This is a genomic window from Marinobacter sp., assembly GCF_041687235.1.
GTDB lineage: Bacteria > Pseudomonadota > Gammaproteobacteria > Pseudomonadales > Oleiphilaceae > Marinobacter.
In genome coordinates this window covers 151,543-207,069 of sequence record NZ_JAWLCH010000003.1, presented here as the reverse complement: position 1 = coordinate 207,069, position 55,527 = coordinate 151,543, and the positions used below count along the sequence as shown (strand labels likewise).

The 55,527-nt window shown below is 56.9% G+C and carries 57 protein-coding genes (2 of these 57 cut by a window edge); 28 read left to right on the top strand and 29 right to left on the bottom strand.

Going from position 1 to position 55,527, the window contains the following annotated elements; all coding sequences use genetic code 11:
• Nucleotides 1-258: the 3' portion of a hypothetical protein gene (locus tag ACESMK_RS06425; protein WP_372996419.1), read on the top strand. 1,059 nt of this gene lie to the left of the window's left edge; the window shows 258 of its 1,317 coding nt (coding positions 1,060-1,317); its start codon lies beyond the left edge, outside the window; its stop codon occupies nt 256-258.
• 45 nt (nt 259-303) lie between these two features.
• On the opposite strand, the gene ACESMK_RS06420 is transcribed toward ACESMK_RS06425, so the two are convergent.
• Nucleotides 304-1,074, bottom strand: coding sequence for a DUF3750 domain-containing protein (locus ACESMK_RS06420; protein WP_372996417.1), 771 nt, complete (start codon nt 1,072-1,074; stop codon nt 304-306).
• Nucleotides 1,075-1,268: 194 nt separating this feature from the next.
• Here ACESMK_RS06420 and ACESMK_RS06415 point away from each other — a divergent pair, with 194 nt between their 5' ends.
• Nucleotides 1,269-1,484, top strand: a complete 216-nt coding sequence (locus ACESMK_RS06415; RefSeq protein ID WP_008173934.1) for a dodecin — start codon at nt 1,269-1,271, stop codon at nt 1,482-1,484.
• A 13-nt stretch (nt 1,485-1,497) separates the two neighbouring features.
• On the opposite strand, the gene ACESMK_RS06410 is transcribed toward ACESMK_RS06415, so the two are convergent.
• From ACESMK_RS06410 to ACESMK_RS06400, 3 genes are all read right to left on the bottom strand, one after another.
• Nucleotides 1,498-2,091: a hypothetical protein gene (locus ACESMK_RS06410; RefSeq protein ID WP_372996414.1), complete on the bottom strand. Its 594-nt coding sequence runs from the start codon at nt 2,089-2,091 to the stop codon at nt 1,498-1,500.
• Between the two features lie 119 nt (nt 2,092-2,210).
• Nucleotides 2,211-3,377, bottom strand: a complete 1,167-nt coding sequence (locus ACESMK_RS06405) for a GNAT family N-acetyltransferase (protein WP_372996412.1) — start codon at nt 3,375-3,377, stop codon at nt 2,211-2,213.
• 56 nt (nt 3,378-3,433) lie between these two features.
• Nucleotides 3,434-3,784 carry a hypothetical protein gene (locus tag ACESMK_RS06400; protein ID WP_372996410.1) on the bottom strand — a complete coding sequence of 117 codons (351 nt, stop codon included), beginning with the start codon at nt 3,782-3,784 and terminating at the stop codon, nt 3,434-3,436.
• A 195-nt stretch (nt 3,785-3,979) separates the two neighbouring features.
• Here ACESMK_RS06400 and ACESMK_RS06395 point away from each other — a divergent pair, with 195 nt between their 5' ends.
• Together ACESMK_RS06395 and ACESMK_RS06390 are read left to right on the top strand one after the other, a co-directional pair.
• Complete coding sequence (locus ACESMK_RS06395; protein WP_372996408.1) at nt 3,980-4,666, top strand: response regulator transcription factor; 687 nt, start codon at nt 3,980-3,982, stop codon at nt 4,664-4,666.
• Nucleotides 4,663-5,985 carry a sensor histidine kinase gene (locus ACESMK_RS06390; RefSeq protein ID WP_372996406.1) on the top strand — a complete coding sequence of 441 codons (1,323 nt, stop codon included), beginning with the start codon at nt 4,663-4,665 and terminating at the stop codon, nt 5,983-5,985. Before ACESMK_RS06395 ends, ACESMK_RS06390 begins: the two co-directional genes overlap by 4 nt.
• On the opposite strand, the gene ACESMK_RS06385 is transcribed toward ACESMK_RS06390, so the two are convergent.
• A complete protein-coding gene (locus ACESMK_RS06385; RefSeq protein WP_372996404.1) occupies nt 5,941-6,141 on the bottom strand; it encodes a hypothetical protein in 201 nt (66 codons plus the stop codon). The genes ACESMK_RS06390 and ACESMK_RS06385 overlap by 45 nt on opposite strands.
• Before the next feature lie 12 nt (nt 6,142-6,153).
• Here ACESMK_RS06385 and ACESMK_RS06380 point away from each other — a divergent pair, with 12 nt between their 5' ends.
• The 4 genes from ACESMK_RS06380 (at nt 6,154) to ACESMK_RS06365 (ending at nt 9,165) form a co-directional block, all read left to right on the top strand.
• The gene (locus ACESMK_RS06380) at nt 6,154-6,759 is read left to right on the top strand and encodes a YigZ family protein (RefSeq protein WP_372996402.1); all 606 of its coding nucleotides are present in this window, start codon (nt 6,154-6,156) and stop codon (nt 6,757-6,759) included.
• Between the two features lie 82 nt (nt 6,760-6,841).
• The gene (locus ACESMK_RS06375) at nt 6,842-7,369 is read left to right on the top strand and encodes a DUF4136 domain-containing protein (RefSeq protein ID WP_372996711.1); all 528 of its coding nucleotides are present in this window, start codon (nt 6,842-6,844) and stop codon (nt 7,367-7,369) included.
• 39 nt (nt 7,370-7,408) lie between these two features.
• Nucleotides 7,409-7,765, top strand: coding sequence for a translation initiation factor Sui1 (locus ACESMK_RS06370; protein WP_372996400.1), 357 nt, complete (start codon nt 7,409-7,411; stop codon nt 7,763-7,765).
• A gap of 146 nt (nt 7,766-7,911) precedes the next feature.
• Nucleotides 7,912-9,165 carry a D-amino acid dehydrogenase gene (locus tag ACESMK_RS06365; RefSeq protein WP_372996398.1) on the top strand — a complete coding sequence of 418 codons (1,254 nt, stop codon included), beginning with the start codon at nt 7,912-7,914 and terminating at the stop codon, nt 9,163-9,165.
• A gap of 78 nt (nt 9,166-9,243) precedes the next feature.
• Here ACESMK_RS06365 and ACESMK_RS06360 read toward each other — a convergent pair whose 3' ends face one another.
• The 15 genes from ACESMK_RS06360 to ACESMK_RS06290 form a co-directional block, all read right to left on the bottom strand.
• On the bottom strand, nt 9,244-10,887 hold the full coding sequence (locus ACESMK_RS06360; RefSeq protein WP_372996396.1) for a fatty acid--CoA ligase: 1,644 nt from the start codon (nt 10,885-10,887) through the stop codon (nt 9,244-9,246).
• A 168-nt stretch (nt 10,888-11,055) separates the two neighbouring features.
• Nucleotides 11,056-11,337: a pyrimidine/purine nucleoside phosphorylase gene (locus tag ACESMK_RS06355; RefSeq protein WP_064228261.1), complete on the bottom strand. Its 282-nt coding sequence runs from the start codon at nt 11,335-11,337 to the stop codon at nt 11,056-11,058.
• 71 nt (nt 11,338-11,408) lie between these two features.
• Nucleotides 11,409-11,816, bottom strand: coding sequence for a monovalent cation/H(+) antiporter subunit G (mnhG, locus tag ACESMK_RS06350; RefSeq protein ID WP_372996394.1), 408 nt, complete (start codon nt 11,814-11,816; stop codon nt 11,409-11,411).
• Complete coding sequence (locus ACESMK_RS06345; protein ID WP_372996392.1) at nt 11,809-12,081, bottom strand: monovalent cation/H+ antiporter complex subunit F; 273 nt, start codon at nt 12,079-12,081, stop codon at nt 11,809-11,811. The genes mnhG and ACESMK_RS06345 overlap by 8 nt, the downstream gene beginning before the upstream one ends.
• Before the next feature lie 9 nt (nt 12,082-12,090).
• Nucleotides 12,091-12,564 carry a Na+/H+ antiporter subunit E gene (locus ACESMK_RS06340; protein ID WP_372996390.1) on the bottom strand — a complete coding sequence of 158 codons (474 nt, stop codon included), beginning with the start codon at nt 12,562-12,564 and terminating at the stop codon, nt 12,091-12,093.
• Nucleotides 12,561-14,075, bottom strand: a complete 1,515-nt coding sequence (locus tag ACESMK_RS06335; protein WP_372996388.1) for a Na+/H+ antiporter subunit D — start codon at nt 14,073-14,075, stop codon at nt 12,561-12,563. The genes ACESMK_RS06340 and ACESMK_RS06335 overlap by 4 nt, the downstream gene beginning before the upstream one ends.
• A complete protein-coding gene (locus ACESMK_RS06330) occupies nt 14,072-14,419 on the bottom strand; it encodes a Na+/H+ antiporter subunit C (RefSeq protein ID WP_372996386.1) in 348 nt (115 codons plus the stop codon). Before ACESMK_RS06330 ends, ACESMK_RS06335 begins: the two co-directional genes overlap by 4 nt.
• A 34-nt stretch (nt 14,420-14,453) precedes the next feature.
• Complete coding sequence (locus ACESMK_RS06325) at nt 14,454-14,879, bottom strand: Na+/H+ antiporter subunit B (protein WP_372996384.1); 426 nt, start codon at nt 14,877-14,879, stop codon at nt 14,454-14,456.
• A complete protein-coding gene (locus ACESMK_RS06320) occupies nt 14,876-17,185 on the bottom strand; it encodes a putative monovalent cation/H+ antiporter subunit A (protein WP_372996382.1) in 2,310 nt (769 codons plus the stop codon). The genes ACESMK_RS06325 and ACESMK_RS06320 overlap by 4 nt, the downstream gene beginning before the upstream one ends.
• Before the next feature lie 122 nt (nt 17,186-17,307).
• Complete coding sequence (locus ACESMK_RS06315; protein ID WP_372996380.1) at nt 17,308-17,640, bottom strand: Na+/H+ antiporter subunit G; 333 nt, start codon at nt 17,638-17,640, stop codon at nt 17,308-17,310.
• Between the two features lie 15 nt (nt 17,641-17,655).
• Complete coding sequence (locus ACESMK_RS06310; protein ID WP_372996378.1) at nt 17,656-17,925, bottom strand: K+/H+ antiporter subunit F; 270 nt, start codon at nt 17,923-17,925, stop codon at nt 17,656-17,658.
• A complete protein-coding gene (locus tag ACESMK_RS06305) occupies nt 17,922-18,410 on the bottom strand; it encodes a Na+/H+ antiporter subunit E (protein WP_372996376.1) in 489 nt (162 codons plus the stop codon). The genes ACESMK_RS06310 and ACESMK_RS06305 overlap by 4 nt, the downstream gene beginning before the upstream one ends.
• On the bottom strand, nt 18,410-19,927 hold the full coding sequence (locus ACESMK_RS06300; protein ID WP_372996374.1) for a monovalent cation/H+ antiporter subunit D: 1,518 nt from the start codon (nt 19,925-19,927) through the stop codon (nt 18,410-18,412). The genes ACESMK_RS06305 and ACESMK_RS06300 overlap by 1 nt, the downstream gene beginning before the upstream one ends.
• The gene (locus ACESMK_RS06295) at nt 19,924-20,292 is read right to left on the bottom strand and encodes a Na+/H+ antiporter subunit C (protein WP_372996372.1); all 369 of its coding nucleotides are present in this window, start codon (nt 20,290-20,292) and stop codon (nt 19,924-19,926) included. The genes ACESMK_RS06300 and ACESMK_RS06295 overlap by 4 nt, the downstream gene beginning before the upstream one ends.
• Complete coding sequence (locus ACESMK_RS06290) at nt 20,292-23,093, bottom strand: monovalent cation/H+ antiporter subunit A (protein WP_372996370.1); 2,802 nt, start codon at nt 23,091-23,093, stop codon at nt 20,292-20,294. The genes ACESMK_RS06295 and ACESMK_RS06290 overlap by 1 nt, the downstream gene beginning before the upstream one ends.
• Nucleotides 23,094-23,446: 353 nt before the next feature.
• Here ACESMK_RS06290 and ACESMK_RS06285 point away from each other — a divergent pair, with 353 nt between their 5' ends.
• The gene (locus ACESMK_RS06285; RefSeq protein WP_372996368.1) at nt 23,447-25,501 is read left to right on the top strand and encodes an FAD-dependent oxidoreductase; all 2,055 of its coding nucleotides are present in this window, start codon (nt 23,447-23,449) and stop codon (nt 25,499-25,501) included.
• Between the two features lie 98 nt (nt 25,502-25,599).
• Nucleotides 25,600-26,619, top strand: coding sequence for a CNNM domain-containing protein (locus ACESMK_RS06280; RefSeq protein ID WP_372996367.1), 1,020 nt, complete (start codon nt 25,600-25,602; stop codon nt 26,617-26,619).
• 19 nt (nt 26,620-26,638) lie between these two features.
• Here ACESMK_RS06280 and ACESMK_RS06275 read toward each other — a convergent pair whose 3' ends face one another.
• Nucleotides 26,639-26,803, bottom strand: coding sequence for a hypothetical protein (locus ACESMK_RS06275; RefSeq protein ID WP_372996365.1), 165 nt, complete (start codon nt 26,801-26,803; stop codon nt 26,639-26,641).
• Between the two features lie 110 nt (nt 26,804-26,913).
• Nucleotides 26,914-27,906: a GlxA family transcriptional regulator gene (locus tag ACESMK_RS06270; protein ID WP_372996363.1), complete on the bottom strand. Its 993-nt coding sequence runs from the start codon at nt 27,904-27,906 to the stop codon at nt 26,914-26,916.
• Nucleotides 27,907-28,163: 257 nt separating this feature from the next.
• Here ACESMK_RS06270 and ACESMK_RS06265 point away from each other — a divergent pair, with 257 nt between their 5' ends.
• Entirely contained in the window at nt 28,164-29,966 is a 1,803-nt protein-coding gene (locus ACESMK_RS06265; RefSeq protein WP_372996361.1) for an acyl-CoA dehydrogenase, read from the top strand.
• Nucleotides 29,967-30,132: 166 nt separating this feature from the next.
• Nucleotides 30,133-30,912, top strand: a complete 780-nt coding sequence (locus ACESMK_RS06260) for a crotonase/enoyl-CoA hydratase family protein (RefSeq protein WP_372996358.1) — start codon at nt 30,133-30,135, stop codon at nt 30,910-30,912.
• A 209-nt stretch (nt 30,913-31,121) separates the two neighbouring features.
• On the opposite strand, the gene ACESMK_RS06255 is transcribed toward ACESMK_RS06260, so the two are convergent.
• Nucleotides 31,122-32,390 (bottom strand): alkane 1-monooxygenase, encoded by a 1,269-nt coding sequence (locus ACESMK_RS06255; protein ID WP_372996356.1) that lies wholly within the window; start codon nt 32,388-32,390, stop codon nt 31,122-31,124.
• A 183-nt stretch (nt 32,391-32,573) separates the two neighbouring features.
• On the opposite strand from ACESMK_RS06255, the gene ACESMK_RS06250 reads away from it, so the two are divergent.
• The 5 genes from ACESMK_RS06250 (at nt 32,574) to ACESMK_RS06230 (ending at nt 37,725) form a co-directional block, all read left to right on the top strand.
• On the top strand, nt 32,574-32,825 hold the full coding sequence (locus ACESMK_RS06250; protein WP_372996354.1) for a hypothetical protein: 252 nt from the start codon (nt 32,574-32,576) through the stop codon (nt 32,823-32,825).
• Between the two features lie 91 nt (nt 32,826-32,916).
• A complete protein-coding gene (locus tag ACESMK_RS06245) occupies nt 32,917-33,213 on the top strand; it encodes a hypothetical protein (RefSeq protein ID WP_372996352.1) in 297 nt (98 codons plus the stop codon).
• Between the two features lie 187 nt (nt 33,214-33,400).
• Complete coding sequence (locus ACESMK_RS06240; protein WP_372996350.1) at nt 33,401-35,431, top strand: PhoX family protein; 2,031 nt, start codon at nt 33,401-33,403, stop codon at nt 35,429-35,431.
• 219 nt (nt 35,432-35,650) lie between these two features.
• The gene (locus tag ACESMK_RS06235) at nt 35,651-37,291 is read left to right on the top strand and encodes a methyl-accepting chemotaxis protein (RefSeq protein ID WP_372996348.1); all 1,641 of its coding nucleotides are present in this window, start codon (nt 35,651-35,653) and stop codon (nt 37,289-37,291) included.
• A gap of 68 nt (nt 37,292-37,359) precedes the next feature.
• Nucleotides 37,360-37,725, top strand: a complete 366-nt coding sequence (locus tag ACESMK_RS06230) for a DUF4870 family protein (RefSeq protein ID WP_372996346.1) — start codon at nt 37,360-37,362, stop codon at nt 37,723-37,725.
• Nucleotides 37,726-37,739: 14 nt separating this feature from the next.
• On the opposite strand, the gene ACESMK_RS06225 is transcribed toward ACESMK_RS06230, so the two are convergent.
• The gene (locus ACESMK_RS06225; protein WP_372996344.1) at nt 37,740-39,065 is read right to left on the bottom strand and encodes an MFS transporter; all 1,326 of its coding nucleotides are present in this window, start codon (nt 39,063-39,065) and stop codon (nt 37,740-37,742) included.
• Between the two features lie 136 nt (nt 39,066-39,201).
• On the opposite strand from ACESMK_RS06225, the gene ACESMK_RS06220 reads away from it, so the two are divergent.
• From ACESMK_RS06220 to ACESMK_RS06210, 3 genes are read left to right on the top strand one after another with little or no spacing between them, the layout of a single operon-like run.
• Nucleotides 39,202-40,041 (top strand): 23S rRNA (adenine(2030)-N(6))-methyltransferase RlmJ, encoded by an 840-nt coding sequence (locus ACESMK_RS06220; protein WP_372996342.1) that lies wholly within the window; start codon nt 39,202-39,204, stop codon nt 40,039-40,041.
• A gap of 34 nt (nt 40,042-40,075) precedes the next feature.
• A complete protein-coding gene (locus ACESMK_RS06215) occupies nt 40,076-41,344 on the top strand; it encodes a hypothetical protein (RefSeq protein WP_372996340.1) in 1,269 nt (422 codons plus the stop codon).
• Between the two features lie 10 nt (nt 41,345-41,354).
• Nucleotides 41,355-42,158, top strand: a complete 804-nt coding sequence (locus ACESMK_RS06210; protein WP_372996338.1) for a mechanosensitive ion channel family protein — start codon at nt 41,355-41,357, stop codon at nt 42,156-42,158.
• On the opposite strand, the gene dctP is transcribed toward ACESMK_RS06210, so the two are convergent.
• Together dctP and ACESMK_RS06200 are read right to left on the bottom strand one after the other, a co-directional pair.
• On the bottom strand, nt 42,132-43,238 hold the full coding sequence (gene dctP, locus ACESMK_RS06205; RefSeq protein ID WP_372996337.1) for a TRAP transporter substrate-binding protein DctP: 1,107 nt from the start codon (nt 43,236-43,238) through the stop codon (nt 42,132-42,134). The two genes, ACESMK_RS06210 and dctP, sit on opposite strands and share 27 nt — an antisense overlap.
• 156 nt (nt 43,239-43,394) lie before the next feature.
• The gene (locus ACESMK_RS06200; RefSeq protein ID WP_372996335.1) at nt 43,395-43,784 is read right to left on the bottom strand and encodes a DUF4168 domain-containing protein; all 390 of its coding nucleotides are present in this window, start codon (nt 43,782-43,784) and stop codon (nt 43,395-43,397) included.
• A gap of 238 nt (nt 43,785-44,022) precedes the next feature.
• Here ACESMK_RS06200 and ACESMK_RS06195 point away from each other — a divergent pair, with 238 nt between their 5' ends.
• From ACESMK_RS06195 to ACESMK_RS06180, 4 genes are read left to right on the top strand one after another with little or no spacing between them, the layout of a single operon-like run.
• Nucleotides 44,023-45,498: an ATP-binding protein gene (locus ACESMK_RS06195; RefSeq protein ID WP_372996333.1), complete on the top strand. Its 1,476-nt coding sequence runs from the start codon at nt 44,023-44,025 to the stop codon at nt 45,496-45,498.
• Nucleotides 45,495-46,880, top strand: a complete 1,386-nt coding sequence (locus ACESMK_RS06190; RefSeq protein ID WP_372996331.1) for a sigma-54-dependent transcriptional regulator — start codon at nt 45,495-45,497, stop codon at nt 46,878-46,880. Before ACESMK_RS06195 ends, ACESMK_RS06190 begins: the two co-directional genes overlap by 4 nt.
• Nucleotides 46,873-47,778: a DMT family transporter gene (locus tag ACESMK_RS06185; protein ID WP_372996329.1), complete on the top strand. Its 906-nt coding sequence runs from the start codon at nt 46,873-46,875 to the stop codon at nt 47,776-47,778. Before ACESMK_RS06190 ends, ACESMK_RS06185 begins: the two co-directional genes overlap by 8 nt.
• Nucleotides 47,779-47,791: 13 nt before the next feature.
• Nucleotides 47,792-48,046 carry a GIY-YIG nuclease family protein gene (locus tag ACESMK_RS06180; RefSeq protein WP_372996709.1) on the top strand — a complete coding sequence of 85 codons (255 nt, stop codon included), beginning with the start codon at nt 47,792-47,794 and terminating at the stop codon, nt 48,044-48,046.
• Here ACESMK_RS06180 and ACESMK_RS06175 read toward each other — a convergent pair.
• The gene (locus tag ACESMK_RS06175; protein ID WP_372996327.1) at nt 48,024-48,917 is read right to left on the bottom strand and encodes an alpha/beta hydrolase; all 894 of its coding nucleotides are present in this window, start codon (nt 48,915-48,917) and stop codon (nt 48,024-48,026) included. The two genes, ACESMK_RS06180 and ACESMK_RS06175, sit on opposite strands and share 23 nt — an antisense overlap.
• A gap of 68 nt (nt 48,918-48,985) precedes the next feature.
• On the opposite strand from ACESMK_RS06175, the gene ACESMK_RS06170 reads away from it, so the two are divergent.
• Nucleotides 48,986-49,993, top strand: a complete 1,008-nt coding sequence (locus ACESMK_RS06170; protein ID WP_372996325.1) for an alpha/beta hydrolase — start codon at nt 48,986-48,988, stop codon at nt 49,991-49,993.
• Between the two features lie 37 nt (nt 49,994-50,030).
• Nucleotides 50,031-50,687: an OmpA family protein gene (locus ACESMK_RS06165; protein ID WP_372996323.1), complete on the top strand. Its 657-nt coding sequence runs from the start codon at nt 50,031-50,033 to the stop codon at nt 50,685-50,687.
• 70 nt (nt 50,688-50,757) lie between these two features.
• Here ACESMK_RS06165 and serA read toward each other — a convergent pair whose 3' ends face one another.
• Nucleotides 50,758-51,987: a phosphoglycerate dehydrogenase gene (gene serA, locus ACESMK_RS06160; RefSeq protein ID WP_372996321.1), complete on the bottom strand. Its 1,230-nt coding sequence runs from the start codon at nt 51,985-51,987 to the stop codon at nt 50,758-50,760.
• A 190-nt stretch (nt 51,988-52,177) separates the two neighbouring features.
• Between serA and ACESMK_RS06155 the strand changes: the two genes are divergently transcribed.
• Together ACESMK_RS06155 and ACESMK_RS06150 are read left to right on the top strand one after the other, a co-directional pair.
• Nucleotides 52,178-53,581, top strand: coding sequence for an FAD-binding oxidoreductase (locus ACESMK_RS06155; protein ID WP_372996319.1), 1,404 nt, complete (start codon nt 52,178-52,180; stop codon nt 53,579-53,581).
• Entirely contained in the window at nt 53,581-54,258 is a 678-nt protein-coding gene (locus tag ACESMK_RS06150; protein ID WP_372996317.1) for an SIR2 family NAD-dependent protein deacylase, read from the top strand. Before ACESMK_RS06155 ends, ACESMK_RS06150 begins: the two co-directional genes overlap by 1 nt.
• A 10-nt stretch (nt 54,259-54,268) precedes the next feature.
• Here the strand turns inward: ACESMK_RS06150 and ACESMK_RS06145 are convergent, their stop codons facing one another.
• Nucleotides 54,269-55,527: the 3' portion of an ABC1 kinase family protein gene (locus ACESMK_RS06145; RefSeq protein ID WP_372996315.1), read on the bottom strand. Its footprint extends 70 nt past the window's final position; the window shows 1,259 of its 1,329 coding nt (coding positions 71-1,329); its start codon lies off the right edge, out of view; its stop codon occupies nt 54,269-54,271.

Sequence of the window (55,527 nt, the reverse complement as noted above, 5' to 3'; positions counted from 1 at the left end):
GAACGTGGCTCGCCAGAGCGCGGCGGTAGTGGTCTGGTTGAGGCCCGTGTGGAAGCGATACGATCAGCGCTTGAAAAGCTGAACGAAATCCGCGAAAAGCAGAAGGCGTTTATCGAGGAATCAAAGGAATCCGGTAAGCCTGAATCGCCGATTGTGGACTACCTGAAGCTGATCGACAGGATGCGGCTGGAAATGCTCAACAGTCAGGACGAGAAGAAACAGGCGGCGAGCCGGTATCTGGAGTTTGCCAGTCTTTGACTTCCGGATTTGGAGCACGAAACAAGCGGGCAGGGGGGCCCCTGTCTAGGGAGTAGTTTCGGGCATTGGGTTGGTGTTTCTGAGCGCCAGCTCTCCAATGCCAGGTAGTTTTATTCCGAGCGCCAACGGATTAATACCGAAAGAGAGGCCTAAAAGATTCAGTTCCAGTCCCTCTCGGACACCTGCCAACAAACCAAAATACCCTCCCAGCGAAAGCTGATAACCCGCTCCCCCAGGTACCGCAGCCACCATCCTGTCGCCCAGGTAGTCCTTGCCAATGGCATGGCTCGGGAGAGCCACATCAAGACCCGACACTTCCCGTATGACCCAGGCCACGAAGGTGTTGCTGTTTGGGCCGGGCCAGGCTTCATACTCAGTGGGGTAGGGGTAGGATTTAACCGCCTGGTAGATGTCGGGAATCAGTTTTTCTGCCTCTTCACCCCGGAGATCGGCATAGAGTACCGGTTTCGCGCCATACCAGTGCCTGTCTGGTTCACCCGGGCGGGAATTGACCACGTAGCTGCGCCATCCGGTGACCTCGTGAACCTGGTAGTGGCTGGCGCCCTTTTCCTTGGTGGCAATCCAGGTATGCACTGCGAAGTAACCCCGCCAGCTGAAGGCTCGGGCTCCGTAGACCTGAACAATGGCTTCCTCGGCCTGGTCAGGTGGGGGTGCTATCCGGGCACTTTCGCGACTGGCAGTCTGCCAGCTCTCGGCGCCCTGAAGGTTGCCGCTGGTGGCAAGCAGTATCGGGCCAGAAAACAGAATCAGCAGGGCGCCCAGAAACCAGCCTGTGTATTTGAAGAATCGTTTCATGAATCCAGCCCGAAACTTGGGGGACCACAGAGACCTTGCGAGAGGCACTAAGTTCCCTGTTCCCGCACTAAGTATAGCGAATACATACGCTCGGCAGCGGCTGGCGGATGGGCTTCAATCCGGGCTTCGGTTTGCCGGCAGTTGGCTTGTCTTCTAGGCTCAAAGGAACAAGCAACGATTTTGAGGAGGCATTTATGTCTGACCATCACGTGTATAAAAAAGTCGAAATTGTCGGTTCTTCGAAGAAAAGCATTGAAGATGCCATAGAAAATGCACTTGAGGAGTGTGGAAAAAGCGTCCGTAACATGGAGTGGTTTGAGGTAACCGAAACCCGTGGCCATATCGTTGATGGCAAGGTTGGCCACTATCAGGTTGTGATGAAGGTAGGGTTTCGTATTGCCAATAGCTGAGGGAATCCGCTTGTCAGTCATTGCGAATGGTTCGGCGGCGGATGACTGACACCAGCTGGGTCATCAGTTCCCGGGCTTCGCCTTCATGCAGGCTGTGGCATTTGTCCTGTAGTACCCGCCGATCGTGATTGGATGAGGCGCTGGTAACGTCCTTGAGCAGGTCCAGATATTGACAGGCCGCCAGGTGAGCCTTGATCTCGGCATCAATCAGGCGGGTTACCAGTTCATCGACTGGTTCGGCGCAGAAAGGACGATTTCTGTTGAGCAGGCTTCGCGCCTCCAGAGCGGCATTTCGGGCTTCCAGCCTGAGCTCGCCCGCCGCCTCACCGGCTTCAACCGCCCTCAGGAACATGCCCAGGCGTTCATGGAGATGCCATACCTGGGGCCAGATCTTGTTGTAGGCTTCCACTTCGGTGCGGTAGCGAGCTTCCTCGACTGACGAACCTGCTCCGCCGTTACCGGCCTCACCGGGACGGTTGAATTGGGCAACGCGTATGTCGTCAACCTCCCGCCAAAGCGTGTCGGAACGCTCGCGCAGCGCAGCCATCTGATCCTGGTTGCGGCGCCGAGCTCCCGAACCAAGAAACAACGCGATAAGCGCAAGCATCAAAGCTCCCGCTGCGAGCAGAAGCGGCAGGCTATCTGTCGATAGCATGCTCCATAACGGGTCTGTATCCATGGTCTCTGACCCCTGCGCAATTCCTGTTTGGTCTTTCAGTATAGAAGCTAATCCTGCGCCTGTTGCCGAAAGGGTAGGACTGATTTGGCGTCTTCGAAATAACCGAGCACATGGTCTGCCTCTTCGCGGGTGAAGTTTTCGATGGCCTCGCGAAAGCCGGGGTGCAGAATGCCATGCCACGAATGGGTCAAAATGGGCTCAAAGCCCCGCACCAGTTTATGCTCACCCTGGGCGCCAGCGTCGATGTGGGTCAGGCCCAGCTCCATGGCCAATTCGATTCCCTGGTAATAACAGGTCTCGAAGTGCAGGTGGTTGTATTCGTCCAGGCACCCCCAGTAGCGACCGTACAGGGTGTTCTCACCGGCCAGGAACAGTGCGCCGGCAATCATTTCTCCTTCGCGAACCGCCATGACGAGATGCACATGCTCTGGTAGCTGCTCCAGAAGAAGCTCGAAGAATCGCTTGTTCAGGTAGGGCCGCTGACCACGTTTCAGGTAGGTCGCCTGGTAAAATACGAAAAAGGCAGACAGCACATGCTCGGGAATGTCCCGGCCGTGGAAGCGGATAAAGGAAATGCCTTGTTGAGCAACCTGTTGACGCTCCTTGCGTATGGATTTCCGTTTTCGGGATGTCAGCTCGCCGAGAAAATCCTCAAAGTTCCGGTAACCGTGGTTGTGCCAGTGGAACTGGCATCCGATTCGGTGCAACTCCCTGTCGTGGTGAAGCAATTTCTGGTCCTCGCTGTCAGGAAACAGCAAGTGCCAGGAGTGCGCGCCCAGTTTATCGGTCAGCGTGTCCAGCAGTTCATGAATCCGTTCCGGTGTCAGTTGGTGTCGCAGGTCCGGTTCCAGCAACAACCGGGGGCCGGCAGAGGGTGTAAATGGTATGGCGATCAGTAATTTGGGGTAATAGGGAAGCCCATGCCGCTGGTAGGCGTCTGCCCAGGCCCAGTCGAAGACGTATTCCCCCATGGAGTGGGTTTTCAGGAAAGCCGGTGCCACACCGACGATCCGGCCGGACAGGCGGAAGACCAGGTGACAGGGTGTCCATCCGGTAGCTGTTGAGGTACAGGCACACGCCTCCAGGGCCTCGAAAAACTCGTAACGGAGAAACGGGTTGGTGCGTCCGGCCAGTCGTTGCCATTCCTCATGCGGAATGTCGCTGATGCTGGCACAGGTTTCCAGGATAAGATCGGAACGTCCGGATTCTCGCATGGTCGGGCAGTACTCCTTGATCTACCCGTTACCATACGTCAGAAACTGGCTTCTGATCACCCCTTCGATTTGGCGCAGCGCTTTTCCAGTTTCTCCTGCCATTTTTCCATGCGCTTTTCGTGTTTTTCGCGCTTTTCCTCATGGATCTGATGCCAGATTTCACGCTGCTCATCATTCAGCTTGAGGCGGTCTGCCATGGCCGCACGACGTTCTTCCATGCGGGCCTGACGCTCTTCCTTGTTGAATTTGCCCTTGCCTTCGCGCAGGTTTTCGCACATTTCTGTCATGTCGTATCTGTCGCCCCGGCTCTTGTCGCCGTGGTTATCAGCCATCAGGGTAGAGCTGCCCATGAACAGGGCGGATGACAAGGCGCCAGCGGCCAGGATTGACGTGATGTTCTTTTTCATAAGGCTTCCTCGGATTGAGACTGCGCTGTTGCAGCGGATCACTTTCAGGCTGCTATGGTAACGCCGGCATTCGTCAACAGGTGTCAGGCCTGTGTAAAGGTTCTGCAAAGGAAAAAGGGCGGAATAAGCGACTTGTCGGGAGCATGTTAGACTTCAGCCTGCAACGGTGGCCGGTAGTGAAGGTGGAGAAGCAAGATGCAGAACAGGGTATTACTGGTTGAAGACGATGATGAATTGCGGGAGCTGCTGGCCCGCTACCTCACCAATCAGGGGTTCACTGTCCGCGAGGCGGCTAACGGCCGGGATGGACTAGCGCTGGCACTTGGCCAGAACTGTGACATTGTGGTTCTGGACATCATGCTGCCGGATATCAGCGGTCTTGACGTGTTACGGGAGTTGAGAGCGGACACCCACTTGCCGGTTGTCCTGCTGACGGCCCGGGGCGATGAAACCGACCGAATCGTGGGATTTGAAGTCGGTGCCGATGATTACATTCCGAAACCCTGTAATCCGCGCGAGCTGGTGGCACGTTTGCAGGCTTTGCTGCGCCGGATTGCCTGGGACCAGAAGACCGAAGTCAATGCTGCTCGCACCTACGGTGACCTGAGAGTCGAGCCAGGCCATCGCCGAATTTACCAGAACGACGCCCCCATGGATCTGACTGCCACTGAATATGAGGTTCTGCAGGTTTTGCTGGCGCATGCGGGCAGCGTGGTACGCAAAACCGATCTCATGCAATGGGCCCTGGGCCGAAGGCTGGAGGCTTATGACAGGACCCTCGATATGCACATCAGTAACCTTCGAAAGAAACTGGGCAATGACGATCCACCCCGCATAGAAACCGTTCGCGGTCTCGGTTACAGCTATCGGGTGCCGGAATGAAGCAGCGGATGATTTTCCCCCTGTTCTGGCGGATATTCCTTTCGATCTGGCTGGCCATGGCGCTCACCGTGGTGGCCAGCAACCTGGCAACCCGAATGCTTCTGGACCGCGAGCGGGAAGCAATCGAGCGCCAGGCAGGCCTGAGGGATCTGGCGGAAGAGGCTATCGCAATCCGAGAGTCGGGCGATCGTGGTGGGGCATGGCGGTATCTACGGGCAGAGGGTGAGCGACTGGAATTGTATCTGGTTCTTGTCGAACAGGATAAAAACGACGGGCAGCTGCCCTCGTTTATTCGAGACCGTATGAAATCTGGCTGGTACCCGCAAAAACCCGCGGTGTTAGATATTGACGACGGTTATCGACTGGTGGCCTGGCCAAGAGTGCAGGGAGCGGGCTGGCTGAACCCAAGATTCTTCAGAGCGATTGAGCTGGGTCTCGCCTTTCTGATGATTTCCCTGGCGTGCTGGTGGATTGCCCGTCTGGTATCACGGCCGCTTCGGCACATGGAAACGACAGCCCAGGCGATTGCCGCCGGAAATAACTCCCTCAGGGTCAGCGATAGAATTGCCCGGCGCCGGGACGAGGTCGGGCAGTTGGCCACGGCTTTCAACGCCATGACCGAACAGCTTTGTAGCCTGCTGGAACGGCAAAAACACCTGCTTCGGGATATTTCCCATGACCTGAGAACCCCGCTGACACGCCAACGCATTGCCATTGAGCTGGCGAGCGAAGCGGGCGCAGATGAAGAGCTTATGGCCAGCATCCTGCGCCAGAACGAGCGGCTTGAGACCATGACCGGCCAGATACTGACTCTTTACCGGGTCACCGAAGCTGGCGGCGACATTGAGCGCGAGCCCCTCAGACTGGTGCATGTGATCAATCAGGTTCTGAAGGATGCGGCGGACTATGCCGAACACCAGGGCGTAGATTGCAAGCTCGTGGTTGCGCCGGAAAGTTCCCGCGTATCCGTACTGGGTGACAACGGGCTATTGCAGCGGGCGATTGATAATATTCTGCAGAACGCGCTGGACCACACGCCCCCTGGCAAGGCGGTTCATCTGGCCCTGACGGTTTCAGATGGCTGGCTCAGTCTGACGGTTGATGATGAAGGCCCGGGGGTGGCGGACGAATTGATCGGCCACCTTTTTGAGCCGTTCTTCCGCGCGGACAAATCCCGCGGCGGCACGGGATGGGGGCTTGGGCTGGCGATTGCCAGAGACATCGTTTCTGTTCACGATGGCTCAATCGCCGCCGAAGCGGGTGAGTGGGGTGGATTACGGGTGACGGTTCGACTTCCGGTGTTTTTCGATGGCGGCTGACTCGGGCTCCGGGTCAGAGGGTTTCAGTTTTTCCGCTCCGGAAAAGTCGATGCCTTCCTGCAGCTCGTCCTCATCAAACCGGATCCCGCAGGCCGCTTTCCGGATTTTTGCGGGTTGTGCCGTACCCGGTTTGTTGTACTCGTCTTCAGAGGCCATAGGTCGTTGTCCATGAAAAAAGATTACCCCGTTCCCGCAGGATACCTTGAGCGCGAGACGGAAGTGAAGAAGAGCCGGTTTATCGCACGGGTCGCGCCTGTAAGTTCTCGGGAGGATGTCAAAGACTGGCTGGAACAGGCCCACCGGGATCATCCGGATGCCCGTCATATCTGTTGGGCCTATCAGATCGGCCGTCCCGGTTCCGCCGCCGAGGCAGCCATGAACGACGATGGCGAGCCGTCCGGCACGGCTGGAAAGCCGATTCTTAACGTGATCCAGCACAAAGATATGGGAGACGTGCTGGTCATGGTGATCCGGTACTTTGGTGGCATTAAACTGGGTGCCGGGGGGTTGGTGCGGGCCTATGCCGGCGCGGCAGAGAGTGTTCTCTCGGCGGTTGATCGAGTGGTCCATCAGCCCATGGCGGACGCGCTGGTTTCCCTTTCTTTTGCAGACGAACAACCCCTGCGTCACTGGTGCGAGGTTCATGGCGCATCGGTGGAGTCGGTGGATTACGGGGCTTCTGTCCATGCCCGGGTGCTGGTGCCGGAAGACCTTATCATGGCATTCGGGGCATTTTGCGATGCCCAGAAGCTGGATTACAGTTTCGAGAGGTGATGGATCCCGGGGGCATCGCCACACGTCACCTGTGCGTATACTGTTGGAATAGCGACATTCTGAATCGAGGACAGAGATCATGATGCGTTTTCTGATGTATGCGGTTGTAACCTTGGCCCTGACCGGTTGCGCCAGCAATGTGGTGACTGACTACAACTCGTCTGTGGTTTTTGGGAATTACTCGACCTGGGCGTTTGCGAATGGCACGGATTCTTCATCCTTTACCTCTCTGGATGGCACCCGTGTGCGCGCGGCGGTTGAGCGAGAGCTGAATCGCAAGGCCCTGCGCCAGGTCTCTGAGGAAGAGGCGGGCCTTCTGATCAGTTGGCAGATTGTGCCGGAAGAAAGGCTCGAGCAGACCGGCCTGGGCCTGGGCTTTGGTTTCGGTCGAGGGAACTTCGGTTGGGCCCTGTCCGCACCGCCACCGGTGCGTGAAATCGAGGAGGGTAAACTGGTCGTGGAAATGGCGGACAGTCGGACCAAGGAGGTTGTCTGGCGCGCAGCCAGCCGGCGCTATCTCAATGAGAACCAGTCACCTGAGACCCGGAGAAAATTGATCGACGAGGTCGTGGCCGAAATGTTTACCAAGTATCCTCCCGGGCTTGATTGATAAACAGACTGGCTAACACAGAAATGGCACGGAGACGGAATGAAAAAGCGATCTGAGGGCGGCCTGGTTTTTTCGACCGAGCAGGGGCGGATGTGCCCGGATTGCCGCAACCCGGTCAATGAATGCACCTGCAGCGCGCCATCAAGGCCTGCGGGCGATGGCGTTGTCCGGGTGAGTCGGGAAACCAAGGGCCGCAAAGGCAAGGGCGTCACCCTGATTACGGGCATTCCCCTGGATGACAAGGAACTTAAAGCCTACGCCAAGGTACTGAAAGCCAAATGCGGCACTGGCGGCACGGTAAAAGACGGTGTGGTCGAAATCCAGGGTGACCAGCGGGACCTTCTGGTGCCCTTACTCGAGCAAAAAGGGTGGACGGTCAAGCGCGCTGGTGGCTGATGGTATAACACGCAATTCCCGAATGCTCACGTTACAATAGAGCCCGCGAGTATCGAATCCCGAGTTTCAAATTAACCGGAATCTGTCCGTAAATCCCCCTGGGTTTGTCCTGCGAGGATGCGGGTTCCGTTCGACCGGAGGCAAGCATGCACATACTGGTTTTGGGCGCAGGCGTTGTGGGCACAACCACAGCCTGGTATCTGCAGAAGCAGGGACACCAGGTAACCGTGGTTGATCGCCAGAACCAGGCCGGTCTGGAAACCAGTTATGCCAACGGCGGTCAGATTTCCGTATCTCACGCGGAGCCCTGGGCCAACCCGTCGGCACCCCTGAAAGTGCTGAAATGGCTGGCCCGGCCAGATGCGCCACTGCTGTTCCGGCCAAAACTGGATCCGGCCCAGTGGCGCTGGGCGCTTTCTTTCCTGGGCCAGTGTACGTCGGCCAGGGCTGCTCACAATATCCGACAGATGGTGAACCTCGGCACCTACAGCCGTAGTCAGCTGCAGGCCTTGCGCAAAGATATCGGCATAGAGTACGACCACCTTGAGAAGGGTATCCTGCATTTCTATACCAATCCGGCCGAATTTGACGGCGCCATGGAGCCGACCCGGATCATGCAGGATCTGGGCTGTGACCGTCAGATTATCGATGCTGACCGCGCGGTTGAGCTGGAGCCGGCGCTCAAGCCGATCCGTCACCGGATTGCAGGTGCAACCTATACCTCGGACGATGAATCCGGTGACGCCCGGATGTTCACCCAGAATCTTGCCAGATGCTGTGCAAAAGCCGGCGTGGAATTTCGGTACGGCACTGAAATCCTGAGCTTCGAGCGTGCCGGCGAACGGGTGCTGGGCGTCCAGACTCTCCGTGACGGCCACCACGAGACGCTCCGGGCGGATGCCTATGTGCTGAGTATGGGCAGTTTCAGCGCCGCACTGGCCCGGCAGCTGGGTATTTTTCTCAATATTTATCCGGCCAAGGGCTACTCAATTACGGTGCCTGTGAAAAACGAAGAGGCAGCGTTCAAGGTCAGCCTGACCGACGATGAGTACAAGCTGGTTTACTCTCGTCTTGGTGACCGGATGCGTGTGGCGGGTACGGCTGAACTCAGTGGCTATAGCCGAAAACTGAATTACACCCGGTGCCGCGCCATTGTCCGCCGTACGGCGGAAGTCATGCCCGAAGCGGGTTATTGGGACCAGGCGGAATTCTGGACCGGTCTGAGGCCTGCAACTCCCTCCAATGTGCCCTACATCGGGAAGAGTCACTTTGCCAACCTTTACCTCAATACCGGGCACGGTACGCTGGGCTGGACCCATTCCTGTGGCTCGGCGGCGGCGCTGGCGGACATTATTGACGGACGTAAGCCGGACGTGGATTTCGCGTTCTCCGGTCTCTGAAACTGAAAAAGGGGTCAGATGAACGCGTTCATCTGACCCCCGGTTCTTACGTTTAGATCTTTGCCAGCTTGGTTCTGGTTACTGCAACTGATCCCGGATCAGCTTCTTGTTGATCTTGCCAACGCTGGTCTTCGGAATATCCTCCACGAAATCAATCTGCTCGGGGATGGCCCATTTATTGATCTCGCCGCTCTCCACGAATTGCTTCAGGTGGTTCTGGATATCCTCGGCACTGGCTTGCTCACCCGGCTTAAGGGTAACCAGAGCGTGCGGCCGCTCGCCCCATTTTTCATCGGGCACACCAACCACGGCAGCGCCGGCGACGGCCGGATGCTGGCTGATGAGGTTCTCCAGATCCAGGGACGACAACCACTCACCGCCGGTCTTGATCACATCCTTGATGCGATCCTTGATGGTGATGGTGTTGTCGGGCTCCATGGAAGCAACGTCACCGGTATGAAGCCAGCCGCCCTCCCAGAGCTGTTCGCCTTTTTCGGGCTCCTTGAAGTAACCCTGGGTCAACCAGGGCGCGCGGGCCACGATCTCGCCTTTGGCTTCGCCATCGTGGGGAACCGGGTTACCTTCCGGGTCCACGATTTCCAGCTCAACCATGGGCGTGGCAATGCCGGTCTTCACCCGGATCGCCGTCTGCTGTTCCAGAGGCAGGTCCAGATCCTCGGGCTTGAGGTGCGAAGCGCAGAGTAGCGGACAGGTTTCAGACATGCCGTACGCGGTATACATCTTGATGCCGAGCTTGGCCCCGGCATCGCACAGGCCTTTGGTCAGTGCGCTGCCGCCAATCAGAACGTGCCAGTTGCTCAGGTCTGCCGTTTTGATGGATTCGGTGGCCATCATCATTTGCATGATGGTCGGCACGCAATGAGAGAAGGTCACTTTGTGTTCCTTGATCAGATCCACCAGCAGCTCCGGTTCATAGCGGCCCGGGTAGACCTGTTTGATACCCATCATGGTGGCGGCGTAGGGCACACCCCAGGCATGCACGTGGAACATCGGAGTCACCGGCATGTAAACCGATGAAGAGCGCATTAGCGGCATCTCGTCGAAGGAAGCCACCGTGCCGGTCATGGCCAATGTGTGCAGCACCAGCTGACGGTGACTGAAGTAAACGCCCTTCGGATTGCCGGTGGTACCCGTGGTATAGAAGGTGGTTGCCACGCTGTTTTCGTCGAAATCGGGGAAGTCGAACTGATCATTGGCCCTGGCCAGCAGGCTCTCATACTCGCCGATTGTATCAACAGGTGCCTGTTTCGCGGCATCGCTGTCGGTGAGCTGAATCCAGGTCTTGACCGTTTTGATCTCGCCCTTGACCGCCTCAATGATGGGCAGGAAGTCATCATGCACCAGAACCACATCGTCCTCGGCGTGGTTCATGGTGTAAACAATCTGGTCCGGGGACAACCGGATATTGACCGTGTGCAGAATGGCGCCAATCATTGGAATGGCAAAGAAACACTCCAGGTACCGGGGCGTATCCCAGTCCATCACCGCGACGGTGTCGCCGGCTTTGACTCCGGCATCGGTCAGCGCGTTGGCCAGACGGTGAATGCGCTCGACCAGATCGGTGTAGGTGTATTTGCTGCGGTTTGAGTAGACAATTTCCTGATCCGGATTGTACCTGGGGCCTGAGAGCAGGAGTCGTTTGATCAGCAGCGGATACTCATAGGCGTTTTCAGCGGGGGGTAAAATGCGGGTCTGTGCCATTACTCGTTTCCTCTTTCCCAGTTGTCGGTGTTATTGCGAGAAACAGGAATAAATCTGACACAGATTGGGTGAAACAGGAACCGGTATGAGTGAAAAAATGCAGAGCGAACGGCGGCTTAGGTGAACATCCAGTTTCGCTCTGCGGACGGGGCTGTCGTTTGTCCGGTGTTACTCGTAAGTGCAGAGGTAAGCGGTATCGATATCGGTCTTTGCCTTGAAGCTGGCTTGCCCGGCCACATCAAAGCTCTCACCGGCGCCATAGGTCATCCATTCTTCCATGCCCGGCAGCAGTACGGTTAAAGCGCCGCTGATGACGGTCATGGTTTCCTTCTTGCTGGTGCCGAACTCATACTCGCCCGGGCTGATGACGCCAACGGTGGCGGGCAGGGTAGAGGTCTGGAAGGCAATGGATTTGGCTTTGCCGTCAAAATATTCATTTACTTTCAGCATGCGCTGGACTCCTGGAATAAGTTTGGGAGCCTACTATACGGGAATTTCGTGCACTTCCAATGACAAAATAATCAGCCGGGTCGGTCTTCCCCGGTCCGGGACTCTACCTTTTTTCCGATATGATCGAGTCCACTACTGAGCTTGTGGCTTTCCGGGTCATAGCGTTCGCGCAGCTCATCTTTGACGGTCCCCTCCCACAGCTCAATTCCGGTGAAATACCCGGCTCTTCCTATGACATGAGCGGCAATCGGAGCAGTCAGAAGAATAAACACGACAATGGCGATTGCCCTTGCCACCACGGTGCTGTCTGCAAAATAGAACGCAACGCCACCCATGGTCAGCATTGCCCCGAGCGCACCCGCTTTGGTGGTGGCATGCATCCGGGTGGGAAGATCCGGCAGTCGCAGAACACCAATGGCTGCCAGAACCATAAACGAAGCGCCCGCAAGCAGCAGAATCGAAACCAGCACTTCAGTCATCTTTGACACCTCCTCGTTCCACGAATCTGGCAAAACCAATGGCCGCGAGGAAGGCTGTAAGCGCGATCACGATCGCAACGTCCAGAAGACTGGCGACGCCGGTTTCAATCGCATGCACTCCGACATAGCCAACGACAATGGATGCGATCAGTTCCAGTGCAACGACCCTGTCCGGCAGGGAGGGGCCGCGGGTCAGCCGTATAAAGGCGAACAGCAACGCCAGTGACAACATGAAGTAAACGATATTAATCGAAACGGCAAGCATGGCGATCCCCTAGCGCATTACCTTCAGAATGCGGCGTTCCAGTTCTCTGAGGTCATTCCTCAGTTGCTCCTCATCATGAAGAAACATGGCATGGATGAACAGAACCTTCCGGTCATCGGAGACATCCAGGCTCAGTGTGCCAGGCGTGAGCGAGATAACGCTGCTGACAAACAGAATTTCCATGTCGGTTTCCGCCCGCAAAGGAAACGCAATTACGCCGGGCTTCATGTGCCAGACAGGTGTGGCAACGTCGTAAGCAACTTTAAAATTGGATTTGACCAGTTCTTTCAGAAAAAAGACCAGAAACGCGGCGACGCGGGGAATTCTGCGCGAGTAGCCCTTCAAAACGGGTACCTGCTTCTGAAGCACCATGAGTGCGCCGTATCCGAACAGGAAACCCGCTAAAAGGTTCATAGCCGTGACGCTGCCGGTCAGGGTCACCCAAGCCAGAGCCAACAGCAAATTCCAGAACAGACCGATCACTGCGACTGCCCTCCAAGAACCGCCTCAATATAAAGTCGGGGGTTCATTAACTGGTCAGCGGCCGTTTCGGCCAGCATGTAGATAGGCTGGCCATAAAGACCGATGATCAAGGTACAGATCGCGAGACCGGCCACCGGCACATAATAGGCCCAGCCCTGTTTGTCACGGACTTCGCCGTTGAGTCGGCGTACATCGGTTACGTGATCGGGCAGCTTTTTCCAGAACACTTCCGCCCAGATCTTGGTCATCGAATAGAGTGTCAGCAAGCCAACCAGCAGAGCGATCCCCGCGACCAGGTATTCAGTGGCTTCCAGGCTGGCTTTCACAACAATGAACTTGGCGAAAAAACCGGACAAGGGGGGAATTCCGGCAAGAGACAGCGCCGGAATCAGGAACAGCAGAGCCAGGTAGGGACGCTGACGATAAACGCCTCCGAGATCTTTCAGCTCGTAGCTGCCGAGCAGACGATAGGTGATGCCGCTGACCAGGAACAGATTCGTTTTCACGATGATGTGGTGCATGATGTAGAAAACGCCGCCGATCAGTGCCAGAGGGGTGAACAGCGCGAGTCCCAGAATCATATAGCCAATCTGGCTGATGATATGAAATGAAAGAATCCGCCGGAATTCGAACTGTGCCGCGGCACCAAGCACCCCGGTCAACATGGTCAGAGCGGCAGCCCAGAGCAATATCGTGTGGGTGTAGCCCACATCCTGCGTGAAAATCAGGGTGAAAACCCGGTAAAGCGCGTACACCCCCACCTTGGTGAGTAGACCCGCGAACAGTGCCGAAACGGCCACCTGAGGGGTGTGATAGGAGGCGGGAAGCCAGAAGAACAGCGGGAACGCTGCCGCCTTGATACCGAATGACACCATGAACATCAGAGAGACCACCGTCACCATGCCCGGGTCTTCGACGCTGTTCACCTTCTGGGCAATGTCCGCCATGTTCAGGGTGCCGACCATGCCGTAGAGCAAACCCACGGCTGAGAGAAAAATGGCCGATGAGAACAGGTTCAGGGTGACATACTTGATAGCACCCTCCATCTGCGCGCGCTCGCCACCGAGAGTCAGCAGTGCGAAGGAAGCGAGCAACATCACCTCGAACCAAACGAACAGGTTAAATATGTCGCCGGTAAGGAAGGCGCCCGCGACGCCGGCGAGCAGCAGGTGCATCAGGGGGTAATAGCCGAATTTTTCATGCCCTTCCGGTGTGGAGGCCAGGGAATAAATCGCAATGGCCAGCCCGATGATGCCGGTAAGCACAATCATGATGGCGCCGAGTACATCCGACACAAACACGATGCTGAAGGGGGCGGGCCAGCTGCCCATTTCCATCACCAGAAAACCATGCTCGACGGTGAGACGCATCAGCCAGATGCTCGCCGCCAATAGCAATCCGGTGGCGGCGACGGCAATGACCCGCTGCATGCGTATGGATCGCCAAAAGGCCAGGGACAGCGCCCCGGCCACCAGGGGGATCAGAATCGGAAGAACAGGTGCCAGGTTCAAGTATCAGTATCCTTCATCTTGTCCAGGTCATCGGTTCCAACCACCTCGTAGGCCCGCCGGATCAAAACGACTGCAAAAGCAAGAACGCTGAAGGCGATCACGATGGCAGTGAGGATGAGCGCTTGCGGCAGTGGGTCCGCCACAGCTCCTGCGATTTGGTCTGCTCCCTCGGGAATCAGGGGCGGGGCACCTCGTGTCAGGCCTGCGACGACGAATATCAGCAGGTTGGCTGCATTGCTCAGAATGATCAGGCCAATAACGAGTTTCACGATAGACCGCCTCAGCATCATGTAGATGCTGGCGGTAAACAGCAGACCGATTACGTAAGCCATCAAGGTTGCCATTCGTGGACTCCCTCCTTATGGATCAATGCTCGAATCATTCTTCGGCCTCCATCAAGCCGATCACAAAGGTCATCAGTGTTCCCAGCACAGCCAGGTATACGCCGATGTCGAAGATCAATACTGTCGATAGCTTCAAATAGCCTTCGCCGGGCAGCGGGACTTGCCACCAGTGAGCGGTCAGCATTGCCTGTCCGGACCAAAGGGCGGGAAGTGTCGATGCCAGGGCGAACAACAATCCTGCCGCCAGAATGTCGCGAGGGGTGACTCGCAGAAGTTTGCGTGTTGATTCGGCGCCGAAGGCAAAGGCAGAGAGCACGAAAGCACTGGCCGCCACCAGCCCGCCGATGAATCCGCCCCCGGGTTCATCATGGCCCCGTAAAAGCAGGAAAATCGAAAACATCAGTTGCAGCGGTACAATCGCCAGTGCTGCAGTGCTCAGGATCAGGGTGCTGGACTTCATGGTTTATTCTGATCCTCCGCCTTCAGTTTGAGCATGGAGTAGACGCCGACAGCAGCCAGGGCAAGAACAAAAATTTCCCCTAATGTATCGAGCTGCCGGAAATCCACCAGAATCACGTTGACGATGTTCTTGCCAAATGCCAGCCCAGCGCTGTTCTCCACGTAGTAGCTGGAAATGCTGTCAAAGTATTGGATATCCAGCACCGCAAGGATGAGTAATGTCATTACCATGCCGGCAAACACTGCGACCGCCAGGTCCCGGTAGCGTTCCCACGGTGACGAAAGGTTAACGAAGGGAGGCAGCTTGAAGAGCACCAGGACGAGAAGTATGACGGTGAGAGTTTCAACGAGCAGTTGAGTGATCCCCAAATCCGGCGCGCTGAAGTGAATAAAGATCAGGGCGACGCCGAAACCGAGTACGCCAACGGAGGCAACGGAGCCCAGCCGGGATCTGGTGGCACAGGCGAAGATGGTTGATGCCATCAGTAGTAGGGCGATTCCGAACTCGTAGAAATAGCCGTCGCTGAAGTCAAAATCCAGATGGAATCCTTCCTGGATAAACAGGGTGTAGCCGGTGAGGCCGAAGGTAACCAGAACGAGGATCAGCAGATAGATCCCGAGAACACCATTCTGCAGCAGCCGGGTTTGCCAGGTTGCGACCTCGGTAATGCCCAGCATGAAACGAAAATAACCTGCCTCCGGGCCAATTCGGCTGCCTGCGCTGTTTATCGCGTAAAGGTTTGGTTGCAGCCGCGGCCATTTGTAAAACAGGACCGACCCGATCAGAAGACTGATACCAGAGAGTATCAGCGGGATATTTATGCCATGCCAAAGCGCCAGGGCCGTCTGGACAGAACCGCCGTAGACTGAAGAAATTGCGGCATCCAGCACAACGCCGGCAGGCACAAAGGGCACCACCCCGAAGATCAGCGCTAACAGGGACAGCACGGCGGGGCCGACGAGCATGGCAAACGGGGCTTCATGGGGTTGTTTCGGCGTTCTGCGAACCTCTCCGAAAAACGGTTTGATTGCCACCAGACCCGCCACGGCAATCACCAGAATGGCAGAAGCCACCGCCATGACCAGCAGTCCTGCCGACCACAAGGGCGCTTTCAGCAGTGACTCGAGCATCAGTTCCTTGGCGACGAAACCAAACAGGGGCGGCAGGCCTGCCAGGGAGAGTGCGGCCAGGCAGGTGATTGCCGCGGTCAGTGGCATGCTTTGCCTGAGCCCCCCCATCTTTGTGATGTCCTTTGTGCCGGTTTCGTGGTCCAGTGCACCGGCGAGCATAAACAGGGCTCCCTTATACAGGGAGTGGGCGAGGAGAAAACAGATGAAAGCGGTGATGGCCAGCTCGGTACCAACCCCGATCAGCATGGTCAGGGTTCCCAGGGCCATGACCGTGGAGTAGGCCAACACCTTCTTGATACCGGTGCTGCTGAACGCCAGATAGGCACCGGTCAGCATGGTTGCAGCACCGAAGAGCATGAGAGAGCCGCTCCACAGTGCATCTCCGCCCATGGAAGGGTTGAGGCGGGCCAACAGGTACACGCCCGCTTTGACCATTGTTGCCGAGTGCAGGTAGGCAGAAACGGGCGTCGGGGCCGCCATGGCATTGGGCAACCAGAAATGGAACGGCACCTGCGCTGATTTCGTGAAAGCGCCAATGAGAATGCAAACTGTTGCTGCGGTGTAGAAGGCGTGTTCGTGAATTTGCAAATCAGAAGCAAGGATTTCAGTAAACGAATAACTTCCGGCCATGGAGCCGAGCAAGATCAGGCCGGCCATCAGGACCAGGCCACCGCCCGCCGTAACAAAGAGTCCCTGTAGAGCGCATTTCCGTGCTTCTACATCTTCATGGTTGAAGCCAATCAGCATGTAGGAAGTGATGCTGGTTAATTCCCAGAACACGAAGAACGCGATGAGGTTGTCCGATAACACCAGCCCGAGCATGGATGCCATGAACGACAACATGATGACGTAGAACCGGCCCAGATCCCTGTGGCCTTTCAAGTAGGATCCAGCATAGATCAGGATGAACGTACCGATACCGCTGATCAGCAGGGCAAATACGAGGGAAAGACCGTCGACCATGAAATCGAGGGTTATGTCCAGGCCCGGCATCCACTGGTGTTCGAACAGGAGCGTTTCACCACCGCTGATTGCAGGTACCAGGCTGGCAAAGTAGACAGTAAGCGAGGCGGGCAGAAGCGCGAGAAGCCATCCGATGTGCTGGCCAGCCACACGGCGGAGCGCCGGCACCGCAAACGCCAGTAAGAAACCCGATAGTACAGCCAGTAACATCATTTTAAGGATGCTCCGTTAGAACCCAGTTCTGAGCGTTGTGCAATTATCAGATTCCGGCCCCTGCACCAGGATCATGCGCTTCGAAGCGGCAATGGGCATAACAACCCATTGGGTTGAGCGTCTCATTGATCCCAGGTTTGGCCGCGGGTGTTGTCTGTGGTTTTGACCTCCAGATGCATGGCGGCTTTGGCCAGGAAGTTTGCGCTGACGGGTGCAGTCATGACCAGAAAAGCAGTGATCAGGATCTCTTCAATGCCAATGCCCCTGCCGAGGGTACTGAAATAAATGACGGAGCTGAGGACAATGGCGCCCACGCCGACTGTGGTCGCTTTTGTTGGGCCATGCAAGCGGGTGTAAAAATCTGGCAGGCGGGCCAGACCAATAGCCCCGATCAGGGTAAAGGCGCCACCCACAAGCAGCAAAACGGAAATGGCGTATTCTGCGAAGGTGCTCATCAGGTTTCCTCCGGGTTACTCAATGACGCTGCCGCGCTTGAGGTATTTTGCCATTGCAACCGTCCCAACGAATCCCATCACTGCAATGAGCAGCGCGGACTCGAGGTACATACGTGTCTGTAGCGTTATACCGAGCAGAACGATCAGTGCGATGGCATTGACGTAGAGAGTGTCGAGTGCCAATACCCTATCGGGCGCGTCCGGCCCCTTGATCACGCGATAGACGTTCAGTAACGCTGCCAGCGTAACCATGGCGATGGTGATGTAGAGCGCAGCAAGCATCATTGGAACATCTCCAGCAGTGGCTTTTCATAACGGGCTCGAATCGTGTTGATGACGTCCTGCTCATCCTCGGCGTCCAGTGAATGGATCAGAATCAGCTTGTTGTCATCGCTTACATCCGCACCGACTGTTCCCGGCGTCAGTGAGATGGTGCTGACCAGTATGCTGATCGCCAGGGGGTGATCCAGTTCCAGAGGATAACAGATGAACATCGGGCGCGGCTGTCGGGGGCTGAGAATGAGCTTTGCCACTTCAACGCTGGCAACAATAATATCCCAGAGAACTCGCAGGGCGTATGCTGGTGCCCGCCAGCCCTTGATGACAGCCGGGCGGTCAGGCCAGAAACCCCGGGTCATCTGAGGTATACCCCAGGCCAGAATAATGCCCAATACGACACTGCCCCCGCTTATGCCGTCACTCAGGAACTGCCATGTGACGAACAGGGTCAGGCTTAGCCAGGGCTGAGGAAAACTGAGGCGATCAAGCATTAGCTGTCCTCCCCGACCATTGGGCTCTGCAAGATTTCGATATAGGCGTCGCTGTTATGCAACTGCGCCGCCGTCGCATCGGTAAAGCTCGTAATAGGGCCAGCCAGCACAACCATTACGATTGCCAGGGCGGTGAGTGCGCCGGCTGCCACCGAAATCCGGCCGTTAAGCGGATCCGGTTTTTCCAGATGACCATCCACCGTACGCCAGAACACGATGCTGCCGGCGCGGCTGTAGGCAATGAGAGTGAGAAAGCTGCCGATCAGCAGTATGGACCACAGCCAGGCCATTTCGGTTCCGGGTTCAACAGACTGCAGAATCAGTACCTTGCCAAAAAAGCCGCTCAGGGGTGGCAGACCGGCCGCGGCCACGGCACCGAGCAGGAACAGGACACTGAGGAAGGTGCGGCTCTGCATTTTAGGCGCCGTAATAATGCGGTCTTTGGCCGAACCGCGCTGGTTGGCGACCAGCTCCGAGACAAGAAACAGCCCACCTACGGTCCATGTTGTGCTCAGCAGGTAGAAAAGGGCGGCAGACAGGCCTGCTTCGGAGCCAAGTGCAATTGGAGCCAGCAAAGTGCCTACCGAAATGATGACCTGCCAGGCGACCAGGGTTTTCAGGCTGCCGGACCCCAACGCACCGATAACGCCCATGGCCAGGGTGGCCAGGGCAATCGGGAACAGCCAGTCCATGCCGAGATTGGCGAGCTCGCCCGCATCGTCGCCGAAAACCAGCAGGTAGACCCGCAGAATGGCGTAAATGCCAACTTTGGTCATTACCGCAAACAGTGCAGCAACCGGCGCCGTGGCTTTTGAGTAGGCCCGTGGCAGCCAGAAGCAGAGAGGCAGAATGGCTGCCTTGAGGCCGAAGACCACCAGCAACATCATGCCGCCGGCCTTGACGATGTTCAGGCCTTCTCCGGAGACTTGTGAAACCTTGACCGCCAGGTCCGCCATGTTCAGTGTGCCGGTGACGCTATAGATCATACCGACGCTGATCAGGAACACTGCAGAACCGATCAGGTTCAGCACGACATAGTGCAGGCCCGGAACCGTTCTGACTGTCCCGCCACCATGCATCAGCAAGCCGTATGAGGCGATGAGCAGAACCTCAAAGGCAACAAAAAGATTGAACAGATCGCCTGTGAGGAAGGCCATATTCAGTCCCATTAGCTGGAACAGGAACAGGCCATGGAACTGACGGTTCCCCTCATCGGCACCGCCGATCGAAAAGATGTGACAGAACAGGGCCAGAATGGCAGTCATGATAAGCATCAGGGCGGCCAATCGATCCAGCACCAGCACAATCCCGAACGGGGGCTGCCAGTTGCCGAATGCGTAGATCCGGTAACTGCCATCGTTTGCCATTAACAGAAGCACGATGGCGGATACCAGCATCAGAACCGTGGTGGCCAGCGCCAGCGTGCGCCGCAGGCTGATAGGCGCGTAGCCCATAAACGCCTGAAGAATGCCGCCAAGCAGTGGAATAAGAACAGGAGCGGTAAGCCAGTGGTTCATTTACCGGTCACCTCCGATTCCTCCTCCGGTGCGGGCGATTTATAGGGTTGCTTGCCGTCCACGTGGTCATCCTCGTTGTCGGCCAGGTTGCGCAGGGACAGCACGACAACGAACGCCGTCATTGCGAAGCCAATCACAATCGCTGTAAGCACCAGCGCTTGTGGCAGGGGGTCAGCATAACTGGCAGCGGTGCCGATGATCGGTTGCTGGCCGGTCGCCAGGCGGCCACTGGAGAACAGAAACAGGTTGACGCCGTAAGACAGCAGCGTCAGGCCGACCACCATCGGGAAGGTGCGAGCACGGAGGATCAGATACACCCCGGAGGATGTCAGTGCGCCGATGACCAGTGCGAAAACAAGCTCCATTACGCACCCTCCTGTTTGCTTTTTATCGCGGAGTGAGGAGACATCCGGCCGACAGTCACCAGTGATAGCAGGGTGGCGCCGATCACCGCCAGGTAGACGCCGAGATCAAAGATGAGGGCCGAGGCAACCTCGAACTTGCCCACCACTGGCCAGGTTATGTAATCGAAGGTGGATGTGAGGAACGGGTAGCCGAACGCGAAACTGCCAAGCCCGGCAACCGTTGCGAACAACAGGCCCAGCCCGATGACGTTGTGGTAGCGCAGACGGATTCGATCCTCTGTCCATTCCATGCCGCTGGCAATGTATTGGAGAATCAGCGCAATCGAGGTTATGAGACCGGCGATAAAACCGCCCCCTGGCAGGTTGTGGCCGCGCAGGAAAATGAATGCGGACACCATCAGGGCAAGCGGTAGCATTGGCCGGGCGATCAGGCTCAACATCAACGGGTGCGCATCCCGGGCCCATGCGTGGCCGGCGCCATCGCTGGGCGGTGGCGTCAATACGGTGTCTTTGAGCATGGCGTAGATGCCCAGGGCGGCAATGGCCAGGACCGTGATTTCGCCCAGGGTATCGAAGCCCCGGAAGTCCACGAGAATGACGTTGACCACGTTGGTGCCGCCACCGCCGGGCTTGCTGTTCTCGAGGAAGAACTCGGAGATCGAGCTGAATGGTTGGGTCAGCATGGCAAGCGTTACCAGTGTCATGCCAATACCCGCGACTGCAGCAATAGTCACATCCCTGACACGACGCCTCAGCGTTGTTTCGATGGGCGTCCAGGGACGCATGTAATAGATTGCCAGCATCAGCAGAACGATGGTGACCACCTCCACAGAGAGCTGGGTCATCGCCAGGTCCGGTGCCGAAAAGCGAGCGAAGGCCAGAGCCACGACCAGGCCGACTACGCTTAACAGCACCAGTGCATAGAAACGCTGTCGATGCAGTCCTGCAGTTGCAAACGCGCAGAGTATCAGTACAGCGGCCGCAATCGCCGTTGGCGCGTCCACGGGGCTCAAGCCGTTCTCGCCGACAAAGACCCCCAGGTCAATCAATGGCATAGCTGCAACGACGATCACGCTGACAAGCAGCAGCAGAGCGTATCGCTGCAGCGAGCCGTTCTCCACGCGTGAGGTCACGCTGTTGGCAAAGTCTACAATCCGCAGAACAACGCTCTCGAACACTGCCTTCTCATCGATTTCCCGGAAGCGTGCGTGAAAATCGAAAAAGCGCTGGCGTTGGCTGTACATGAGGAGGCCGCCAAAGAATGCGACAAAACTCATGAGCAGCGGAAGGTTGAATCCATGGAATATGGAAAGGGTGTATTCCGGCACGTCACCGCCAAGCGTTGCTGACGCCGCCATAAAGAGCAGCGGCCCGACGGCAATAGCCGGAAACACGCCAACCATGATGCAGGCGAACACCAGGATTTCTACCGGAAACTTCATGTAGCGCGGCGGCTCATGGGGCGGATAGATTGGAAGATCCACGGGTTTTCCGTTGAAGAACACATCGTGAATAAAGCGGGCTGAATACGCGACTGCGAAAATTCCAGCCAGGGTTGCGGCAATCGGTGGCAGCCAGGCCCAGAGTCCCGGGAGGTTCAGCTCCAGAGACTCGGCAAAGAACATTTCCTTACTCAGGAAGCCGTTCAGCAGCGGAACCCCGGCCATGGACGAAGCAGCCACCATGGCCAGGGTGGCGGTGTGGGGCATGTAGCGCCAGAGACCATTGATGCGGCGCATGTCGCGGGTGCCCGTTTCGTGGTCGATGATACCGGCGGCCATAAACAGAGAGGCTTTAAAGATGGCATGGTTGATTACATGGAAAACCGCCGCTACGGCTGCAAGCTGGGTGCCCATACCAAACAGCAGGGTGATCAGGCCCAGGTGGCTCACCGTTGAGTGGGCCAGAAGTCCTTTCAGGTCATGCTTGAACATGGCGACATAGGCGCCGATGAGCAGGGTTGCCATGCCGGTAAAACTGACCATGTAGAACCACTGCTCGGTTCCTGCAAGGGCCGGATAGAGCCGTGCCATCAGGAAGATGCCGGCTTTCACCATGGTGGCCGAGTGCAGGTAGGCCGATACCGGGGTAGGCGCCTGCATGGCATGGGGCAGCCAGAAATGGAACGGGAACTGGGCCGATTTGGTGAATGCGCCAAGCAGAACCAGGGTCAGAGCGACCGGGTACATGGCGTGCGCCTTGATCTGATCACCGGCTGCCAGCACGTCATCAAGCTCAAAGCTGCCAACGATGTTGCCGATGATCAGGATGCCCGCCAGCAGAGCGAGGCCGCCGCCGCCGGTCACTGCAAGCGCCATGCGGGCGCCGCGGCGGGCGTCCTGTTTGTGGGTCCAGAAGCTGATCAGCAGAAACGAGGTCAGGCTGGTCAGTTCCCAGAAAATCATCATCAATAGCAGGTTGCTGGAGAGCACAATGCCCAGCATGGAACCTTTGAAGCAGAGCAGCAGGGCGTAGAACTTGCCGACGTTCTCGTAGGCCTTCAGGTAATAGCGGGCGTAGAGAATGATCAGTAACCCGATAATCAGGATCAGCAGGGCGAACAGCAGAGACAGGCCGTCCAGCCGGAAGCTGAAAGAAAGACCAAGGGCCGGCAACCATTCATAGCTGTGCAGCACCACGCCACCATCAGCAAGGGTTGCCCAATGCGGGAAAAGAGCTGCGAGTGCGATCAGCGCGGGTACAGAAGATGCAACGGCAATTGCCGTTCTGCCGCCTTGAGCGAACAAGGGCGCGGCTATGGCACCCAGAAAAGGCAGTAAAACAACCAGCGGTAGCGACATCGCAACCTCGTTATTGGTTTTCTTTTACGTGAGTATTGAAGGCATGTTTGCCTGAGTCTAGTCTCCGGCGGGCCACCCTGCACGACGCATACCGATGCCCTTACGGCATGGAGGATAGGGTGGATCAGCAGAGAGCGGGCGGATCCGGGAAGTAGGGTAGGCGTCCCCGGTGCCGCGCAATGTCAGCGGTAACAGGTGGGCGGGTAAATCTTGTGCAGCCGTAGGACCTTGCGGTCATGGTTGCTCCGTCAGTCAAACTTGATTGCCGATGATACGTGCCCCGTCCCGAAGGTCAAGTCAACTTGCCATTGATCAAGTGTATACTCCCGATAAATATTCCATGAGAGAGCCCCATGAGCGACACCTATCCCAATCTTTTGAAACCGCTGGATCTCGGCTTCACCGAACTCAAGAACCGGGTGCTGATGGGGTCCATGCACACAGGCCTTGAAGACCGGTTCTGGAATATTCACAAGCTTGCCCGTTACTTCGCTGAGCGGGCCGAAGGTGGTGTGGGGCTCATGGTAACGGGCGGTTTCTCGCCCAATCTGGTCGGGCAGTTGGCCCCGCTTGCCTCAACCATGAACAACCGGGCTACGGCCCTGCTGCATCGCCATGTGACCGGCGCGGTTCATGAGGCCGGCGGAAAGATCTGTATGCAGATTCTGCACGCAGGGCGCTATGGCTATCAGCCGCTGATTGTTTCGGCCTCGGCAACCAAGGCCCCCATCAGCCCGTTCAAGGCTCGCGCTCTTTCCTCCAGAGGGGTTGAGCGGCAGATCAACGATTTCGTCAGTGCCGCGAAACTCGCAAAGTTTGCTGGCTATGATGGCGTTGAAGTGATGGGCTCTGAAGGCTATTTCATCAACCAGTTTTTGTGCGAGCGCACCAATAAACGCACGGACAAATGGGGTGGCCCCTACGAAAACCGCATGCGCCTGCCGGTAGAGATTGTCCGCCGTATGCGCGAAGCCGTAGGGCCGGAGTTCATCATTATCTACCGGTTGTCGATGCTTGATCTGGTTGAGGGCGGCCAGACCTGGGATCAGATCGTGACCCTCGGTAAGGCCATCGAACAGGCCGGTGCCACCATTATCAACACCGGCATTGGCTGGCACGAAGCGCGGGTTCCCACCATCGTCACCTCGGTGCCCCGCGGCGGCTTTGCCGATGTTACCGCCAAGTTCTATGGCGAAGTGAATATCCCGGTATGCACTACAAACCGAATAAACACCCCGGAGAAAGGGGAGGAAATTCTCGCTTCAGGCAAGGCCGATATGGTGTCCATGGCCAGGCCTTTGTTGGCAGACAGCGAGTTTGTACGCAAGGCCGGGCAGGGGCGCAGTGATGAGATCAACACCTGCATTGCCTGCAATCAGGCCTGTCTCGACCACGCTTTCCAGGCCAAGCGGGCATCGTGCCTGGTGAACCCGCGAGCCTGCCACGAAACCGAGTTGGTGTTGACGGTTGCGCCTGTTGTGCGCCGGGTCGCTGTGGTAGGCGCCGGACCCGCCGGGTTGGCGGCAGCGACAACAGCCGCGAAACGGGGCCATAACGTGACGCTTTTCGAAGCGGATGACCAGATTGGCGGCCAGTTCAACTACGCCAAGCGCATCCCGGGTAAGGAAGAGTTTTACGAAACCCTTCGCTATTTCCAGCGCCAGATCGAGCTGCTAGAGATTGACCTGAAGCTCGGTACCCGCGTCGACGCAGGCATGCTCAAGGAGCAGGGCTTTGACGATGTGATAATCGCCACCGGTGTGAAACCGAGAACACCCAATATAGACGGCATTGACCATCCTAAAGTACTTGGCTATCTGGATGTGCTTCGTCACAACAAGCCGGTCGGGGAGACCGTGGCGGTGATTGGCGCTGGCGGCATTGGCTTTGATGTCAGCGAATTCCTGACCCACGACTTCGGCCATCATCCGGAAGGAGAGCAGGTCAGCGTTGCCGACTGGCAGGCGGAGTGGGGGGTTAATCCCCGGTTTGAGGGCCCGGGCGGCCTGGCAGAGCGCCAGCCGACACCATCACCTCGCAAGATATACCTGATGCAGCGCAAGACCGGGAAGGTGGGCGGAGGCCTGGGCAAGACTTCTGGATGGGTGCACCGAAACAGCCTGAAACACCGTGAAGTCGAGATGCTGCGAGGCTGTCGTTATGAGCGAATTGACGATGAAGGTCTGCACCTGTCTGTGACCGACAAAGAAGGCAAGTTAACCGAGCACCGCGTGTTGCCGGTGGATCATGTGATCATTTGCGCCGGACAGGAACCCTATCGGGAACTTTTTGACCAGTTGTCGGCCTTTGGGGTGAAAGCACATCTGATCGGTGGTGCAGATGTTGCCGAGGAACTCGATGCCAAACGCGCAATTCGTCAGGGCACGGAGGTGGCGGCCGGGCTCTAGGTAATGTCCGCAAAACGCCTCGAGGCAGCTTTATAGCATATGGCCAAAGAATTCAGGGTTCTATACAATTTGCCGACTTCGGTCTTCATAAGGTCTGTATGACACTTCTTGTTGTCTTCGCAATTGTTTCCATTGGTTTTTCTTTTTTGTGTTCGATTCTCGAGGCTGCATTGCTATCGGTGACGCCCAGTTACATTGCATCCCTCAAGAAGGAAAATCCGGGTCTTTTTTCCAGGCTGCGGAAACTCAAGGACAATATTGATGATCCCCTGTCGGCCATACTGACGCTCAACACCGTTGCTCACACCGCTGGCGCGACCGGTGTCGGTGCCCAGGTCGCCGTGGTTTTCGGTGAGGGATGGCTCGGTGCGGCGTCTGCAATCATGACGCTCGCCATACTGATATTGTCCGAGATCATCCCGAAAACCATCGGTGCAAAATACTGGCGTTCCATTGCGCCGAAACTGCCAGCAATACTGGGCTTCATGATCAAGTCCCTGTTGCCCTTTATCTGGCTGTCAAAGCAGATCACCCGTCGCATTGGCTCCGGTGAGGCAGACGTTGATATCCGTGCGGAAATCAGCGCCCTTGCAGAAATCGGTCGTGACCAGCAGGCCCTGGACGAAGACGAGCGGCGGATGATCCAGAACGTCCTGCGATTCCACGAGATCAAGGTCAGTTCGGTGATGACGCCACGGACAGTCTGTAAATACGTCAACCCTGATATCACCTATGAACAGTTCCGGGAACAGGTCAGAAAGTCACCGTTTTCCCGTTATCCGGTCATCGACGAAGATGGAGAGGCACTCGGCTATCTGCACCGGGCAGATCTCATCAATCTCGATGTCGAGACCGACCTGCTGGAGCACATGCGAAAAATAAAGCGGGTCAAAGGCAATATCAACATCGAGTTTCTTTTCTCGGACATGTTGAGAGAGCGGCAACACCTGGCCGTGGTCTATGACGAACTGGGTACCTGGCTGGGAATAGTGACGCTGGAGGACATACTGGAGACGCTTTTGGGCACCGAAATCATGGATGAAACCGATAATGTCTCTAACCTTCGCCGGTACGCGAAGCAGCGCTGGAGCCGTCGTCTCAAAAAGTATGGCTCCTGATAAGAGGGGGTTGGAACGGTTAACGGACGGCTTTCAGGGCGTTGGAAATTGCCTCGGCTTCTGCTTCAAGTACTTGACACCGAAAGCTGTTTCCCTGCCGAAGTGCCTGTTCAATCTGCTTTCGCTTCATGTCATAGAGCTTGCTAAGAATGTCTGCCTGGCTTTGTCTGATCGGTGCGTTCATGGCAAACCTCCCCATAGTGACACCTGTCGGTATTCTTTACGTTTCAGGCCGGATATCGGCCTTCACTGAAAACCGATGCATAACTCGGGCCAGTCAGGGCGGGGCGAACATTACCTGACAAAGCGCGAGCGGTAGGCGCCGGGAGAAAGCCCGGTATGTTTGCGGAACAGCCGAGTGAAAGAACTCACATCCTCATACCCCACCAACCGGGTGATTTCATCAATGGGAAGCCGCGTTTTCTCCAAATGCTGACGTGCAACCTCAATCCGCAAAAGCTGCAGGTACCCGGTGGGCGTGTCCCCGGTTGCCGCCTTGAACCGGCGAATCAGAGAACGCTCCGTTAATCCGCTTAACGAGGCCAGGCGCTCTAAAGTGACGGGTTCACTGTGATGGCCGTCCAGCCAGTCCTGAAGTTTGAGAATGGCAGCGTCGGAATGGTAGCGCCGGGCCTGCAGGGCGCTGTAGGGCGCCTGACTGGTTCGCCCCGCATCAATCACGAACGCCTTCGCCAGCTCCCGGGCCACCTGAGCCCCCGCGTACCGTTCCACCAGGTAAATCCCCAGATCCCACCAGGCCATCCCTCCTCCGGCGCAGGCAATGTCGCCGTCCACCGTCACCAGCTTGTCCGGTTGCAGGTTCACCCCCGGGAAGCGCTGCCTGAACTGATGGCTGAAGCCCCAATGTGTCGTCGCCTGACGCCCGTCCAGCAGCCCCGCTTCGGCAAGCATAAATGCACCGGTGCAATTACTCGCCACCCGCACCTGCCCGGCGTCTGAAGCCCGAAAAGTGCTGAGCCATTCAATGAGCTCCGCATTTCCCGCCAGAACGACATCGATCGGGCCACCGATAGTCGGTATCACTACCAGATCACTCTCGTCCCCCGGCAGCAGATCATTCCAGGCCCCGTCTGGCTGAATCGTCAACCCGTTGATGCAACGGCAGGGGGCTCCGTCCTTTGTCAGAAGTCGGGTTGTAAACTGGGGTACCGGCGTTTCATCGTTAATCCGCGCCCAAGTGACTCCGGCAAGACGGAAAAGATCAATAATCCCGGTGATGGCACTGGCAAGTGCCCCATCAAAACCGATAACAGAAACGGTTCGCATGCATTCTCCAGGGTAGGCTCTGGGGTGGGTAAGTCTGGCCGGGACTGTCTGCAGCATGGATGCTGCAGTCAAGCCTACATGGACGTATTCACGGCGTGTCCCGGCCAGACTTACCCACCGTAGAGCCGGGCGGCCAACAATGAATCTGCCGACAGATGGTTAGCTGGTGGCAATATTGACCATAATTATGTCATAAACGCCGGTTTCCAGAAAAAACCAGTTGTGAGAGGCTGTCGACAACAAACAGGAGACCAAGCATGACCGACACCCTGATTGACCGCCGCGACCTGGCGTTCCAACTCTATGAAGTCCTCGATACCGAAAACCTCACCACCCGCGAGCGCTTCAGCGAACACAACCGTGACACCTTCGATGCCGTCATCGAAACCGCCGACAAGATGGCACGGGAGAAATTCGCAACCCACAACAGCGCTGCCGACAAAGACGAGCCCAAGTTCGTCAACGGCCAGGTCGAGATGCTGCCGCAGGTCAAAGAAGCCTTCGACGCCTATGCCCGGGCTGGCTTTATCGCCGGACGCTACGATTACGAGCTGGGCGGCATGCAACTGCCGGAGTCGGTGATGGCCGCCTGTAATGGTTTCTTTACCGCGGCTAATCCAGGTACCGCTGGGTACCCGTTCCTGACCACGGCCGCAGCCAACCTGATCCGCGTCTTTGGCAACGAACAGCAGAAAACCACCTTCCTGCCGAACATGCTCAGCGGCCGGTTCAGCGGCACCATGGCACTTACAGAGCCGCATGCTGGCTCATCTCTGGCGGATATACGTACCTCGGCATCCCCGACCGGGGATGGCCATTACCTGATCAAGGGCGCCAAGATCTACATCTCCGGCGGAGAGCAGTCCATCACCGACAACATCGTTCACATGGTGCTGGCCAAGATCAAAGGAGCGCCGGCGGGTGTTAAAGGCATCTCCCTGTTCATCGTGCCCAAGTTCCTGGTGGATGATGAAGGCAATCCCACCGAACGCAACGGTGTCAGCCTGGCTGGCCTGATCCACAAACTGGGTTACCGCGGCACCACCTCTACGGCACTGAGTTTCGGTGACGATGCCCCGTGCCACGGCTATCTGGTGGGCGAACCACATCAGGGCCTGAAATACATGTTCCAGATGATGAATGAAGCGCGGGTTGGCGTGGGTTTCGGCGCTGCCGTGATCGGTTATCGCGGTTACATGCACAGCCTCGAATACGCCAAAGATCGTCTGCAGGGCCGCAAAGCCAGCGAGAAAGATCCCGAGTCACCCCAGGTGCCCATCATTGATCACGCCGATGTCCGGCGCATGCTGCTGGCACAGAAAGCCTACAGCGAGGGCGGCCTGGCCCTGTGTCTCTACGGCGCCCGACTGATGGATGATCAGCACACCCATCCGGACCAGCAGAAACGCGAGGAAGCCGGAAAGCTGCTGGATCTGCTCACCCCGGTGATCAAGGCCTGGCCGTCGGAATACGGCCCGAAGGCCAACGACCTGGCCATTCAGGTCTACGGTGGCGCGGGCTACACCCGGGAGTATCCGGTGGAACAATGCTGGCGCGATAACCGCCTGAACCCGATTCATGAGGGCACCAATGGCATCCAGGCCCTCGACCTGCTGGGCCGGAAGATCTGGCAGGATCAGAGCCATGGCCTGCAACTGCTCATGCAGGAAATGCAGGTGGATCTGCAGGCAGCCACTACCGATCGCTGTCAACAGTGGGCCCTGTCCCTGAGTGAAACCCTGCAGCAGGCGGTGAAAGTCACCCAGAGTCTGGGCAAATCCCTGATGGAAGGCGACCCCGACAAAACCCTGGCTAATGCCTCCTGCTACCTGCACCTGTTCGGGCACATCATCGTTGCCTGGATGTGGCTGCGCCAGGCTAACGCAGCCGCCCATGCTCTGGCTTCGGCGAATACTGATGACGAGCGCAACTTCTATCAGGGCAAACTGCAGGCGGCCCAGTACTTCTTCCACTGGGAGTTGCCAACCGTGGCTCAGGATCTGGTTCTGCTGCGCAATCAGGATGATACCTGCCTGAATATGAAGGCCGATTGGTTCTGACTTCGGAGTAGGCACAATCGGCCGGGATCGCTTTCAGGGACACGCTACAAGCACATCCCTGTGCGCTCGGCTGTGGCCATCCATGGCCACAGAGGGTCCCTGAAAGCGATCCCGGCCGATTGCGCCCCAGCCTGCAGACAAGAGAAATATATAAAAGGTGAGAGCTATGGCTCTGGTAAGTGTTGAAAAGAAAAACCACATTTTGCTGATCGCGCTGAACCGCCCGGAAAAAATGAACGCCATGAACCGCGAGATGTACCACCAGATCGCGGCTGCGTATTACCAGCTTGAGAACGACCCCGAACTACGGGTCGGGCTGATGTACGCCAAGGGCGACCACTTCACCAGCGGCCTGCAACTGGACGACTGGGCAGGCGTGTTTGCCAACGGCAAGGGCATCGAACCGGGTGAGGGCGAGCTGGACCCCTTCCACATTACGGGCCAGGCGCTGAGCAAACCCGTGGTCTTCGCCGCCCAGGGTATTTGCTTCACCTGCGGCGTTGAGATGATGCTCAACACCGACGTACGAGTTGCGGCGAAAGGCACTCGCTTCGCGCAACTGGAGGTAAAACGCGGCATCTTTGCCTGCGGCGGCGCCACCATTCGCTTGCAGCGTGAAATCGGCTGGGGCAATGCCCAGCGTTACCTGCTGACTGGCGATGAGTGGACCGCCGATCAGGCGTATCAGTGGGGGTTGATTCAGGAACTGGTGGAACCCGGCGAGCAATTCAACGTTGCGTTGGAAATCGCTGAGAAAATTGCAAAGGCTGCGCCATTGGGCGTCCAGGGCAGTCTTAAATCCTCAAAGATCGCTGTTAGCGAGGGACAGGAGACTGCGAAGCAGCGGTTGTTCCCGGAACTGCAGCCGGTCATGGCCAGCGAAGATGTCAAAGAGGGAATCCAATCTTTCCTGGAACGGCGGGAGGCAGTTTTTAAAGGTAAGTGACGACCTAGCCAGCAATCACTGGTTTCAGCGGTAAAAAGAAATCTGACTATATAGCCAGAATTCGGGGCAGCCGACCGGGGCCTTCCTTCCGGGAGTGTGAGCAGCAAGGATGCTGCGATCAAGCCCCCATGGATGGGTTCACGGCGTCTCCCGGAAGGAAGGCCCCGGTTGGCTGCATGCTCCATAACGTCAAGGCTGGGGGCAAGAATTCAGGCAGCCTCGGAATTCCCGGATTCGCGGCGAGCCTTCGCTTCAGCCGCTACCTCTGCAGCGTAGTCCGCATACTTGGCCATCAGTTCCTCCTTCCGATCCGGATCCCAGTTGATTTTGCTCAGATCCCCCTCGTAGTGATCAATCACCCGCTTATCCATGGTTTCATACCACCACTGGGGCAAATAGGCAGGCAACAGCATCGACGCATAACCGCCCGGCAACTGCGGTGCTTTCTCGAAGTGCCTCAGGGCCTGGAAGCTGCGCTGTGGGTGGGCGTGGTGGTCCGAATGCCGCTGCAATTGATAGAGGAACAGATTGGTCACAATATGATTGCTGTTCCAGCTGTGCTCCGGCTGGGTCCGCTCATACTTGCCATTTTTGTCCTTCTGACGCAGCAGGCCATAGTGCTCAATGTAATTCACACTCTCCAGCAGGCTCGCACCATACACCGCCTGTGCCGCCAGGAATGGCACCGCCCGTGGTCCACAAACCAGGGTGGTAGCCCCAAAAAAGCCCGCACTCATGGCCCAGCCCTGTAGTAGCTCATTGTCCAGACTCCAGAATCCCTTGCCTTTGCGCTCAAGCCTCGCCTTCTCGATCTTGATGGATGATTTGATACCTCCCAGCACCGTGCGCGGAAGGAATTTCCAGAAACTCTCACCCATACGGCTGCTGGCTGGGTCTTCCGGGGTTGCTACGCGCTTATGGTGGCCGAAGTTATGCTCAACGACAAAGTGGGTGTAGCCGGTGGGCGCCAGGGCTGCCATGGCCAGTAGTTTGTTCAGCTTGTTGGATTTGTGGCCCAGTTCATGGGCTGTATTGATGCCCACACCATTGATGGCGCCGACCGTCAGCGTCAGCCCGATCTTGTCGTCCAGGGGTGTGCTTTTGCGGCTGGCCAGCCAGGCACCCATGAAGGTCATGGCGTACTGGGTGGGAATAAACGCTTTCACGATCCGGTCGTAGTATTTGTCCTGTTCCAGTGTTTTCACCGCGGATTCCGGCGGGTTGCTCTGATCCTCGCCAATGGCACGGTCCAGGGCGGGGATAATGCCATGAACCAGCGCCGGACCGGTCCAGGCCAGGGCCTTCAGTTTTTTCGGGGCCAGGGCATAGCCGGTCAGGGCGGCGAGCCCGATTCCCGGCAGGGCTGGTCCGAGCAGCCACATATAGCGTTTTGGGTCTTTCCAGTTACCCGTGGCGTCTTTTTCGGTAGGTGAAGTGACCTTGTGTGATTGCAGATTGTCTGGGGTTTTGGCGTTCATTGTTTTCTCCCGTTCGATGCTCGTACCAGCAATTTATGTCGGACAATCTGGCAATGCAACGAACGTCAGTTCCCAGAGGGCACCTTGGCTCGAAATGACAAATAGCATTTCTTTGGCGGAAAACGGATTTCTGGGCCAGACTTGGGGAGACAAGAAGAGCTTGATCACAAGGAAGAATCAGCCATGCCCAACCCCTCGTCTGCCACCGCTTCTTATTCTGTTCAGGGTATGCTTCGTGAATACCTGTCTTCCGGCAGGCTTACGGAGGTGGTCTACCGCGACAGCGCCGGACAGATCTGTCTTGTTCATGATGTGATCCGCGATCTCTTCAGCCGTGCCGGGCAGGATTTCCTGCTGCTGGGTCGTGGCACCATGCTCCCGTTCGATCACATCATTACCATCGATGGTCAGTTGCTCTCTGACAGCGCCGGTTAACGAAAGGGTAATCGCCCGGTAATTGCCATGCAGCAGTCCCCGGCCGTACCCTGTGCGCGGTTGTAAATACTTACCAACAGAGGGATATGGTATGAACAAGCTCACACTGAGTGCGCTTTTGATGGTTTTGACACTGGGCCTGGTTGCCTGCAGCTCGGAGGAAGACGAGGGGGCTGACTTCGAACAGGCTGGTGAAAACGCCGGAGAAATGATGGAAGAGGCGGGTGATTCAGCCGAAGAAACCTACGAGGAAGCTACCGGTCAGGACGAGGGAACACTCGGAGAACTGGAAGAAGGCGCTGAAAACGCCGCTGATGAAATGGGCGACGCCGCCGAGGAAGCCGGGGATTCCATCGAAGAAGGCTATGACGACGCCACTCAGCAGTAATCGAGTGGTCTGATAAGCCTGACGCATGCGTCATGAGCGCCTTTTGGGGCGACCGGCTCTCCGCCGGTCGCCTTTGTAAAAAAATGTTAACGGATTTGTCTTGTAAACAAACGCTTGCTGTCATATTTGCCCCCGAAACTGACCTCTCAACAACATCGACCCGCTGTTCTTTGAGAGAGGCAATAACATGGCAAAGCATGACCTTGATCCCAATTACCTGGATCCCAACTACGAGCCGGTAGTTAACTTTTCCGACAACACGCCTTTTCACGAGATTCTCGCTGCCCGTATGCAGCGTCGCACTGTGATGAAAGGCAGTGTTGGTGCTGCTTTGGCCAGCATCATGGGTGTTGGCCTTGCCGGTTGTGGCAGCGATAGCAGCAGCTCAGGAACCACCACTGGTGGCAGCTCCGCGTCAACGGATCTGGGCTTTAAGGCCATTCCCGTTTCCAGTGAAAATACGGTCGTGGTTCCGGAGGGATACAGCTCCGAGGCCTTCCTGCCCTGGGGGACCCCGATTACCGGTTCCTACCCTGATTACCGCGCCGACGGCACGAATACCGGTGCCGACCAGGAACAGCAGGTGGGTATGCATCACGACGGTATGCACTTCTTCCCGATTGATCTCAGGAGCGGCGGCAATTCCTCTGACGAGGGGCTCCTGGTAATGAACCATGAGTACATTGATCAGCGCGCACTGCATGCCAATGGGCCTACCCGCGCAGAGGATAACAACGGGGTTCGTCCGGCCGATGAAGTTCGCAAGGAGATCGCAGCCCACGGTGTGTCTATCGTGCACATTAAAAAGGGCAGTGAAGGCAAATGGGACGTTGTTTTTGGCAGCCCCTACAATCGCCGTATCACCGGTGGCACACCCATGGATATCCGTGGTCCGGTACGTGGGTACAGCAAGCTGGTAACGCCATACAGCCTGAGTGCTACTGAAACCCGTGGCACCTTGAACAACTGTGCCATGGGCCCGACTCCCTGGGGCACCTACCTGACAGCCGAGGAAAACTGGCACGGCTATTTCGCCACCAGCGCGGAAGATCGTCCCCGTGAATACGTCCGTCACGGTGTCAATGGCAGCTCCCGCTATGACTGGGAACTGGCGGATAGCGGCCTTGACCAGTATGTTCGTTTCGATGTCACGCCCAGGGACGGTGGTTCTGCGCAGACTGACTACCGCAACGAAGCCAACACCTTCGGCTACATGGTTGAGATCGATCCGTTCGCACCTGAAAGCAAGCCACAAAAGCGCACTGCACTCGGTCGCTTTGGTCATGAGGGCGTGATCTTCGCGCCCGCAAAAGAGGGGGAGCCTGTGGTTTGCTACTCAGGGGATGATTCACGATTCGAGTACATCTACAAATTTGTTTCGGCGCAGCCCTATCAGGCAGCAACAGCAAATGGCACTCTTTTGGAAGAGGGTACTCTGTACGTAGCCAGGTTCAACGACGATGGTACCGGCGACTGGCTTGCGTTGTCCCTCGATGATGCCGAGTTTGCCGCCAAAGTGGCTGCAGCGGAAGGCACTGAGGTAGGGCGCAGCAACATCCTGTTTGATGGGTTTGAAAACCAGGCAGATGTTATTCTCAACACTCGCCTTGCTGCTGACATCGCTGGTGCAACGCCGATGGATCGTCCGGAGTGGGGCGCTGTCGATCCGAACTCCAGCCAGGTCTATTTCACATTGACGAACAACAGCCAGCGGACAGAAGAGCAGACCAATGCCGCGAACCCCATTGCCGAGAACCGGACCGGTCACATCATCCGCTGGAGCGAAGACGGGGGTGATCAGGCAGCGACGAGCTTCGAGTGGGATATCTTCGTGTTCGGCGGCGAAGAGGGCACCGAAACGGTGGTTGACGATGAAGTGGTTGTGTCGCTGACTGACGACAATATCTTCAGCAGCCCTGACGGCCTGTGGTTTGACTACAACGGTCGCCTGTGGATTCAGACCGATAACGGTTACAAGAAGGAGACGTTCGGCAACGACATGATGCTGGCAGCCAACCCGGAGACACGCGAAATCAGGCGTTTCTTTGTGGGCCCGGTGGGATGTGAAGTGACTGGTGTAGTCACCACGCCTGACAGCAAAACGATGTTTGTGAACATACAACACCCGGGTGGTAATTGGCCGAATGCCAGTGAAGATCGTCCCCGCAGCGCCACAGTGGTGGTAACTCGCGACGACAGCGGCGTAATTGGCGCCTGATCTGACGTCAGTTTAGCCATCGCAACACCGCAAACCCGGCTCACTTGGTAACAGAGTGAGTCGGGTTTGCGGTTTTTTGTTTCAGAAACGCGTTTTCCCGCCGATATGCCTATTAAATACACTAAAGTATGAGTTATTAACTCACGTCAATTCTTTAGTCTCCACGATGGCCTTGAATAACAAAATGTTTGCAGAAGCAACGAAAAAGATGAGGTTTCTATGGGGTTACTGGATCGGACTTCAGTTCTTTGGGGGGTGGCGGTTGCCGTTGTTCTTGCGGTCGTCTGTGCAGTGGTGGCGCCTTTGTTAGGTCTGGAGCCAGCGTCGATTCTGATCGGACTTGTGGTCGGCCTGGTGGCTGCTGGCGGTTTTCTGATCGTGCGAGTGCTGGAGCCCACAGAGCGGGGGCTCAAGTCCCTGAATGACGGCACCCTGGCCGACGATCATCCATTGCAGGCCCAGTGCCGCCAACTACTCGCCGACGCCAGGGCAGGACGCGCCCTGGTGGAAACCCTGTCCGGTAGCGCCGACAAGAATGCCATCTCCGCTGCCCAGGTGTCTTTCGCCGCTGACCAGTTGAAGCTCCGGCTGGATCGACAGGTTGAGGAAACCGCCCAGATGGCCGATTACGCAGGCCAGATTACCGAGACCGTCCGGGAATCTTCGGAACAGGCAACGGATGCGGCCACTATGGCACTGCAGAACAAGCAGGTCAGTACTGAGGGGCGTGAGGCGCTGATCTCCGCGATCGACAGTGTACGGACGGTGCATCAGCAGTCCGGGGAAAACCTCCGGCTGATCCAGGAACTGAACGAGAAATCGAACAAGATCCAGGGCGTGACCACCACCATTCAGGGCATTGCCGAGCAGACCAACCTGCTTGCCCTCAATGCGGCCATTGAGGCGGCCCGGGCCGGCGATCAGGGGCGCGGGTTTGCGGTCGTGGCTGATGAAGTCCGCCAGCTGGCTGGTCGAACTGCTCAGGCGACCGGGGAAGTGGCGGAAACCTTGGAGGAAATTCGGTCCGACACCACACTGATTGTGTCCCGCATTGAAGACCTTGCCCGTAGCATTGAAGAGGGACTGACGTCGGTGGAAAGTGTTGGCGAGCGGCTGGAACAGATCAGCGATCAGTCAGAACGGGTGCAGCAGCAGGTCGCCCGGATCGCCGAAATCGACCAGAACAACGAGCAGAGTCTGGCCCAGGTTTTCTCCGCAATTGAAACGGTGCGCGACCAGATTTCCGAGAGCGATACCAGCGTTTCATCGCTTGCAGAGCAGGCGGCCACACTGATGGAACTGGCGGAAAAAGCCAATGCCTCATTCGCATTGAACAGCGAAGCCAGCTACCACCGGCCGTTCTTCGATCAGGCCAGAGCGGGTGCTGACCAGATTGGCCAGATGTTCGAACAGGCGATCCGCGATGGCAAGCTGTCCGAAAGCGCGTTGTTCGACAAGACCCGAACCCCCGTCCCGAATACCCACCCCCCGAAGTACTCGAGCAGTTTTGACAAGTTCACCGACCAGTACCTGCCGGCTATCCAGGAGCAGGTGAAAAACGCCCATGAGGCCATTGTCTTCGCCATTGCTGCAGCGCCAGATGGGTATGTGCCCACGCACAACCGGGATTTTGCCCATGCGCCGACCGGAGATCCAAAGGTGGATCTGGTCAAGAGCCGAAGCAAGCGGCTGTTCAACGACCGGACGGGTATCCGTTGCGGCACGCACACCGAGAACATGCTGCTGCAAACCTATCGTCGGGATACGGGTGAAATCATGCACGACCTTTCCGTTCCCATCTATGTGAATGGAAAGCACTGGGGCGGTTTCCGTCTTGGCTATCGTCCGGACAATCACTGACCAGTTCGCAATTTCCGGCCAGAAAGGCTGTGGTAGACTCCGGTTAATTGTTGAATAGGAGGCGTCTCTTGGCTGAACCGGAGTTTATTCCTGCTGACCCGGATCCGGCATCCCGTCGCTCAGACCCGGCCCGTAACCTCGCTGTCGTGGTCTACATCCTTCAGGCCTTGTCGTTTTTTGTTGGAGGCATCACGGGTCTGGCGGGTGTCATTATCAATTACGTCAAACTGGACGATGTGCGGAACACCTGGGTGGAGCGGCACTTTCGCTGGCAGATTCGTACCTTCTGGATAGGCCTGCTCTGGACCGTGATTGGTATAGTGACCACGCCTATTATCATCGGGTGGTTCATTATCCTTGGTATTTCCATCTGGATAATCTACCGGATCGTGAAAGGCGCCCTGGCCTTGAATGATGGTAAGGCGCCTTCCTGATCGGATGCCTGTGATCAGTCTTCGGTGACCTCTTTGAGCCGCATGGCACTGAACATTCCCGCCAGCCCCATCAGGCCCAGTACGATGATCACCGCCACGTTCGAAATCATTGATACAAGCGCAGTGAGACCGCCGGTGACAAGCAGCAGGACACCAATAACGGTGTTGCTTACGGCGGTATAATCGGTCCGTTTGTTGCCTCCCGCCATATCCACCAGGTAGGTTTTACGTCCGAGCCTCACACCGGCATGGGCAATACTGAGCACGAAAAAGGCAATCGGATAGAACCAGACACTGCCGATATCGGTTCCGACAAAGAGGGCGGTAAATCCGACGACCAGGCACACGCCGCTGGCCATGGCGGCACCGCGTATCATGACCCTCCTGCTGGACGTGTCCGCAGCCCACCCCCAGAAGCTCGCACTGACTGAGCTGGCGAGACTGCTGGCCAGCAGGAAGATACCCAGCATCCAGCCAATGTCGGATTCTTTCTGCGCCAGCACGACAAAATAGGGCGAAGCCAGTGCCGAGCAGAGCAAAAGTGCCCGGGTGATCACAAAGTTCCGGAAGGGCGCGTCGTCGCGGAGCAGGGAAAGGCTCCGGAAGGCCTCGTTGATGGCGTTGCCACCACCGCCGGTTTCGCCGTCGTATTCTTCCACGCCCGCAAACAGAAAGCCGGCAATGACCCAGAGCACACCGGCCAGAAGCAGGAGCACCGTGTAAAAGGCAATTGTCGGGTCGCCGCGTTCCCAGAACAGCAGAGCGGTAAGAACGACAGTGGCAGTGCCGCCAATGGTGGAGGCAAGCCCTCCGAGCCTGCCTCGCCGGGTTTTTGGAATGCATTTGCCCTGAACGTCCTTCATGGATACCGAGCAGAATCCCCTGGCTAATGAGAACGCGATCAGAGCAACAATGATTCCCGAGCCTGCGGCGTACCCCTCAAGAAACCAGACGCTTGCAGCCATAGCCACCACGCTGGCAGCCTGTCCCAAGCTTCCCAGGGTCCAGAACCATTTTCGAACAGGTTTACGGCGCACCCAGGCCGCAATCACCATTTGGGGTACCAGTGAGCCGGATTCCCGGATAGGCACCAGCCAGGCCACCAGGGCAGGCGCTCCAATGGCGCTCATCAACCAGGCGAGGACGGTCTTGGGACTGATCAGCAGGTCTCCGAGCTTGGTCAGCACATTGGCAGCCAGGATGAGAAAGAAGTTGCGGGGTACCTCGCGACAGGCCTCGTCTGGAATATCTTTACAGACTCGCGCGTCTTCTTCGTTGGCTATCAGGCTGTAAAGCTGGTCTACGGTATCTCGTTTTGATGCAGGTTCTTGATTGGACAAGCGTCGTCCTCCGGAAAATGGTCGCCAGAGCATACCAGCAGAATCTGTCGGGCTTAAACACCGGGTACGGGAAGGGTGACAATGCAGACCATCCTGCGGCTTAATAGTCGCCAGTTTTCAACGAACAGGAAGCCCAATGCTGAGCTATTTACACGCTTTCCACGCCGGTAACTTTGCGGATGTACAGAAACACGCTGCTTTGGCCCTTGTCCTCGCCATGATGCAGGCGAAGAAATCAGGCATTGCGTGTTTCGATACCCACGCCGGCAGCGCCATTTATGATTTGCGTAGCGAGCGGGCGCAGAAAACGGGGGAAGCCGAGCACGGCATCCAGAAACTCTGGCGCATCAAAGAGCGTCTCGGGGCAGGGGACTGGAAGCCGGTTCTTGATGTGCTCTCGGGATTGAATGCCGGGCCTGGCGCGCTTTCCGTTTACCCGGGATCCCCGGTGTGGTTCCGGCATTTTCTGCGTTCCGTTGATGCTCTGACCCTGTTCGAACTTCACCCTTCAGAAAGTGATGAGTTGGCGGGCTGGGCATCTTCGGCACCCGTTCGAGTGCTCAGGCAGGATGGTCTGACGGGCTTGCTCCGGCAGTTGCCCCCCAGCCAGCCGCGGCTGCTGGTGCTGATAGATCCGTCTTACGAGATTAAATCGGATTACCCCGATGTTGCAGCAACCCTGGAAAAAGCATGGCAAAAGTGCCGGCATGGGGTCTATCTTGTCTGGTATCCCATACTCACCAGCGGCCTGCAAGAGCGGTTGAAAGACGCTGTGAGGAGCACGGCCGTCCGTAAAGTGCTGTGTAGTGAAGTGCATCTGCGTAAGCCACCGGAAAGGGGAATGATTGGCTCGGGCCTGCTGGTCATTAATCCGCCCTGGGGGTTTGATGCCCGGTTGTCTGTGATGATGGAGGATATTGCCGGCCAGGATGCCCTGAATCTGTCTCACGAGGTTGTTTGGTTGGTGCCTGAATAGCCTGGCCGTTTGGCGGTCCGAAGGAGCGAACTGATTGACGAAGAATCCGGTTCCGAATATTGAAGCTACTTGCCCGCAGGGTAGCCTTATTCCTGTGGATGAATGGAAACTGCCCGAAACGTCTGTCAGACGCTCGCTGAAAGACGCCTTCCGTCATATTCTGGCGCAGATTCGTGCGGGTGTGGCCCGCGAAGATGAGACCTTCAAAAGCCTTGACAACCTTCCTGAACTGGCCCGGTCCGAGTTGCAAAGTCTGGCGCCTCAGCCGGATGCTCGGGTGCTGGCAACCTCGTTATCGAGGGAGCTGGACGCCAGTCGCTCGGTGGCGCTATCCAGCAGGAATGTGATTTTTCTTGTGGCTCCGCCGTTTTCAGGAGTGCGGTCAGCCCTTGAGAATTTTCCGCAGCTCAGGCGGGACAAAGACGCTGATGCAGTCCCCTGGACGCGGATTCTGCCTCCCGAGAACGTGTTGCTTGACGAACAGGGTGCCCGTGATTGGTGGGACAGGCAGGATCTTTCCCGGCCCTGGGTCATTCCGGAATTGGCTGATTTCTGGCTTCGCCATTTGTCCGGCCTGGCGCTTATTCATGAATTGCTTCGCCGCGTGTCTGCCGGTGGTCTGGCCCGTGGTCTCATCGGTTGTTCCAGTTGGTGCTGGCAATTCTGGTCGTCCTACTTCGAGGGCGCCCATCTGGCGCCGCTGACTCCAGCGCCAATGACGGCTGCCATGCTGGGAGACTGGTTTCAGTCCCTTGCTTCCGGCAATGGCGAACACGGAGTGATCGCACGAATGGCTGACGATGGCCTCTATGTGTTGCCGATGGTGGATCAGCTAGATGGAAAAAAACGAAAGTACAGCGGGTTTCTCAGGGATCTGGCGTCCGTTGCACGGGGAAATCCGGGGGTTGCGTTCGCAATCTGGCAGCAGTCGCTCAGAGCGAGCCCCGAGGAAAAACCGGAAACGGTAAAATTCGCGGAAGCACCTGCTGAAGGCAGGGGAAGTGCCCGCTGCTGGGTTGTTCCGTTTGACCAGTTGAGCCTGCCTGTTGTTCCGCAAATTCAGGGCGACAGTATTGGCCTTGTGCTGCATGCATTGCTTCTGCATGACGGACTTGATGCCTCGTTGCTCGCACTGGCGACCGGGATCCCGGAGCCAGAGCTGGGTTTTGTGCTGGCCAGGCTGGCCCGCTCAGACCTGATTGAGCGGGCGGATGCTGACAATTGCTGGAAAGTCACCGCGTTCGGTTACCCTTCTATCCGGAGACATCTGGATGGCTGGGGCTATCCGGTGGACAGCTTTTAGGAGGTGAATCATGGGTGATCTTGGTATCAAGGAAGCATTTTCAGCCATTACCTCCACGGCATTGCTGGAGGCGCTGGTTGTCGTAGTTCTGGCGACCGGACTGACCATCGTTATTCAGAAACTGTTTCCAAGAATCGCAATGAAGCTCAGTGGCAAACTCCGGTTTTACGTGCTCGCATCGGTACCGTTGCTTCGCCTGGTCATTATCGTGGTGACCATCATAGTGGTGGTGCGGATCCTTGTGGAACCATCGTTCGAGAACATGGTGGCCATCTTTGGTGCGCTGGGCCTGGCGCTCGGTTTTGCCTTCAAGGACTATGCAAATAGTCTGATCGCCGGCATCGTTACGCTCTATGAGATGCCGTACCGGCCGGGTGACTGGATAGAAGTAGACGGAAAATACGGGGAAGTGCGTTCGATCGGTACGCGTGCCGCGGAGCTTGTGACGCCGGATGATACCGTAGTGGTCATCCCTCACAACAAGCTCTGGGCGTCATTGATTGCCAATGGTAACGATGGCACAGATAACCTGATGTGTGTGGCTGAATTTAATCTTGAGCCCCACCACGATGTCGGCCGTGTCATGGATCTGCTGCGGGATGTGGCCTTTACCTGCCCTCGAACCCGGACATACCGCCCCGTGGTGGTCGTAGTGTCCAATAACCCCTGGGGGATGTGTTACCGCGTGAAGGCGTATCCGGTCGATCTGAAGGATCAGTTCCGGTTTATTTCCGAACTGACCGCCCGGGGCGCAAGTGCCCTGGCAGTTGAGGGCGTTGGCTTTGTTTCAGTCCCCGTTGCCGGAATCCGCTGATGTCCGGCTTTCCGTCTCAAGCTCCTCAATCAGCTGCTGCAGATTTTCCATGATTCGCTGCCCGCTTTCTCCGGTGCGTTCCAGGTAGAGGTCGTGCACCGGCCTGCTGGCCCTCCGGAAAGCCTCTCGCTCTTCATCGGTAAGTTGAACGACGCTGAGGTGCGCTTCTTCCAACATTGTCTGGAGCCGGGTCTGGTTGAGCTCCTCCTGGGTTTTCCATGCGATGTCAGCGACATCTTCAAGGGACTCACCCAGCCATTGTTTCTGGTTTTCGGGCAACGCGTCGTACCACTCAAGGTTTGAGATTACCGAGGACACAAACTGTGCGTGTCGGGCAATGGTCAGCGTGCTCTGAACTTCATAGAAATCCATCTCTTCAATGGCAAAGATTGGATTGCTCTGGCCATCAATTTTCTGGAGCTGGAGATCGCTATAAACCTGGGAGTATGGGATCTGACTGGGCTGTGCTCCGTACGCACGATAGCTTTCTTCGGCCATGTCTGATGTCATGGTTCTTATCCGCAATCCCTGAAAATCGTCTGGTGTGCGAAGCGCTTTATTGGCGGTCCATGCCATCCAGCCCTCGGGAACAAACCCCAGCAATTTCAAAGAGTGCTGTGCATAGGGTTGCTCGAACAGGTTGAGCAGGTTCGGGCTCGCGAGCAGTCGCCGTGTGATGTCGGCATCTTCGGGCATAACAAAATGCAGGGTAAAGAGGCCAATCTCTGGCACGGTGTTGGCCAGGTGGCCGGGGGAGGCGAACGCGAGGTTTACGGACCCATTTCGGACCAATTCCGTAAGCTGGCTGGACGTTCCCAGTGAGCCATAGGGAAAAATATCCATCTCGATCTTGCCATCGGATCGCTCTTCAATGCGTTCTTTCAGGGCTTCGGCATAGGCATGCTGGACGCTACCCTCGATTTCTTCCAGGGCGAAACGCCAGGTGACGGGATATTCGGGCGCTTCCGGCGCATCGGTGGTGCTGTCCCCGTTGCCGGTATTCTGGCCGTCTGAACAACCGGTCAGTGCCAAGATCAGGGCGGCCCACAGAGGCCACAACCTGAAGCGGAAGTTTCGCATCACGGGAACTCCAGATTACTGAATCCTTTTCGGTTAACAGCTACAAGGTACCACAAGAAACCTGAAGGTAAGGAATGTTGCCTGGTTACGTAAAAAAGCCCCGCTGGTTCCAGCGGGGCAAAACTGACGAACGGATTGTCGAGCGCTGACGCTCGTTTACATCATGGAGTCAATGCGGTCACGAACCTCTGGTTCGCTGCTGTAAGCAGTGGCGATCGCATTGTAGGTGGGAATGTCGATCCCTTCGGATTCAATGATTTCCACCATTTCGTCATTTGCTTCCATCTGCAGTTCCTGGGCTTTCTGCTGGGAGTCTGCAGATTCAATTTTCTCAATGTACTCCTCGCGTACTTCTTTAATGCCGGATTGCGCAGACACAAACTGCTTGAGCTCGGAATCGCTGAAGTTTGTGTCCTGGGCGCCTGAAGTCGCCGGGTTCGAATACTCTTCGGAGGATCCTGAGTTCTGTTGGCTTTCCTGGGCCAGCGCAGGACCTGCAGCCAGAAGTGCGAGGGAAGCGGTGAGGGATACGAGAAGCTTGTTCATGAAAACTCTCCTTCAGGTTGATGATTGCCGGAGAAGTGATACCGGCAGAACTTTGGAACGAAGTTCGTGTCGCTCGTACCCTGAAACTAAACAAAGTGCGTGCCAGGATTTAAAAAATAAAAAAATAGTTTAAAAACAGTGAGTTAAATATATCTCGGCATTAAATTCCAGTAACGGAGGTTGAGGCGAAAAGTCACATGTGGCATTTGTGTGTGACATTTTTGTTCTGGAGCACTTCATGAAGGCTTCTCTGATAGCTGCCGGCCGTTTCTTTCATTCGCTCCGGCTAACGCTCCTGGTCAGCATTGTTGTTCCTTTGTTGGCCATCAGTGGAATAGCCATTTACGTCGGACTCAGTGCGGTGGAAAAGGCGTTGAATGAACGCCTGATGGAAGACCTTGAGTTGGTCACCAGGGCGGTTAGCGGGCCACTGTCACGGGCCATGCAGGAGCAGGATGAATTGGTTATGGGAGAATCCCTGAAGTCGCTCTTCCGTATCGGCCGGATTTCAGGGGCCTCGGTTTTCGATGAGAGTGGTGCCAGAGTGGCGAGCCTGGGTGTGGCTGACAGTGATGTTGCCAACAGTGCGAGCGCGGAGCAGGTCATTGCCAGCGGTGAGTTGGGTGGTGCGTTCAGGAGGGTCGATGGGGAATCGGTTTTTTCCCAGTTTACCCCGCTGACCACCGAAGATGGTCGTATTCAGGGATTGTTGCAGGTCACACGTCAACGAAGTGATTTTCACGATCTTGTTGCCTCCAGCCGCCTTTGGGCCGTGTCAATCTGGTCGATACTGGCCGTGACCGTCATTCTGGTCGTGATTCTCGGACACTATGGGGCCGTGGGCCGCCACGTTAGCGGACTGCTCCAGACCATGGCGAGCCTGGCACCGGGGCGTTGGCGAGTGACCGCTTCGCCTTCCGGCCCTCGGGAGTTGCAGCAGATTCATGCTGGTCTCCGTGACATGGGTGAGCGCATGGCGCTCGCCGAAGAAGAGATTGAAGCGCGCATTGCGAATGAACTGGAAATGGCAGAGCGGCTAGAGTACCAGGAAAAAATGGCAATGATCGGGCGGGTTGCGGGCGGCGTTGCTCACGAGCTCGGCGCGCCGCTGAATGTTGTTCAGGGGCGCGCCCGAATTCTTCAGCGAGAGGAATTGCCGGTAGAGCAGCGCCGCCATCTGACAGATATCGAATCCCAGGTTGAGCGGATGACAAGGATCATCCAGCAACTGCTTGATTGTTTCCGCCATGTGCCGGATTCACGGAGGCCGGTCCAACTCCCAACGGTGCTGAGGGAGGTCATTGAGCGCGTCCGGGAAGATGACCGGTGCACGGAAAAGGTGGTGGTTGGCGAAGGTCTGGATACGGAGGCCGTCATCCAGGCGGAACCGGTCAGGCTCGAGCTTGCGTGCCTGAATGTTGTCCGCAATGCCTGCCAGGCTGCACAGGGGGAAGTCAGGCTGTCACTGCACGTCGGCGAAACAGAATGTGAGGTTCGTGTCGATGATGATGGCCCGGGCATTGAAGAATCCCAGCGAGAATCGGTATTTGAGCCTTTTTACAGTACCCGTCCGGCGGGAGAAGGAACCGGGCTTGGTCTGGCCGTGGTCAGCAGCGTTCTGAAAGAGCATGGGGGGAGAATCGAAGTGACTGACAGTGAATCAGGCGGCTGCAGAATGAGGCTGTTCTGGCCGATCGGGAGTGGTAACCAATGAAACAGCCCGGGCCCAGAATTCTGTTGGTCGAAGACGATGCCAGTCTGAGCCTGCTTTTGGCGGAAGAGCTGGAGCTTGATGGTTATCAGGTTGTACGGGCGGGGAGTGTTCAGGAGGGATGTGCACTGGCCGCCGAAGACATTCCGGACCTCGTGGTCTCGGATCTTCGCTTGCCGGATGGTGATGGCCTGGAGGTTCTGAAATCTCTTCAGGCTCAGGGGCATAGTCTGCCGTTCATGATCATAACCGCTTTCGGGACTGTGGATCAGGCGGTCGACGCCCTCAAGGCGGGGGCGGATGATTTTCTCACCAAACCGCTTTCCACTGACCATCTGAGGCTGAAGATACGGCGCCTGTTGGCCCAGGCAGACCTCAGCAGGCAGCTTGCCCTGTTGCGCTCGGCAGATGGCAATGACGGCTCCTTGGGGTTGGTGGGTGAAAGCGGGGCCATGTCGAAACTCCGGTCTGAAATTCGCCAGGTTGCGAGGAGTCATGCGGCCGTTCTGATTAATGGCGAGAGTGGCACCGGCAAGGAGTTGGTGGCCAGGGCGATCCACCGGGAGAGTGATCGACGGGAAAAGCCGTTTCTCGCTGTAAACTGTGCCGGAATACCCAGTGATCTCATGGAAAGTGAGTTCTTTGGTCATGAGGCGGGAGCCTTTACCGGGGCCAGGCAGTCGCGGAAGGGACTTTTCGCCGAAGCGGACGGAGGCACTCTTCTGCTGGACGAAATAGGTGAGATGCCCCTGGCGCTACAGGCCAAGTTGCTCAGGGTGCTTCAGGAGGGGTGTGTCAAACCCGTGGGTTCTGATCAGGAGGAATCCGTCGATGTTCGAATCATTGCCTCCACCCATGTTGACCTTCAACAGGCCGTAATTGAGGGCAGCTTTCGCGAAGATCTGTATTATCGCCTCGAAACCCTGAGTTTGAAGGTTCCTCCCCTTCGGGACCGTGACGACGACGTGGATCTGTTGGCAATGCATTTCCTGCGTGAGGCCGCAGGACGTCATGGCCGTGGCTTCATGAAGTTGAGTGAAGTTGCTTTGAGGACGCTATTGGATTATCCGTTTCCGGGTAATGTCCGTGAGCTTTCCAGCGCCATTGAGCGGGCGGTGACCTTCTGTGAGGGCGATACGATACAGCCAGACCATCTCCCGGACCGGATACGAAAACGCCAGGTTGATGTTGCTGGCCAGTCCCCATCGCGTCATAGCGACAATGTATCGGAGTGGCCAACCTTGGAAAAATTGCAACAGGATTACGTGAGACAGGTAATGAAAGCCGTAGATGGAAACAAGCGCCGCGCCGCGCAGATTCTGGGAATCAATCGTCGCACCCTTTATCGATGGAATGATTCCTGGCAGGAGACGGGGAATGACTAATCAGAAACAGGCGATGCTCTATGGCCTCGGCACCGTGCTGTTGTGGTCCACGGTGGCCACTGCGTTCAAACTTTCCCTCAGGGAGCTGGCTCCGGTTCAGATGCTGTTGATTGCCTGCAGCGCATCGGTGGTTGTCATGGCCATTATCCTGATGCTGCAGGGTCGGTGGCATCTGGTGTTTTCACTCAGTCGCAAACAGTATGCGCAGTCCTTTGGCATGGGGCTGATCAACCCCTGCCTGTATTATTTCTTGCTGTTCGGCGCCTTTGACCGGCTGCCGGCCCAGGAAGCGCAACCGCTGAACTACACCTGGGCCCTGGTGCTGGCCTACATGTCGGTTCCGTTTCTTGGGCATCGGCTGCGCAAGCTGGATATTGTCGCGGGCCTGATCTGCTATGCCGGGGTGGTGGTGATTGCCACCCGGGGGGCTGTTACCTCCCTGAGCTTCGAGGATCCGCTCGGCGTATCTCTCGCCCTGGGCAGTACGGTGGTCTGGGCGTCCTACTGGATTATTGCCACCCGGGATACCCGTGACCCGGTGGTTGGCCTGTTCCTGAATTTCCTGTGCGGGCTGCCGGTGATTCTGCTGATTTGCTGGTGGACGGAAGGCCTTGAATTTGCCACCGGAACGTCCCTCATCGCTGCGGTTTATGTCGGTGTGTTTGAGATGGGCATTGCGTTTGTGCTGTGGTCCTATGCCATGAAGAAGGCGGAGAACACATCGAAGGTGAGCAATCTGATTTTTATCTCGCCGTTCCTTTCCCTGGTGTTCATCTATTTTATTCTGGGCGAGCATATCCTGCCTTCCACCTACATCGGGTTGGTCCTGATCATGATGGGGCTGTGGATCCAGCAGAAAAAATTGAAGGTTCGGGAGGAGGCCCTGAACCTTGGCTAGCTGGTTTGTCTACATGGTGCGAACCGCCAGGGGGGCGCTCTATACTGGTATAACCACCGACGTTGAACGGCGCTTCAGCGAACATCAGTCTGGCGCTCCGAAAGGCGCGCGGAGTTTGAGGGGGAAGGGGCCGCTGGAACTGGTGTTCAGCGCAGCAGCCGGAGACAGAAGCCAGGCTTCACGGCTGGAATGGCAAATCAAACAGTGGCCCCGACCGAGGAAAGAGGCGCTCGCCCGGGGTGAGCTCAGCCTGCCAGATGACGTTTGATGTGTTCGCCAGCGGTTTCCATGGCTGCGGTGGCCCGGTCGAGCTGACCGCTGTGTACCTGAAAAACATGCCAGAGGCTGTTAAACACCTCGAGCCGGGTTTCCACATCGTGCCGGTTCGCTGCATCGGCCAACCGTTCGGCATCATTGAGCAGAATTTCCTGGCTGCCGACCTGGATCAACAAGGGAGGCAGGCCGCTCAGGTCACCGAAAACCGGTGAGATTAGCGGGTTGGTCAGGGATTCCTGGCCGGCATAGAGCCTTGCCGCCTTGCTGGTCCAGCTCGCCTGGAGCACGGGCTCGCACTGAGGGCTGTAGAGCTGTTCCTGGGTCAGGTCTACCCAGGGTGAAAACACCGTGAGCGATGCTGGAAGCGGCTGGTTTTTGTCGCGCAGCCGCATGGCGAGAGCAACGGCGAGTCCCCCACCGGCGGAATCGCCAGCGATCGCAATCTGCCCCGGTTTGAAGCCCTCCTCCAGCAGACCGTTCCAACAAGCTTCGGCATCGTCCAGAGCGGCGGGAAATGGAAATTCCGGCGCCAGCCGGTAATCCGGTGTAACGATGGTGCAACCGCTGGTTTTGGCCAGGTAGCCGGTTATGCCCCGGTGGGTGCTTGAAGACCCGATGATATAGCCACCGCCGTGCAGATACAGAACGGTGCCTTGAGGATTGTGACCAAAATTTGTCCGGGTGGCCGGAACGCCGCCCACCGTGGTGCTTTCGAACCTTGCCCCCCGTGGTGGTGTCGAACTCCGGTAAGCCTGGCGCACAATGCGTCGCTGAAGTGACACCGGCACCGCCGGGTTAAGAACCGGCCTGACCAACCGGTTCATCGTCTGGCGCAACGCACTCTCCAGAAGGTGCTGCAACATCTGTGTCTTTACCCCGCTATGGGTTAGGATTGGACGATAATTCATTCATGACAGGCGTTTAACTCTACGTGTACTGGAAAACAGATACCATAGAAATACCAGACTGGGACAGACACTCACTTCTCGACAGACTCGAACCTTTTGACCCTGCCTGCTCGCGGGAACTCGGTCAGGAAATGGTGGCTTATTGCCGGTTTTACGGTCTTGATCTTTGGGTTGAGCATCCGGATGTCGCTTACCATCAGGGGTATGTGAAGGCGGGTGGCCACGAAGTCATGGTGCATTATTTCCGTTTGCCGGAGCAGAAGCCTGAGCGTGGCACGGTGTTTATTCTTCACGGCTATTTCGACCATGTCGGGTTATACAGCCAATTGGTTGACCGGTGCCTGGGGGCAGGGTTCGATGTGTTGGCCTATGACCAGCCGGGCCACGGACTTTCCAGTGGGACTCCGGCGGCGATTGGCAGTTTTCTGGAGTATCAGGGGGTGCTGGCCGATGTTATGGCGCAGGTCAGGGACAAGGTGCGTCAACCCTGGTTCGCGGTCGGACAAAGCACCGGCGGAGCGATCCTGATCGACTACCTGTTGTCCAATCAGCACAATCAGAAGACCTCCGAGTTCCGGAAAGTAGTACTTCTTGCGCCGTTGGTAAGGCCCGCGGGTTGGCTGGGAGCGAAAGTGCTCCATAGCCTGGCGCGGCCGTTTATTTCCCGATGGCGCCGTGTCTTTGCCGAAAATAGTGGTAACAGCCGATTTCTCAGGTTTCTGAGGGAGCACGACCCGCTCCAGGCCCGGGCGGTGCATGTGGACTGGGTAAGTGCCTTGCGGAAATGGGTGCCCCATATTGAATCGGCCAGGCCGGTCGACTTTCCGGTAACCGTGGTGCAGGGTGAGAAGGATCTGACAGTCGATTGGCAGCATAACCTGCGTATCATTCGGAACAAATTTTCCTCTGTAGAGGAACTGAGAATCCCTGACGGACGTCATCATCTTGTAAACGAAGCTCAGGATTTGCAGGCAACCGTATTCAATACCATCATTGATACATTCACGAACTCGGCAACACAGGCCCGCTAGTGGTCTTCTGCCAGGACATCAGGCACAGGAGAAAGTTGTGAAAAAGACAATACTCGCGTTTGCGGTGGCCACTCTTGGTCTCGGTGGTTGTATGACCTATGACCCATACACTGGCGAGGAGAAAACCTCCAGTGCGACCAAGGGTAGTATCATTGGCGCCATTGGTGGCGCTGCTGTTGGCGCTGCGACATCAAGCAAGAGCGACCGTGGCAAAGGTGCCCTGATCGGCGCTGCCGGCGGTGCAGCTATTGGCGGCGGCATCGGTTACTACATGGACAAACAGGAAGCCGAGCTGCGCCGTAAGCTGGAGGGCACCGGTGTTCGCGTGGTCCGTAATGGTGACGAGATTGAACTGGTGATGCCTGGTAATATCACCTTTGATCTTAACGAATCGAGCATCAAGCCTTCATTCAGTGGCACTCTGGAATCTGTGGCTCTGGTCCTGAAGGAGTACGACAAGACCGTTATCCAGATTGAGGGGCACACGGATAGCTCGGGTTCGGACAGCTACAACCAGTTGCTCAGCGAGCGTCGTGCTTCTTCCGTGCGTGACTTCCTGCTGAATCAGGGAATTGAGCCCAGGCGCACCCGCGCAGTTGGTTATGGTGAGCGCTACCCGGTTGCTTCCAACGATTCCGCCTCCGGCCGGGAGCAGAACCGACGTGTTGAACTGACGCTGGTTCCCATGCAATAAGCAGAGCTGGCTCACCAAAGCCAAAAAAAACCGGAGCACAGGCTCCGGTTTTTTTGTCTCAGACTGCGACTCAGAACAATACGCGGCAGCGAATGGTCCCTTTCACCTTGAGCAGCTTCTCCAGCGCCAGTTCGCCGTAGGCCTTGTCAACATCAACAACCACATAGCCGATGTCTTCCTTGGTCTGCAGGTACTGGCCACACACGTTGATGCCGTTCTCGGAGAACACCTGGTTGATTTCGGACATTACGCCGGGCACATTCTCGTGGATGTGCAGCAGGCGGTGCTGGTTGGGATGCGACGGCAGTGCCACTTCCGGGAAGTTCACGGAAGAAACCGAGGTGCCGTTGTCGCTGTACATGGCAAGTTTTTCAGCTACTTCCCGTCCGATGTTTTCCTGGGCCTCAATGGTAGAGCCACCCACATGCGGGGTCAGGATGACGTTATCGAATTCCCGCAGCGGAGACACAAATTCCTCGTCGTTGGATTTTGGCTCAACCGGGAAAACGTCAATGGCTGCACCCAGCAGTTTGCCACTGGCCAGCGCATCAGCGAGGGCGTCAATATCAACGACAGTGCCCCGCGACGCATTCATCAGAATGCTGCCCGGCTTCATCTGGGCGAACTGTTCAGCCTTGAACATGTACTTGGTGGCCGGTGTTTCCGGTACATGCAGACTCACCACATCGGCGATGTTGAGGAGTTCCTGGAGGGTGCCCACCTGAGTCGCGTTACCGATCGACAGCTTTGAGACCACATCGTAGAAGTAGACGTCCATGCCCAGGCCTTCGGCCAGGACACTGAACTGGGTGCCGATGTTGCCGTAACCGATGATGCCCAGCTTCTTGCCACGAATTTCATAGCTGTCCTTTGCGGACTTCAGCCATTCACCGCGATGGGCTTTGGCGTTTTTCTCCGGCACGCCGCGCAGGAGCAGGATGGCCTGGGCCAGAACCAGTTCTGCAACGCTCCGGGTGTTGGAGAAGGGCGCGTTGAATACTGCAATGCCACGCCGGGTGGCTGCCTGGAGATCCACCTGGTTGGTGCCAATGCAGAAACAGCCCACGGCCACCAGTTTCTTGGCGGCTTCAAATACTTTCTCTGTCAGCTGGGTGCGGGAACGGATGCCGACGAAGTGCGCATCGGCAATCTTCTCGATCAGCTCTTCCTCGGCCAGCGAGTGAGACAGATACTCGATGTTGGTATAGCCTGCAGCATTCAGGGTATCAATGGCAGATTGATGCACGCCTTCCAGCAGCAGGATACGGATTTTGCTCTTCTCAAGAGACGTATTTGACATGGGCTTGCTTCCGAACCTTTCGTCACGTGAAATGACCTGTGGCCAGTGATCGTCAGGGCTGGCTCACAGAACAGGGGCGGTATGATACCATAAACGCAGATTTTCACAGCGCGCCGGTTCGCCTGAATCAACTGTCTGTGATTCCTGTTGCAGGATGCTCCGGCCCAAACCTGACGAGACCGATAACTCCATGAATTCCGAACAGATCATTGCTTCCCTCAAAGACCTGATGGCTTCCGGCGATGCCCCCGGCAAGGTGCTGACCGACCCGGCGGATCTGGATACCTACGGCAAGGACTGGACCAGGATCTACCCGCCCAAGCCGTTGGCGATCGCGTTGCCCAAGACCACCGAGCAGGTTCAGGCACTGGTGAAGTTTGCCAACGAAAATCAGGTGGCTCTGGTGCCCTCCGGTGGCCGGACAGGTCTGAGCGCCGGTGCGGTGGCTGCCAACGGTGAAGTGGTCGTGGCGTTCGACAACATGAACCAGGTTCTGGACTTCAATGCCAGCGATCGAACGGTTCGTTGTCAGGCAGGCGTTGTTACGGAACAACTGCAGAATTTCGCCGAAGAGAACGGTCTTTATTACCCGGTTGATTTTGCCTCCGCCGGTTCCAGCCAGCTTGGTGGCAACCTCTCTACGAACGCTGGCGGTATCAAGGTGATCCGCTATGGCATGAGCCGGGACTGGGTTGCCGGCCTCAAGGTCGTGACCGGCAAGGGCGATATCCTGGATCTGAACAAGGACCTGGAGAAGAACAATACGGGTTACGATTTGCGCCATCTGTTCATCGGCGCGGAGGGCACTCTGGGCTTTATTACCGAAGCTACCATGAAGCTGTCCCGCCAGCCGGATAACCTGACGGTGCTGGTGTTGGGGCTGAACGACCTGACCAACACCATGGATGTGCTGCAGACCTTCCAGAAAAAGATTGACCTCACCGCCTACGAATTCTTTTCCCACCAGGCCATGGGGCATGTGCTGGCCCACGGCCAGGTGCAGGCGCCGTTTGAAACCGAGGCTCCGTATTACGCGCTGCTGGAGTTCGAATCTGTCTCCGATCAGGTGATGGACGACGCCATGACCCTGTTTGAGCAATGTGTGGAGAACGGCTGGGTGCTGGATGGCGTGATCAGCCAGAGTGAAACTCAGGCCCAGAACCTGTGGCAGTTGCGGGAGCGGATTTCAGAATCCATCGCCCCCCGAACGCCCTACAAAAATGACATTTCCGTGGTCGTATCCAAGGTGCCGGGCTTCCTGCAGGAAATCGACGCTGTGGTCACCGAGCACTATCCGGACTTCGAGATTATCTGGTTCGGCCACATCGGCGATGGCAATCTGCACCTCAATATCCTCAAACCGGAGGATATGGCCAACGAGGATTTCTTTGATAAGTGCCAGCAGGTCAACAAGTGGGTGTTCGAAATTGTTGAGCGCTACCAGGGCAGCGTCTCTGCCGAGCATGGCGTGGGTATGACCAAGAAGCCTTATCTCCATTACACCCGGAGTGAGGCGGAAATCGCCTACCTGAAAGGCATCAAGCAGGTATTTGATCCCAATGGAATTATGAACCCGGGCAAGATCTTCGACTGATGCAGGATCACATCGTTGTACTGACAGGCGCGGGAATCAGCGCCGAAAGTGGCCTTTCCACCTTCCGGGATAACGGTGGGTTATGGGAGCAGCACAGTGTCTACGATGTGGCTACGCCCGAGGCGTTTGCCTGGAATCAGGAACTGGTGCTGCGGTTCTACAACGACCGCCGCCGCCAGTTGGCATCCGCCCAGCCAAACCAGGCCCACCGACTACTGGCAGAACTTGAGCGGCGCTGCCGGGTGACCGTCATCACCCAAAACGTGGACGACCTTCATGAGCGCGGCGGCGCCACCAACGTCATTCATTTGCACGGAGAGCTCACCAAGGCCCGCAGCTCAAAGTACCCGGAGCTCGTCTATGACATTGGTTACCGTGATATAAATCCAGGTGATACCTACGACCGTGGTGCCCAGCTTCGTCCCCATATCGTCTGGTTTGGCGAAGAAGTCCCCATGCTGGATAAAGCCGCAGAGGTTGTCCGCACGGCTGATCACTTGCTGATCGTAGGAACCTCGCTTCAGGTTTATCCAGCCGCCGGATTGGTCTATGAAGTGGATAGAGGGGTGCCTATTACCGTCATTGATCCGGGAGAGCCCGCTTCGGTGTCCCGGGCCCGGTTTATTCGCAAAGGGGCCGTTGAGGGCGTTGCAGAATGGATGAATAGCTTGAAGTAACTTCCCCGCCTCATCCCTGCTCAGCGTTCTCGTTAGGCAGGAGATACTTCTCAAGTTCTTGCCGGAACGCCGCCTGAACACCCAGCCGTTTCAGCATCCAGTAATGGCCGGCAATCATCCGGTCGATAAAAATGCTTTCCACCGGCGGTTTGAAGTAGTCCAGGTATTTGAACACGGTGCTGGTTTTCTCCGCCACACGCTTGTGGATGTCGGCCTCGGCAAAGTCGTAGGGGACGTCACGCTGTTCAAAGGGTACCACCAGAATATCGCGCCACATGGCGTAATAGGCTTCATCCACGGCTGGCTGGCTGCCGACCCGTGCGCCCAGATCGATCAGGTGACGATCCAGCGCTTCGTAATCCTCGTCCAGGGCAGAGACCAGGGCATTCCGGTAGGCTTCAATAATCTCCGGCTTCAGTTTTTTAACGCAGCCGAAGTCGTACATGATAATGGAGCCATCTGGTCGGTAGGCGAAGTTGCCCGCATGGGGATCACCATGGATGCACTGGAAGCGGAAAAGCTGGTCCGCCATCAGGGTGAATATCCGGTGACCAATCAGGTTGATTGTGTCCTGGTCGTAGCGTTCTTTCGTGACCTTGCTGACGTGATCGCCCTCGACCAGTTCCATTGTCAGGACCCGGCGGGTTGAATGACTGTGGGCTACTTCAGGAATGAGAACCCAGGGCTGATCCTTGTGGAACTCCCGGAACAACTCAATATTTCTGGCTTCGTTCTCATAATCCAGTTCTTCCTTGAGCCGTTCCCGAATTTCAGCGAAGAGTCGGTCAACAGACTCTTTGGGCATTTTCAGCAGGCCGCCCAGTCTCAGAGCCATTCTGAGTTGCTTGAGATCCGAATCGCAGGATTCGTCTACGCCGGGGTACTGAATTTTGACAATAACGTCGGTGCCGTCGTGAAGCCGGGCCCGATGCACCTGACCGATGGAGGCTGCGGCGTAGGGCTTTTCCTGCAAGTACTCAAAGAGCTCAGAGACCGGTTTGCCCAGTTCCGATTCGATCTGCCCCACGATGACCTCGAACGGCATGGGTGGGGCTTCCTTTTGAAGCTTCTCCAGCGCGTCGGAGAATTCCTTGGGCAAGAAGTCCTGGGTCTGGGAGGCAATCTGCCCCACCTTCATGACGGCTCCTTTCAGTTCGCCCAGGGTATCGGCAATCTGGTCGGCCATGCGGGTATAGCTTTCGCTCTGGGCGCCTTCCTCGTTCTCTGAGCGGAATAGTCTGCGCGCGCGCTGGCCGGCATACTGCCCTG

Coding starts and splice junctions, on each gene's coding strand:
- ACESMK_RS06265 (WP_372996361.1), top strand. CDS start 28,164: ATGACCGACACCCTGATTGACCGCCGCGACCTGGCGTTCCAACTCTAT.
- ACESMK_RS06355 (WP_064228261.1), bottom strand. CDS start 11,337: ATGCTGAAAGTAAATGAATATTTTGACGGCAAAGCCAAATCCATTGCC.
- ACESMK_RS06295 (WP_372996372.1), bottom strand. CDS start 20,292: ATGGAGCTTGTTTTCGCACTGGTCATCGGCGCACTGACATCCTCCGGG.
- ACESMK_RS06315 (WP_372996380.1), bottom strand. CDS start 17,640: ATGAGCACCTTCGCAGAATACGCCATTTCCGTTTTGCTGCTTGTGGGT.
- ACESMK_RS06325 (WP_372996384.1), bottom strand. CDS start 14,879: ATGAAGTCCAGCACCCTGATCCTGAGCACTGCAGCACTGGCGATTGTA.
- ACESMK_RS06195 (WP_372996333.1), top strand. CDS start 44,023: ATGAAGGCTTCTCTGATAGCTGCCGGCCGTTTCTTTCATTCGCTCCGG.
- ACESMK_RS06210 (WP_372996338.1), top strand. CDS start 41,355: ATGGGTGATCTTGGTATCAAGGAAGCATTTTCAGCCATTACCTCCACG.
- ACESMK_RS06150 (WP_372996317.1), top strand. CDS start 53,581: ATGCAGGATCACATCGTTGTACTGACAGGCGCGGGAATCAGCGCCGAA.
- dctP (WP_372996337.1), bottom strand. CDS start 43,238: ATGCGAAACTTCCGCTTCAGGTTGTGGCCTCTGTGGGCCGCCCTGATC.
- ACESMK_RS06320 (WP_372996382.1), bottom strand. CDS start 17,185: ATGATGTTACTGGCTGTACTATCGGGTTTCTTACTGGCGTTTGCGGTG.
- ACESMK_RS06330 (WP_372996386.1), bottom strand. CDS start 14,419: ATGGCAACCTTGATGGCTTACGTAATCGGTCTGCTGTTTACCGCCAGC.
- ACESMK_RS06380 (WP_372996402.1), top strand. CDS start 6,154: ATGAAAAAAGATTACCCCGTTCCCGCAGGATACCTTGAGCGCGAGACG.
- ACESMK_RS06390 (WP_372996406.1), top strand. CDS start 4,663: ATGAAGCAGCGGATGATTTTCCCCCTGTTCTGGCGGATATTCCTTTCG.
- ACESMK_RS06405 (WP_372996412.1), bottom strand. CDS start 3,377: ATGCGAGAATCCGGACGTTCCGATCTTATCCTGGAAACCTGTGCCAGC.
- ACESMK_RS06420 (WP_372996417.1), bottom strand. CDS start 1,074: ATGAAACGATTCTTCAAATACACAGGCTGGTTTCTGGGCGCCCTGCTG.
- ACESMK_RS06235 (WP_372996348.1), top strand. CDS start 35,651: ATGGGGTTACTGGATCGGACTTCAGTTCTTTGGGGGGTGGCGGTTGCC.
- mnhG (WP_372996394.1), bottom strand. CDS start 11,816: ATGACTGAAGTGCTGGTTTCGATTCTGCTGCTTGCGGGCGCTTCGTTT.
- ACESMK_RS06290 (WP_372996370.1), bottom strand. CDS start 23,093: ATGTCGCTACCGCTGGTTGTTTTACTGCCTTTTCTGGGTGCCATAGCC.
- ACESMK_RS06365 (WP_372996398.1), top strand. CDS start 7,912: ATGCACATACTGGTTTTGGGCGCAGGCGTTGTGGGCACAACCACAGCC.
- ACESMK_RS06400 (WP_372996410.1), bottom strand. CDS start 3,784: ATGAAAAAGAACATCACGTCAATCCTGGCCGCTGGCGCCTTGTCATCC.
- ACESMK_RS06260 (WP_372996358.1), top strand. CDS start 30,133: ATGGCTCTGGTAAGTGTTGAAAAGAAAAACCACATTTTGCTGATCGCG.
- ACESMK_RS06360 (WP_372996396.1), bottom strand. CDS start 10,887: ATGGCACAGACCCGCATTTTACCCCCCGCTGAAAACGCCTATGAGTAT.
- ACESMK_RS06375 (WP_372996711.1), top strand. CDS start 6,842: ATGCGTTTTCTGATGTATGCGGTTGTAACCTTGGCCCTGACCGGTTGC.
- ACESMK_RS06395 (WP_372996408.1), top strand. CDS start 3,980: ATGCAGAACAGGGTATTACTGGTTGAAGACGATGATGAATTGCGGGAG.
- ACESMK_RS06180 (WP_372996709.1), top strand. CDS start 47,792: ATGGTGCGAACCGCCAGGGGGGCGCTCTATACTGGTATAACCACCGAC.
- ACESMK_RS06300 (WP_372996374.1), bottom strand. CDS start 19,927: ATGAACCACTGGCTTACCGCTCCTGTTCTTATTCCACTGCTTGGCGGC.
- ACESMK_RS06250 (WP_372996354.1), top strand. CDS start 32,574: ATGCCCAACCCCTCGTCTGCCACCGCTTCTTATTCTGTTCAGGGTATG.
- ACESMK_RS06245 (WP_372996352.1), top strand. CDS start 32,917: ATGAACAAGCTCACACTGAGTGCGCTTTTGATGGTTTTGACACTGGGC.
- serA (WP_372996321.1), bottom strand. CDS start 51,987: ATGTCAAATACGTCTCTTGAGAAGAGCAAAATCCGTATCCTGCTGCTG.
- ACESMK_RS06190 (WP_372996331.1), top strand. CDS start 45,495: ATGAAACAGCCCGGGCCCAGAATTCTGTTGGTCGAAGACGATGCCAGT.
- ACESMK_RS06385 (WP_372996404.1), bottom strand. CDS start 6,141: ATGGCCTCTGAAGACGAGTACAACAAACCGGGTACGGCACAACCCGCA.
- ACESMK_RS06415 (WP_008173934.1), top strand. CDS start 1,269: ATGTCTGACCATCACGTGTATAAAAAAGTCGAAATTGTCGGTTCTTCG.
- ACESMK_RS06305 (WP_372996376.1), bottom strand. CDS start 18,410: ATGCTTGATCGCCTCAGTTTTCCTCAGCCCTGGCTAAGCCTGACCCTG.
- ACESMK_RS06155 (WP_372996319.1), top strand. CDS start 52,178: ATGAATTCCGAACAGATCATTGCTTCCCTCAAAGACCTGATGGCTTCC.
- ACESMK_RS06185 (WP_372996329.1), top strand. CDS start 46,873: ATGACTAATCAGAAACAGGCGATGCTCTATGGCCTCGGCACCGTGCTG.
- ACESMK_RS06285 (WP_372996368.1), top strand. CDS start 23,447: ATGAGCGACACCTATCCCAATCTTTTGAAACCGCTGGATCTCGGCTTC.
- ACESMK_RS06310 (WP_372996378.1), bottom strand. CDS start 17,925: ATGATGCTTGCTGCGCTCTACATCACCATCGCCATGGTTACGCTGGCA.
- ACESMK_RS06200 (WP_372996335.1), bottom strand. CDS start 43,784: ATGAACAAGCTTCTCGTATCCCTCACCGCTTCCCTCGCACTTCTGGCT.
- ACESMK_RS06275 (WP_372996365.1), bottom strand. CDS start 26,803: ATGAACGCACCGATCAGACAAAGCCAGGCAGACATTCTTAGCAAGCTC.
- ACESMK_RS06175 (WP_372996327.1), bottom strand. CDS start 48,917: ATGTTGCAGCACCTTCTGGAGAGTGCGTTGCGCCAGACGATGAACCGG.
- ACESMK_RS06240 (WP_372996350.1), top strand. CDS start 33,401: ATGGCAAAGCATGACCTTGATCCCAATTACCTGGATCCCAACTACGAG.
- ACESMK_RS06410 (WP_372996414.1), bottom strand. CDS start 2,091: ATGCTTGCGCTTATCGCGTTGTTTCTTGGTTCGGGAGCTCGGCGCCGC.
- ACESMK_RS06255 (WP_372996356.1), bottom strand. CDS start 32,390: ATGAACGCCAAAACCCCAGACAATCTGCAATCACACAAGGTCACTTCA.
- ACESMK_RS06220 (WP_372996342.1), top strand. CDS start 39,202: ATGCTGAGCTATTTACACGCTTTCCACGCCGGTAACTTTGCGGATGTA.
- ACESMK_RS06370 (WP_372996400.1), top strand. CDS start 7,409: ATGAAAAAGCGATCTGAGGGCGGCCTGGTTTTTTCGACCGAGCAGGGG.
- ACESMK_RS06345 (WP_372996392.1), bottom strand. CDS start 12,081: ATGCTTGCCGTTTCGATTAATATCGTTTACTTCATGTTGTCACTGGCG.
- ACESMK_RS06280 (WP_372996367.1), top strand. CDS start 25,600: ATGACACTTCTTGTTGTCTTCGCAATTGTTTCCATTGGTTTTTCTTTT.
- ACESMK_RS06270 (WP_372996363.1), bottom strand. CDS start 27,906: ATGCGAACCGTTTCTGTTATCGGTTTTGATGGGGCACTTGCCAGTGCC.